General features: G+C 47.2%; 60 protein-coding genes, 1 tRNA gene and 1 riboswitch (2 of these 62 cut by a window edge). Of the genes, 17 read left to right on the top strand and 44 right to left on the bottom strand.

The window, feature by feature from the left end; genetic code table 11:
• The 3 genes in view from cbiB to cobD are tightly spaced (at most 44 nt apart) and all read right to left on the bottom strand, a layout consistent with a single transcriptional unit that may run on beyond the window.
• Positions 1 to 238: the start of an adenosylcobinamide-phosphate synthase CbiB gene (gene cbiB, locus MKY44_RS29180; RefSeq protein ID WP_341010304.1), read on the bottom strand. Its footprint begins 743 nt before the window's first position; 238 of the gene's 981 nt are visible here — the first part of the coding sequence; it begins with the start codon at positions 236 to 238; its stop codon lies off the left edge, out of view.
• Between the two features lie 44 nt (positions 239 to 282).
• Positions 283 to 1,113 carry an adenosylcobinamide amidohydrolase gene (locus MKY44_RS29185; RefSeq protein ID WP_341010041.1) on the bottom strand — a complete coding sequence of 277 codons (831 nt, stop codon included), beginning with the start codon at positions 1,111 to 1,113 and terminating at the stop codon, positions 283 to 285.
• A complete protein-coding gene (cobD, locus tag MKY44_RS29190; RefSeq protein WP_341010042.1) occupies positions 1,110 to 2,300 on the bottom strand; it encodes a threonine-phosphate decarboxylase CobD in 1,191 nt (396 codons plus the stop codon). The genes MKY44_RS29185 and cobD overlap by 4 nt, the downstream gene beginning before the upstream one ends.
• 189 nt (positions 2,301 to 2,489) lie before the next feature.
• Here cobD and MKY44_RS29195 point away from each other — a divergent pair, with 189 nt between their 5' ends.
• Together MKY44_RS29195 and MKY44_RS29200 are read left to right on the top strand one after the other, a co-directional pair.
• Positions 2,490 to 3,494: a lipoate--protein ligase gene (locus MKY44_RS29195; RefSeq protein ID WP_341010043.1), complete on the top strand. Its 1,005-nt coding sequence runs from the start codon at positions 2,490 to 2,492 to the stop codon at positions 3,492 to 3,494.
• A 287-nt stretch (positions 3,495 to 3,781) separates the two neighbouring features.
• Entirely contained in the window at positions 3,782 to 4,585 is an 804-nt protein-coding gene (locus MKY44_RS29200; RefSeq protein ID WP_062833159.1) for a Cof-type HAD-IIB family hydrolase, read from the top strand.
• A 330-nt stretch (positions 4,586 to 4,915) separates the two neighbouring features.
• Here MKY44_RS29200 and MKY44_RS29205 read toward each other — a convergent pair whose 3' ends face one another.
• Positions 4,916 to 6,442: an NAD(P)/FAD-dependent oxidoreductase gene (locus MKY44_RS29205; RefSeq protein WP_341010044.1), complete on the bottom strand. Its 1,527-nt coding sequence runs from the start codon at positions 6,440 to 6,442 to the stop codon at positions 4,916 to 4,918.
• Between the two features lie 156 nt (positions 6,443 to 6,598).
• Between MKY44_RS29205 and MKY44_RS29210 the strand changes: the two genes are divergently transcribed.
• Positions 6,599 to 7,168, top strand: coding sequence for a TetR/AcrR family transcriptional regulator (locus MKY44_RS29210; RefSeq protein ID WP_341010045.1), 570 nt, complete (start codon positions 6,599 to 6,601; stop codon positions 7,166 to 7,168).
• A 64-nt stretch (positions 7,169 to 7,232) separates the two neighbouring features.
• Here the strand turns inward: MKY44_RS29210 and MKY44_RS29215 are convergent, their stop codons facing one another.
• Complete coding sequence (locus MKY44_RS29215; protein ID WP_341010046.1) at positions 7,233 to 8,171, bottom strand: DMT family transporter; 939 nt, start codon at positions 8,169 to 8,171, stop codon at positions 7,233 to 7,235.
• Positions 8,172 to 8,291: 120 nt separating this feature from the next.
• Here MKY44_RS29215 and MKY44_RS29220 point away from each other — a divergent pair, with 120 nt between their 5' ends.
• Entirely contained in the window at positions 8,292 to 9,713 is a 1,422-nt protein-coding gene (locus tag MKY44_RS29220; RefSeq protein ID WP_341010047.1) for an aminotransferase-like domain-containing protein, read from the top strand.
• A gap of 57 nt (positions 9,714 to 9,770) precedes the next feature.
• On the opposite strand, the gene clpP is transcribed toward MKY44_RS29220, so the two are convergent.
• The 8 genes from clpP to cysT all read right to left on the bottom strand — a co-directional run bounded on the left by clpP (position 9,771) and on the right by cysT (position 16,822).
• On the bottom strand, positions 9,771 to 10,352 hold the full coding sequence (clpP, locus tag MKY44_RS29225) for an ATP-dependent Clp endopeptidase proteolytic subunit ClpP (RefSeq protein WP_017689971.1): 582 nt from the start codon (positions 10,350 to 10,352) through the stop codon (positions 9,771 to 9,773).
• Positions 10,353 to 10,370: 18 nt separating this feature from the next.
• Positions 10,371 to 11,243, bottom strand: coding sequence for an RNA polymerase sigma factor (locus MKY44_RS29230; protein WP_341010048.1), 873 nt, complete (start codon positions 11,241 to 11,243; stop codon positions 10,371 to 10,373).
• A 118-nt stretch (positions 11,244 to 11,361) separates the two neighbouring features.
• Positions 11,362 to 12,168, bottom strand: coding sequence for an MBL fold metallo-hydrolase (locus MKY44_RS29235; protein WP_341010049.1), 807 nt, complete (start codon positions 12,166 to 12,168; stop codon positions 11,362 to 11,364).
• Positions 12,169 to 12,452: 284 nt separating this feature from the next.
• A complete protein-coding gene (locus MKY44_RS29240) occupies positions 12,453 to 12,899 on the bottom strand; it encodes a hypothetical protein (RefSeq protein ID WP_105597729.1) in 447 nt (148 codons plus the stop codon).
• A gap of 157 nt (positions 12,900 to 13,056) precedes the next feature.
• Positions 13,057 to 14,121 (bottom strand): sulfate ABC transporter substrate-binding protein, encoded by a 1,065-nt coding sequence (locus MKY44_RS29245; protein WP_341010051.1) that lies wholly within the window; start codon positions 14,119 to 14,121, stop codon positions 13,057 to 13,059.
• A gap of 25 nt (positions 14,122 to 14,146) precedes the next feature.
• Complete coding sequence (locus tag MKY44_RS29250; protein WP_036610770.1) at positions 14,147 to 15,211, bottom strand: sulfate/molybdate ABC transporter ATP-binding protein; 1,065 nt, start codon at positions 15,209 to 15,211, stop codon at positions 14,147 to 14,149.
• Between the two features lies 1 nt (position 15,212).
• Entirely contained in the window at positions 15,213 to 16,010 is a 798-nt protein-coding gene (locus MKY44_RS29255) for a sulfate ABC transporter permease subunit (protein WP_017689977.1), read from the bottom strand.
• A complete protein-coding gene (gene cysT / locus MKY44_RS29260) occupies positions 16,007 to 16,822 on the bottom strand; it encodes a sulfate ABC transporter permease subunit CysT (protein WP_341010052.1) in 816 nt (271 codons plus the stop codon). The genes MKY44_RS29255 and cysT overlap by 4 nt, the downstream gene beginning before the upstream one ends.
• 494 nt (positions 16,823 to 17,316) lie before the next feature.
• On the opposite strand from cysT, the gene MKY44_RS29265 reads away from it, so the two are divergent.
• On the top strand, positions 17,317 to 17,718 hold the full coding sequence (locus MKY44_RS29265; protein WP_076327247.1) for a secondary thiamine-phosphate synthase enzyme YjbQ: 402 nt from the start codon (positions 17,317 to 17,319) through the stop codon (positions 17,716 to 17,718).
• A gap of 189 nt (positions 17,719 to 17,907) precedes the next feature.
• Here the strand turns inward: MKY44_RS29265 and MKY44_RS29270 are convergent, their stop codons facing one another.
• The 5 genes from MKY44_RS29270 to tkt form a co-directional block, all read right to left on the bottom strand.
• Positions 17,908 to 18,510 (bottom strand): TetR/AcrR family transcriptional regulator, encoded by a 603-nt coding sequence (locus tag MKY44_RS29270; protein WP_017689980.1) that lies wholly within the window; start codon positions 18,508 to 18,510, stop codon positions 17,908 to 17,910.
• A 5-nt stretch (positions 18,511 to 18,515) separates the two neighbouring features.
• Complete coding sequence (locus MKY44_RS29275) at positions 18,516 to 19,148, bottom strand: YigZ family protein (RefSeq protein ID WP_036669098.1); 633 nt, start codon at positions 19,146 to 19,148, stop codon at positions 18,516 to 18,518.
• 176 nt (positions 19,149 to 19,324) lie between these two features.
• Complete coding sequence (locus tag MKY44_RS29280) at positions 19,325 to 20,680, bottom strand: glucose-6-phosphate isomerase (RefSeq protein ID WP_017689982.1); 1,356 nt, start codon at positions 20,678 to 20,680, stop codon at positions 19,325 to 19,327.
• Between the two features lie 236 nt (positions 20,681 to 20,916).
• Positions 20,917 to 21,234, bottom strand: a complete 318-nt coding sequence (gene ppnP, locus MKY44_RS29285) for a pyrimidine/purine nucleoside phosphorylase (protein ID WP_017689983.1) — start codon at positions 21,232 to 21,234, stop codon at positions 20,917 to 20,919.
• A gap of 334 nt (positions 21,235 to 21,568) precedes the next feature.
• Positions 21,569 to 23,611, bottom strand: a complete 2,043-nt coding sequence (gene tkt / locus MKY44_RS29290) for a transketolase (RefSeq protein WP_036610788.1) — start codon at positions 23,609 to 23,611, stop codon at positions 21,569 to 21,571.
• A gap of 434 nt (positions 23,612 to 24,045) precedes the next feature.
• Between tkt and MKY44_RS29295 the strand changes: the two genes are divergently transcribed.
• Complete coding sequence (locus MKY44_RS29295) at positions 24,046 to 24,522, top strand: hypothetical protein (RefSeq protein WP_341010054.1); 477 nt, start codon at positions 24,046 to 24,048, stop codon at positions 24,520 to 24,522.
• A 74-nt stretch (positions 24,523 to 24,596) separates the two neighbouring features.
• On the opposite strand, the gene purU is transcribed toward MKY44_RS29295, so the two are convergent.
• A complete protein-coding gene (gene purU, locus MKY44_RS29300) occupies positions 24,597 to 25,490 on the bottom strand; it encodes a formyltetrahydrofolate deformylase (RefSeq protein ID WP_017689986.1) in 894 nt (297 codons plus the stop codon).
• Between the two features lie 42 nt (positions 25,491 to 25,532).
• Positions 25,533 to 26,639 carry a deoxyribonuclease IV gene (locus MKY44_RS29305; protein WP_076209450.1) on the bottom strand — a complete coding sequence of 369 codons (1,107 nt, stop codon included), beginning with the start codon at positions 26,637 to 26,639 and terminating at the stop codon, positions 25,533 to 25,535.
• Positions 26,640 to 26,808: 169 nt separating this feature from the next.
• Between MKY44_RS29305 and MKY44_RS29310 the strand changes: the two genes are divergently transcribed.
• Together MKY44_RS29310 and MKY44_RS29315 are read left to right on the top strand one after the other, a co-directional pair.
• Complete coding sequence (locus tag MKY44_RS29310) at positions 26,809 to 27,276, top strand: DUF2621 domain-containing protein (RefSeq protein ID WP_253506432.1); 468 nt, start codon at positions 26,809 to 26,811, stop codon at positions 27,274 to 27,276.
• A 159-nt stretch (positions 27,277 to 27,435) separates the two neighbouring features.
• The gene (locus tag MKY44_RS29315; protein ID WP_036610794.1) at positions 27,436 to 28,347 is read left to right on the top strand and encodes a TIGR01777 family oxidoreductase; all 912 of its coding nucleotides are present in this window, start codon (positions 27,436 to 27,438) and stop codon (positions 28,345 to 28,347) included.
• 12 nt (positions 28,348 to 28,359) lie between these two features.
• Here MKY44_RS29315 and MKY44_RS29320 read toward each other — a convergent pair whose 3' ends face one another.
• The 16 genes from MKY44_RS29320 to MKY44_RS29395 form a co-directional block, all read right to left on the bottom strand.
• Positions 28,360 to 30,087 (bottom strand): DUF6382 domain-containing protein, encoded by a 1,728-nt coding sequence (locus MKY44_RS29320; RefSeq protein WP_341010055.1) that lies wholly within the window; start codon positions 30,085 to 30,087, stop codon positions 28,360 to 28,362.
• A 94-nt stretch (positions 30,088 to 30,181) separates the two neighbouring features.
• Positions 30,182 to 30,697, bottom strand: a complete 516-nt coding sequence (locus MKY44_RS29325) for an A24 family peptidase (protein WP_341010306.1) — start codon at positions 30,695 to 30,697, stop codon at positions 30,182 to 30,184.
• Positions 30,698 to 30,708: 11 nt separating this feature from the next.
• Complete coding sequence (locus MKY44_RS29330; protein ID WP_341010056.1) at positions 30,709 to 31,740, bottom strand: pilus assembly protein; 1,032 nt, start codon at positions 31,738 to 31,740, stop codon at positions 30,709 to 30,711.
• 29 nt (positions 31,741 to 31,769) lie between these two features.
• Positions 31,770 to 33,887 (bottom strand): hypothetical protein, encoded by a 2,118-nt coding sequence (locus MKY44_RS29335; RefSeq protein ID WP_341010057.1) that lies wholly within the window; start codon positions 33,885 to 33,887, stop codon positions 31,770 to 31,772.
• 91 nt (positions 33,888 to 33,978) lie between these two features.
• Positions 33,979 to 34,653 (bottom strand): TadE/TadG family type IV pilus assembly protein, encoded by a 675-nt coding sequence (locus MKY44_RS29340; protein WP_341010058.1) that lies wholly within the window; start codon positions 34,651 to 34,653, stop codon positions 33,979 to 33,981.
• On the bottom strand, positions 34,637 to 34,825 hold the full coding sequence (locus MKY44_RS29345; RefSeq protein WP_150366477.1) for a Flp1 family type IVb pilin: 189 nt from the start codon (positions 34,823 to 34,825) through the stop codon (positions 34,637 to 34,639). Before MKY44_RS29345 ends, MKY44_RS29340 begins: the two co-directional genes overlap by 17 nt.
• Positions 34,826 to 34,836: 11 nt before the next feature.
• Positions 34,837 to 35,706 carry a type II secretion system F family protein gene (locus tag MKY44_RS29350; RefSeq protein ID WP_047842033.1) on the bottom strand — a complete coding sequence of 290 codons (870 nt, stop codon included), beginning with the start codon at positions 35,704 to 35,706 and terminating at the stop codon, positions 34,837 to 34,839.
• Between the two features lie 12 nt (positions 35,707 to 35,718).
• Positions 35,719 to 36,462 carry a type II secretion system F family protein gene (locus MKY44_RS29355; RefSeq protein ID WP_341010308.1) on the bottom strand — a complete coding sequence of 248 codons (744 nt, stop codon included), beginning with the start codon at positions 36,460 to 36,462 and terminating at the stop codon, positions 35,719 to 35,721.
• Positions 36,463 to 36,502: 40 nt separating this feature from the next.
• Positions 36,503 to 37,807, bottom strand: a complete 1,305-nt coding sequence (locus tag MKY44_RS29360; RefSeq protein WP_341010310.1) for a CpaF family protein — start codon at positions 37,805 to 37,807, stop codon at positions 36,503 to 36,505.
• Positions 37,804 to 39,021 carry a nucleotide-binding protein gene (locus tag MKY44_RS29365; RefSeq protein ID WP_341010060.1) on the bottom strand — a complete coding sequence of 406 codons (1,218 nt, stop codon included), beginning with the start codon at positions 39,019 to 39,021 and terminating at the stop codon, positions 37,804 to 37,806. The genes MKY44_RS29360 and MKY44_RS29365 overlap by 4 nt, the downstream gene beginning before the upstream one ends.
• A gap of 161 nt (positions 39,022 to 39,182) precedes the next feature.
• A complete protein-coding gene (locus MKY44_RS29370; protein ID WP_341010061.1) occupies positions 39,183 to 39,566 on the bottom strand; it encodes a VOC family protein in 384 nt (127 codons plus the stop codon).
• A 144-nt stretch (positions 39,567 to 39,710) separates the two neighbouring features.
• Positions 39,711 to 40,574, bottom strand: a complete 864-nt coding sequence (locus tag MKY44_RS29375; protein ID WP_341010062.1) for a DUF6612 family protein — start codon at positions 40,572 to 40,574, stop codon at positions 39,711 to 39,713.
• A gap of 61 nt (positions 40,575 to 40,635) precedes the next feature.
• Positions 40,636 to 41,058, bottom strand: a complete 423-nt coding sequence (locus MKY44_RS29380; protein WP_074093994.1) for a thiol-disulfide oxidoreductase DCC family protein — start codon at positions 41,056 to 41,058, stop codon at positions 40,636 to 40,638.
• 188 nt (positions 41,059 to 41,246) lie between these two features.
• A complete protein-coding gene (locus MKY44_RS29385; protein WP_036610814.1) occupies positions 41,247 to 41,525 on the bottom strand; it encodes a hypothetical protein in 279 nt (92 codons plus the stop codon).
• Between the two features lie 99 nt (positions 41,526 to 41,624).
• Positions 41,625 to 41,870: a zinc ribbon domain-containing protein gene (locus MKY44_RS29390; protein ID WP_036610816.1), complete on the bottom strand. Its 246-nt coding sequence runs from the start codon at positions 41,868 to 41,870 to the stop codon at positions 41,625 to 41,627.
• Between the two features lie 210 nt (positions 41,871 to 42,080).
• Positions 42,081 to 42,500 carry an organic hydroperoxide resistance protein gene (locus MKY44_RS29395; RefSeq protein WP_036610819.1) on the bottom strand — a complete coding sequence of 140 codons (420 nt, stop codon included), beginning with the start codon at positions 42,498 to 42,500 and terminating at the stop codon, positions 42,081 to 42,083.
• A 401-nt stretch (positions 42,501 to 42,901) separates the two neighbouring features.
• Between MKY44_RS29395 and MKY44_RS29400 the strand changes: the two genes are divergently transcribed.
• Positions 42,902 to 44,197: an Nramp family divalent metal transporter gene (locus MKY44_RS29400; protein ID WP_036669231.1), complete on the top strand. Its 1,296-nt coding sequence runs from the start codon at positions 42,902 to 42,904 to the stop codon at positions 44,195 to 44,197.
• Between the two features lie 142 nt (positions 44,198 to 44,339).
• On the opposite strand, the gene MKY44_RS29405 is transcribed toward MKY44_RS29400, so the two are convergent.
• Positions 44,340 to 45,023, bottom strand: a complete 684-nt coding sequence (locus MKY44_RS29405) for an HAD family hydrolase (RefSeq protein WP_341010063.1) — start codon at positions 45,021 to 45,023, stop codon at positions 44,340 to 44,342.
• Positions 45,024 to 45,150: 127 nt separating this feature from the next.
• Positions 45,151 to 45,549, bottom strand: a complete 399-nt coding sequence (locus tag MKY44_RS29410; RefSeq protein WP_235193755.1) for a hypothetical protein — start codon at positions 45,547 to 45,549, stop codon at positions 45,151 to 45,153.
• A gap of 115 nt (positions 45,550 to 45,664) precedes the next feature.
• Positions 45,665 to 45,840: riboswitch (cyclic di-AMP (ydaO/yuaA leader) on the bottom strand.
• A gap of 371 nt (positions 45,841 to 46,211) precedes the next feature.
• Between MKY44_RS29410 and MKY44_RS29415 the strand changes: the two genes are divergently transcribed.
• Complete coding sequence (locus MKY44_RS29415; protein ID WP_036610823.1) at positions 46,212 to 46,691, top strand: glutathione peroxidase; 480 nt, start codon at positions 46,212 to 46,214, stop codon at positions 46,689 to 46,691.
• 149 nt (positions 46,692 to 46,840) lie between these two features.
• On the opposite strand, the gene MKY44_RS29420 is transcribed toward MKY44_RS29415, so the two are convergent.
• Positions 46,841 to 46,923: transfer RNA gene (locus MKY44_RS29420), tRNA-Leu, on the bottom strand.
• A 444-nt stretch (positions 46,924 to 47,367) separates the two neighbouring features.
• Between MKY44_RS29420 and MKY44_RS29425 the strand changes: the two genes are divergently transcribed.
• The 3 genes from MKY44_RS29425 (at position 47,368) to MKY44_RS29435 (ending at position 49,202) form a co-directional block, all read left to right on the top strand.
• Entirely contained in the window at positions 47,368 to 48,069 is a 702-nt protein-coding gene (locus MKY44_RS29425) for an urease accessory protein UreF (RefSeq protein ID WP_162158974.1), read from the top strand.
• Between the two features lie 266 nt (positions 48,070 to 48,335).
• Positions 48,336 to 48,539 (top strand): hypothetical protein, encoded by a 204-nt coding sequence (locus tag MKY44_RS29430; RefSeq protein ID WP_017690011.1) that lies wholly within the window; start codon positions 48,336 to 48,338, stop codon positions 48,537 to 48,539.
• A 27-nt stretch (positions 48,540 to 48,566) separates the two neighbouring features.
• Positions 48,567 to 49,202: a hypothetical protein gene (locus MKY44_RS29435; RefSeq protein ID WP_051449622.1), complete on the top strand. Its 636-nt coding sequence runs from the start codon at positions 48,567 to 48,569 to the stop codon at positions 49,200 to 49,202.
• 29 nt (positions 49,203 to 49,231) lie between these two features.
• On the opposite strand, the gene urtE is transcribed toward MKY44_RS29435, so the two are convergent.
• The 5 genes from urtE to urtA all read right to left on the bottom strand — a co-directional run bounded on the left by urtE (position 49,232) and on the right by urtA (position 54,126).
• Positions 49,232 to 49,927, bottom strand: a complete 696-nt coding sequence (gene urtE / locus MKY44_RS29440; protein WP_076209466.1) for an urea ABC transporter ATP-binding subunit UrtE — start codon at positions 49,925 to 49,927, stop codon at positions 49,232 to 49,234.
• On the bottom strand, positions 49,905 to 50,714 hold the full coding sequence (gene urtD / locus MKY44_RS29445) for an urea ABC transporter ATP-binding protein UrtD (protein WP_341010065.1): 810 nt from the start codon (positions 50,712 to 50,714) through the stop codon (positions 49,905 to 49,907). The genes urtE and urtD overlap by 23 nt, the downstream gene beginning before the upstream one ends.
• Complete coding sequence (gene urtC, locus MKY44_RS29450) at positions 50,677 to 51,768, bottom strand: urea ABC transporter permease subunit UrtC (RefSeq protein ID WP_127544208.1); 1,092 nt, start codon at positions 51,766 to 51,768, stop codon at positions 50,677 to 50,679. The genes urtD and urtC overlap by 38 nt, the downstream gene beginning before the upstream one ends.
• Positions 51,769 to 51,789: 21 nt before the next feature.
• Positions 51,790 to 52,695 (bottom strand): urea ABC transporter permease subunit UrtB, encoded by a 906-nt coding sequence (gene urtB / locus MKY44_RS29455; protein WP_036610830.1) that lies wholly within the window; start codon positions 52,693 to 52,695, stop codon positions 51,790 to 51,792.
• Positions 52,696 to 52,875: 180 nt separating this feature from the next.
• Positions 52,876 to 54,126 carry an urea ABC transporter substrate-binding protein gene (urtA, locus tag MKY44_RS29460; protein ID WP_341010066.1) on the bottom strand — a complete coding sequence of 417 codons (1,251 nt, stop codon included), beginning with the start codon at positions 54,124 to 54,126 and terminating at the stop codon, positions 52,876 to 52,878.
• Positions 54,127 to 54,387: 261 nt separating this feature from the next.
• Here urtA and MKY44_RS29465 point away from each other — a divergent pair, with 261 nt between their 5' ends.
• The 4 genes in view from MKY44_RS29465 to MKY44_RS29480 are tightly spaced (at most 33 nt apart) and all read left to right on the top strand, a layout consistent with a single transcriptional unit that may run on beyond the window.
• A complete protein-coding gene (locus MKY44_RS29465; RefSeq protein ID WP_036669066.1) occupies positions 54,388 to 54,690 on the top strand; it encodes an urease subunit gamma in 303 nt (100 codons plus the stop codon).
• A 17-nt stretch (positions 54,691 to 54,707) separates the two neighbouring features.
• A complete protein-coding gene (locus MKY44_RS29470) occupies positions 54,708 to 55,097 on the top strand; it encodes an urease subunit beta (RefSeq protein ID WP_341010068.1) in 390 nt (129 codons plus the stop codon).
• Positions 55,094 to 56,812 (top strand): urease subunit alpha, encoded by a 1,719-nt coding sequence (gene ureC, locus MKY44_RS29475; RefSeq protein ID WP_341010070.1) that lies wholly within the window; start codon positions 55,094 to 55,096, stop codon positions 56,810 to 56,812. The genes MKY44_RS29470 and ureC overlap by 4 nt, the downstream gene beginning before the upstream one ends.
• Positions 56,813 to 56,845: 33 nt before the next feature.
• Positions 56,846 to 57,500: the 5' portion of an urease accessory protein UreF gene (locus tag MKY44_RS29480; protein WP_341010071.1), read on the top strand. Its footprint extends 41 nt past the window's final position; the window shows 655 of its 696 coding nt (coding positions 1-655); the start codon lies at positions 56,846 to 56,848; its stop codon lies beyond the right edge, outside the window.

Genomic DNA, 57,500 nt, shown 5'->3' on the forward strand with positions numbered 1-57,500 from the left:
TCAGCCCAAGCACATATACGAGTACCCAAGTGATGGCAAAAGAACCCCCCGCAATCACCATCGGGAACAACAGCCCGGCTCTCTTCAGCCCCAAATCTGTGCGTACACGCGAGCGAATGACACGCTCCAACGCCGAGATGCCTTTTCCCATGCCAATCACCGGATGGGGAATCCAGCGCGGATCTCCGATACATCGGTCCAATAGGTACGCCAGTATAATAATCCAGGCTCCCGCCATGCCTGTCCAGAACGGCCAAGTCCATAGATGCTCCAGCTCAAAAGTCATTTGTGCCTGATCCTCTCTTTCCATAACAGTCCGGCCCGAAGGCTCTCCGTCACCGTGTCGTATACCAATCTGCCAATCGCCGCCCCTGCCGTAGTTGCTGTCCCGGCATAAGTGATCATCGGATGAGGTTCCTCCACTGCCTGACGTACCGCCAACACAATGGCATCGGTTGTGGTACCGGTGGCGGGCAACCCGTTCTCCGAATCCAGAACACCCGCATCCGCCAGCGCAGCCGCTTTGGCTTCCACCGCCGTCTGTACTGCATTCACCATCGCCCCGGTGGTCATGCGTCCATTCAACCAGAGCATGATGTTAATTGTACCCGGGACATAGGGGTGAATCGTTAGATTCCGTGCTGAAGGAGCAGAACGCTCCCTGCCGGAAGACATCGTCTTATTTCCCGCCGCATCAAATACCGTTCTCTCCGACCCCGCGCGTGCGGCATTTGATACACCCGCAGTGGTACAGCACAGAAGACCAAATTCATCACTTGTATATTCCTGAATGGAGGTATGCTCCAGTCTTACGGCCGTCAATAATCCGGCACATTGATCGCGTGGCTCATGCCATTCGTTCAGCGCTTGTTCGATATCACGCGGCGGATCATCACAGCGGTAATACCTGTCCACATAGATGTTAAATATGCGATCCAGTTCAAGCATCCCGCCGCCATATACCGCACTCGACAGCGCTTGGGCAGCTCTTGGGCTCTGTGCTTTGATATGTCGTTCATGTGCAGATATGTTTAGTCCCGGCCAGGAAGAGGAAGCATATTCATTCTCGTCTGTTTCTCCATTCGTAAAGTAGTTATAAAACGGGAGTGTCATTGCCGCTTCCCTCCCTGTTCCTGTTCCGAATCTTTTGTCTGCTCCTGCTGACTTGATTCATGAATGGAGGTCTGTTCGACATTCGGATATCCCTTGGTTTCCAGCACGCCGCCCAGCACTTCGAGTAATGTAGCATTGGCATCTGCATCCTTGACCGCGAAACGTACATGCCCTTTGTCAAGCCCCGGATACATGGCACAGCTGCGAATCAGAATGCCTCTTCGGCCCAACGCCTCCTGCATTGATGCCGCTGTCCAAGGGGCCGGCACACGTGCCAAAATAAAGTTCGCCTCTCCCGGTGTCACCGTAAACCCGTACGCCTGCAGTCCTGCGATGAGATGCCCCCGTTCCCGCGTGATCAGTGATATGGTTTCCTGTTCGTACCGTTCTCCGCTGCGCAGACAGGCTTCCCCTGCCATGAGCGCCAGACCGTTGACACTCCAGGTCACCTGTTTCTTCGTCATCGCCTGAATGTATTCGGCACGGCCCAAAGCATACCCGAGACGCAAGCCCGGAATAGCATAAAACTTTGTCATTGAGCGAATGATGATCACATTAGGATAGTCATTCAGTTGTGCTGCCAGGGACTGACGCCGGTCTACCGGAATAAAATCCATAAAGGCCTCGTCAATGACAAGTACGGTTCCCGTTTCTTCCGCTTTGCGGGCAAGCCTTTGTAATACCTCAAGTGGATATTGTACACCGTTTGGATTGTTGGGCTGTCCGAGGAAGAGCAGGTCTACCTTTTCCATGAGCTGCTCGATGTCCTCGGGTTCCGCTCGCCACGCCAGTTCTTCTCTGCCCTCCGTATGCACAACTTCGGCACCGAATTGTCGTGCCAACGCCCGGTACTCCGAGAATCCCGGTTCCACAGTACCCACCTTGCGCGGGGCAAGCCCCAGCAGAATGAGCGCCATGCTTTCGGCTGCGCCGTTGCCCACGGAAATCTGCTCCTGCATCACACCAAGACGCTCGCTCAGTAGTGCTTTGAATCCCCGATGCGCCGGATCGGGATACCGAATCACCGACTGCAATCCTTGCTGTATAGCCTCCAGCACTCCTCTGGGTGGACCGAGCGGATTAATGTTGGCACTGAAGTCCAGAAAATCAGCGGCTTCCCTCCCAAATCGTGACGCAGCCGTCTCCACGTCCCCGCCATGTCCGAACACTTCGATATAACTGGTCATTCTTCCGTCATCCTTTCTGTATGTCCTTTTTATTATGGATGGCACGGGAGGTGTGGGTCAATCCTGTTTTCTTTGTGTCCCAACCATAATTCGTTTACAATAGAAGAGGAATTTCGGTTCCTTTTGATATACAAGGTTCACTACATAAGGGACTAGCACTCCCTCACATACATTAATGGAGGAATGACCATGCTGTTTGTAGACAACCAGGGCATTACAGATCCTTCTGTAAACCTCGCCATTGAGGAGTACATTCTGAAGCATCTGCCGATGGAGGATGACAGCTATCTGCTGTTTTACATCAACCGTCCGTCGATCATCATCGGAAAACATCAAAATACGATTGAAGAAATTAATATCGAGTACGTTCAGGATAACGGTGTGCAGGTGGTTCGTCGTCTTTCGGGAGGCGGAGCGGTATATCACGATCTGGGCAACCTGAATTTCAGCTTTATTACAGCGGATGACGGTCAATCCTTCCACAATTTCCGCAAGTTCACCCAGCCTGTGGTTGAAGCTTTGCACGAGCTTGGTGTAAATGCCGAGTTGACCGGGCGTAATGATCTGCAAGTCGGCGAAAAGAAAATTTCGGGCAACGCCCAGTTTTCCACACGTGGGCGTATGTTCAGTCATGGCACATTGATGTTTGATCTGAATCTGGAGCATGTTCAGGCTTCCCTGAACGTCAATCCCGAGAAATTCAAATCCAAGAGCACCAAGTCCGTCCGCAGCCGGGTCGCCAACATACGGGATCTGATTGACACCAACCTGACGATTGAGCAGTTCCGCGATGAGCTGTTACGTCACATTTTCAGAATGGAGCCTCAAGACGTTCCACAGTACACGCTCACTGACAAAGACTGGGACAAAATCAAGGAAATCTCCGCTGAGCGTTATAACAACTGGGACTGGAACTATGGCTTGTCTCCGGAAAGCAATGTGAAGCACACTCGCAAATTCCCTGTAGGCATCATCGATCTGCGCATGAACATCAAGGATGGACGCATCGAAGATATCAAAATCTTTGGCGACTTCTTCGGTGTAGGCGATGTGGCGGATATCGAAAATATGCTGCGCGGCAAGCGGTATGAGGAATCCGATGTGCGTACTGCACTTGAGGGCCTGGATGTAAAACATTACTTCGGCAACCTTGAGCTGGAAGACTTTATTGGCCTTGTTTTCCTGGAAGAGTAGGTATATAAGTTCAACCCAAGAATGTTTACACCTGCCACTCCGATGACAGAATAACCTTCCGATCGCTGTTATCCCCAGATTTTTTTGATTCCCTTCTTCAAAGGGAAAATCCGGGGATAGCTTATGCTTCCGATGTAGCTTTCTTTCAGAAAGCTTTCAGGCGAACGCTCCGCTTCTTCAGGTTTTTTCTGTCCTCTCCGTTCTCGTGTAAAACGTTTAGTTGAACTGATATAGATTAAGTCGGGTATAGATACAAATAGATACAGATAAAAAGGAGAGAAATACAGATGACCTACAAATTAATTGCAATCGACATTGACGACACACTGATCAACGACAACAAAGAAGTAACCCCTGCTACACAGACTGCACTGGAACAAGCGGTTGCCCATGGTGTAACTGTAACGCTGGCGACTGGACGTGCTTATGCTTCCGCACAAGCTCTTGCTCGTCAAACCGGACTTAACGTTCCGATCATTACGTATCAAGGCGCATTGGTGAAAAACCTTCTGGACGAAAAAGTCCTCTACGAGCGTTACGTTCCACAGGAAGCTTCCCGCAAATTGTATGATTACTGCCTGGAGAACAATCTCCACCTTCAAACATACATTGACGACAAGCTGTATGCGCGTGAGGAAAACGACAAACTGCGTGATTATGCCAAATTAAACGGCACCCAATATTACATCGAATCTGATTTCATCAAAGTCATCGAACAAAAAACACCGAAGCTGCTTATTATTGATGAGCCAGACTACTTGGATAAGGTTGCCGTTGACCTGCGTGAATTGCTCGGACCACAAGTGCATATCACCAAGTCCAAACCTTACTTCTTGGAGATCATGCACAATGAAGGAACTAAAGGCCACGCCCTGACCTTCCTGGCTGACCATTTCGGTCACCAGCTCAGCGAGTGTATTGCCATCGGCGACTCCTGGAACGACCATGAGATGCTCGAAGTTGCTGGTCTTGGTGTAGCGATGGGGAATGCCATTCCTGCGCTGAAAGAGCTGGCGGACTACATTACGGCAAGTAATAACGAAGACGGCGTAAAAGAGGTTATCGAGAAGTTTGTGCTGAACGCAGAGTAAATAAGATCAACGAACAGCCCAGTCGGCGAATTTCGCCGTGCAGGGCTGTTTTTTTGATTTTAAAAAATATGTTCATTATCCTATTTAAACGATTATATTAGGTATATTTTCTCTGTTATTTTTTATGTTTTGAGAGCAACAATGCGCTGATTAAGGATAATTGTAGTGAAATCGTAATCACCATAGATAAGATGACACGATTTGTATCTGGAACATCGGCAAAAAATAAAACAATAAAAAATACAATAAATGAGATTACAATGCTAGCTATGAAATTTAAAGTTATTCGTTTCATGTTTTGCCTACTTTCACGCACCACGATTTATTGTTTTACTTGCTCATGGCATGCTGGAAAGACTCCAACAGTTTCTTGATTTGCCCATCAAATTCCAGTTGAAATGACGGAATGATCTCATCTATTCTTTGCTGGAATAGCTCCGGATCTCGGACACCCAGCTCTGCTCTTAACTCCATTTCTTCTTCGGAACCATTGTCGTTCAGGATCATGTTCAGGATTTCACCTTTAAAGTATTCACTTGGAGGAAGGATTAGAGCATTCATCAGGAACTGGGTAAAAAAGAGATGTTTATTATTTTCCTGACTCGCCTTTTTCATCGCCTGCTTAGTAAACAAGTTTATATACTTCTGAGCAAAAGCAACCCCTTTCATTCGGGAAGGCCCAACATGTTCGACCCCTTTCCAACGCAGATCGGCCACAGAACTAAGCCACCAGGCCGGTTCAATGGCTTGCTGCATACGAAGCAACACTTGGCGCTCAAACTGCGGCTCAGGATGCATTCGCTGCTCATCCAAACATTTCGCTATGGTCTCGGCTTCAATTGCAGCGACCGTCATGCCTTGACCATGGATCGGATCGAAGCTGCAAAATGCATCGCCAAGGACAAGTAATCCGGAGGGCCAATTCTCCATCAGTTCAAAATGTTGACGAACAGACTCGGAGATACGGTATCCCCTCGGCCCTTGAAAAGGCTCCAGCTGGTCTGCCAACGCTACGATTTCATCCGAAGCAAACAGATGTTTGATTTGCTCTTGGAACTCATCCGGATGGGTTGACGGATATTCATCTCCTCCTGCGTTGAACAGTAACAGTCCAGCGATATCATTTTCAATGCGCCACAACATGCCTGCACGAATTCCTTGCACAGGATCGGACTCTGTTATCACCGTTCCCCAATCATTTTGAATAGAGGATGGTATCTTATAATAGCGGGTGCTGTAACCAAGAGACACCTTCAGCACTTCCGGCTCAGGCACGGACAACCCTATCTGTTCAAGCCATCTGATCAATTTGGAAGAACGCCCCGTGGCATCAATAACCATATCTGCTGCAAGCATTTCTTTCCCATTATCCCGACCTCTTTCTTTGATATACACGCCTGTAATCGAACGCTGATCTTCTGATGCCATTAACCCGGTAACTTCTGTACTCGTTAAGAAGCTTATATGATCTATGTTCCGGACTCGCTGACGCAATACCCATTCCAGCAGAGCTCTGCTGCTCGATGCAATTTTGAATGAAGAAGCAGCATTCGCTTTATTAACTAATGTACCGTAGCGATTGGCAATCATAAACTTCTCTTCATGTGAAGGAATGGCACCAAGCGCGACCAATTCATCATTGTATCCGGGAAAGTAATGTTCCAGAATGAGTCCGCCGCGCGGTAATACACGATGTGGATGAAAGGATTGAGGCACACCCTGCCGATTCGCCGGCTCAGAAGGCAATTCATCTCGCTCAATGATACATACCTCATCATAATAATCAGATAACATCCTTGCAGTGATTAATCCTGCAATACCTGCCCCAATTACCACAGCTTTTTTCATGTTGGACATCGCCACTTCATCCTCTCTAATCCATCATATTTTATCTACACTTGTAGCCCTATCAAAAAATTACTTATAATACCAATATACACTTGGAATCTCGCATCAAGTAAGAATCAATATCAGGATACTATATAGCTAAACTACAATAAGGAAATGATGTAGATGAAAATGATTGATAAAAAGGTGGATTTGAGAGTTACCCGAACTCATAAATTGTTAACGATGGCGCTTCTCGATCTGTTATGTGAGAAAGGTCAGCTATTCAGCAACATCACAATTAATGAGATATGTGAAAAAGCTATGGTTCACCGAACAACGTTTTACAAACATTTCAAAGATAAATTTGCTTTACTGTCCTCCACCCTAACATGGGTCCTTCGGGATTATTTACACATGAATGTAGAAAATCGATTACAGCAGCCTTTGCAAAGCGTATCTAAAATCCTGTTCGGAAATGTACTGGAGACCATCGTGCAGAACCAACAGACGGATGAGGGGTTTAACAACTTTTTCATACACTATATTGGAGAGTTATTCAGACGGGATTTTCTGGAATTGAAGAGAAGAGGTAAACAATTTTCACTTCCCATAGAACTTGTAGCCGAGTTTCACTCGGGGGTGATTCGTTTACTTGTGATGTGGTGGATACAACATTTCGAAGAAAATGTTACGGCAGAACAGATGGATGAATATTACTACCTACTGGTTAACGAGAATATCATGTCGGAATAACAAACAGCTCAACCTAAAATCAATGGCTGATTTTGAGATTGAGCTGCATACTTTCAAACTTTACCTATTTTAAAACAGATTCGGAAGCCTGCACTGTCATCCTCGCACGACTTCTTTTCTTTAACCAGCCGCTCACCTTCTCATTCATCGCCAGCAGACCTGAAACGACCAGCACCACACCGATCCATGTAACCCAGCTGACATGCTCACCGTAGACAACAGCACCAAGCCCTACGGCAATGGGTGGTGAAATGTATAACCATGTTGCTGGAAACAACGGGTTGGTACGCGACATAATCCAATAGAACAGACTATGCCCCACCATGGAGCCAATGACAGTCAGATAGATCACCGACGACACAGCAGGCACCCAGTCCAGAGCAGACATATTCCACGATTCCGTTCCGACCGAGAGCAGGGATAACAGCAATCCCCCATACATCATCTGCACCGCATTGATCGCTACAGGACTAGCCTCCTTGAACTGATGAATAACCTTTTTGGAGTACAATGCACCTGCTGAATAACAGACTTCCCCTACCAGTACCGCGATACAACCCCACATAAACAGGGAACCTGCACCAAGCGATACACCTGGCAACACAACCAGAACCACACCGGTGAACCCGATCAGGCAGCCCACAATCATACGGGCAGATGTTTTTTGCCGTAACAGCGCAGTCTGCATCAACATAATCATCAGAGGCCCTGTCGCTGACAAAATGGCACCCACACCCGAGCTCACATGCTGTTCAGCCCAATATAATGTGGCAAAGGTGCCAAAGGTCAGCCCCGCTCCCGTCAACAGCATCTCCTTGCGGAACAGGAGCGACCAGCTCACTTTGCCCTTCATCCTCATCCATGCAAACATCAGCGCTCCCGCGATTACAAATCGTAATCCGGCTGACAGAAAAGGCGGCATGCCTGCCTCTACTCCAATTTTAATAGCCAGAAATGTTGTACCGAAAATAAGACACATAACCGTAAATGCAATCCCCACCATGATAACCACTCCTTTATCTGTTCTCCATCATATCTCATGGTCTACAGAACAGAATGAACAAAACAGAACAGTTTTCTCCCATTAGCTGTTACAATAGAGTTCAAAAGGAGTGTGAGCCGGGTGGGCAGAACCATGATGATGACAGATAACAGCCTGAAATTATATGAGCAAGTCATCCATTATCTCGTTGTACGTATAGAAGCGGGAGAGTGGGCCGAACATGAAAAACTGCCATCTGTACGAAGCCTGTCCGAGCTACTCGGCGTACATCGTCTGACCGTATTCAAAGCCTATCAGGAGTTAAAGGAACGTGGGAGTGTTTATGTTAAGGACAAGTCCGGCTATTATGTCAGTCCAGCAACTCCATTCTCAGTAACGGATCAGGCGGATGATCCCGCCGTGTCTGCCTGGCTGCATTGGGATTCACTTGCACGGGTACAGTCCCTTGAAGCAGAATACCAATTTTCCAAATCGTTAATCGATCCCTCTCTGCTGCCCAACCGTTATTGGGGTGAACTAATGCGTGATCTGCTGGATCAATATCCCCGTTTGCTCGGAACGTATTCCACAATTCAGGGTGATCTGGAATTGCGAAGTGCGCTGGCAAGCCATCTAACGAAAAAAGAACGCTTCTACCTCTCTGCAGACGAAGTGCTCATTACTTCGGGGGCGCAGCAAGCGATTGATGTCATCTCGCGGACGCTGGTCAAACCCGGAGATCGGGTGTTGATGGAACGGCCTACGTATGGACCAGCAATGGAGATTTTCCGCAAGCAGGGTGCTCGTCTGATCTTTACGGATATTCACTCGGATGGTTATGATCTGGAGCAGATTGAGCATCTGATGAAATCGGAGAAACCACGCTTATTCTACACGACGCCAACTTTTCATAATCCAACCGGCGTTAACGTTCCAGTAGAACAGCGCAAGCAGTTACCCGAACTTGCAGAACAGTATGGATGTTTTTTGCTCGAAGACGATAGCACCTATGATATCTATTTTAAGGAGAAACCTCCTGCACCCATTTTCACCTACGACACTACTGGACACACCCTGTACATCCGCAGTTACAGCAAGTATGTTGCACCCGGGCTACGGATTGCAGCCATCATATGCCGTCAGCGTTTCATGCCAGGACTACAGGCTGTAAAATCACTGACAGATAACGGATCGCCCCTTCTGAATCAGAAGCTTTTTCTCCGTTATTTTCAGTCAGAACGTATGCATCAGCATCTGTCCAAGCTGCGGACCGCCATCCAGCTTCGAATGGAAGTGATGGAACAATCTCTGCTGGAAACGGACTGGACGTGGACCCGGCCCGAGGGCGGACTCAACTTTTGGGTAGAGCTTCCTGAGGGTGTGGATACAGGGAGACTGCTTCACCGATGCATGGAACAATCCGTTGCCTTTGTACCCGGAACCGTATTTGATTCTTCGGATCATTCAGCCAGTCGCAAGCTGCGCCTGTCCTTCTCTTATGCACATGAGCAGCAGATTCGGGAAGGGATGAGCAGGCTCATTACGCTTGCGAAAGAAATGTAAGGTTTGGATATAAATCGAAAAAAAGCCCAGAAGGTCACATGACCTTCCGGGCTACTATTATGAGCTGGATATGACCTTATCCACCAATCCATATTCGACTGCTTCAGCAGCGGTCAGGAAATAGTCTCGATCCGAGTCCTTCTCAATCCGCTCAATTGACTGTCCTGTATGGTCGGCTAACAGCTTGTTAAGACGTTGACGATGCTGAATGATGCGGTTAGCATGAATCAGCATATCCGACGCCTGCCCTCGCGTACCGCCATGTGGCTGATGGATCATGATCTCACTGTTGGGCAGCGCCATACGTTTACCTTTTGTTCCACCTACCAGCAATATCGTACCAAAGCTTGCCGCCATACCTGTACAGATCGTGGAGATATCCGGCTTCACAAATTGCATCGTGTCATAGATCGAGAATCCTGCTGTCACCGACCCACCAGGACTGTTGATGTACATCTGGATGTCCTTCTCCGGGTCCTCTGCAGTCAAAAACAACAACTGGGCCACAATGGCATTTGCCATCTGATCCTCAATCTCTCCGGACACCATAATAATCCGATCTTTGAGCAAACGGGAGTAAATATCATAGCTCCGTTCTCCGCGAGCTGTCTGTTCCACCACATAGGGTACTACATTCATGTGTGTCGCCTCCTCGGTTTAGGCAACCATGGTGACCGTGTACCCACCTCCATACGACATCGAGTTCATGCCAGAAGTAGAGTACCCGTACATCATTGGCTGCATGGATGGAGACGGCAAAGTCTGCTGCAAAATCGTCCCCGCCACAGCCATCGGATCATCCGAACGATTCAGGCACAGATCAATGATTTGAGCAGTATCTCCATTACGAAATGCCAGCAGATAACTGCGCAGTTCCTCCCGATTGTCCACCACTGTGCCCTCTTCATACTGCAATTCACCGTCTGATTGTTCCAACCTGTGCCTCACCTCGGCTATGGCAGAGCGGGCACGACTTAACGCTGCTTTCACAGCGCCTTCTGTTGTATCCAGCATTTCCGCAGTCTCTGCCGCCTTATAACCCATTAATTCACGTAATACATATATCACTCGCTGCCACGGTGGTAGCGTATTTACAAGAAGTTGTACGGCAGACTCCATCTCCTCGAATCGTCTTTCCTCCTCCATCTCGTGCAGGAGCGGCTTCAAGCTATCCAGTTTATATGCCAATCTCTCTCGCTGACGTAAGATATCAATCCAGCTGTTGCGTGCAATACGGATCAGATACGCTTCCCAGTTTATATCTTTATTCATCCCGGAAGTTCCAACTACACTCGACGACAACACTTTGAGACAGGTCTCCTGAACCAGATCCTCCGTGTCTGGAACTGATTTCGTCAGAGATAAACAATACGCATACAACGAACCCATCAGATCGGGTAGTACGGTATGGATGCTTTGGTTCAATTGATTTTTTTTGGCGTTGCCATTGAATTCAATATCGAATTTATCTTGTTTACCATCATCATGTGGTCTGTTGATTCTGCAATCCACGGACTTCACAAAGGCCATCTTGGGGGCCCCCCTTTGCTGGTTCCTGATTGATTTTGACTTACACTATGTAAACGAAGAACCCCTTGTAAAGGATACGCTCTTCTGAATTTATTTTTATTACGCTAGTTAAGTTGGGTTACGTATTCGTTTCCAGCTTTAATGTTCCAAGCGGCACCTTCATCCCGGTAAGGGCAATCGTAATACGTTGATCCAGATTATAATTCTGCCGTACATCGACGTCATGAGACATATGTGTAAAATAAGTATGACCCGGCTTCAGTTCCCGCAGCAGCTCCTGCGCCTCGCGCATATCGTACACGGAACGTGTTGAGAATTCCGCAAGTTCATGCACAAAGCTTGTTCCAAGCACCAGCAGATCCAGTCCGTGCAATGGCTCTTTCTCGGCATCCTTCAGGTCAATAGCATCTGAACAGTACGCCCAGCTATACCCGTCTCGATCCAGCCGATATGCGTACGAATATCCGTTATGTCCATGACATACTTTCCAGGAATGCACCTTCCAGCCGCCTAGTTCAATACCATCATCCGTTTCCAGAAAGTCCATATGACGCCCCAACCAGGGAAACTGTCCCTGAATGGTGGCAATCACTTCACGTGGTGCATACAAACGCCCTTTTTCACCCAACCAGCGGCACGCATTCGCCCATTCTGGCAATCCTCCAATATGGTCAAAATGGGCATGCGTGATGAGTAGCGTATGCACCATACGTAATCCCTGATCCTCCATCTGTGATCTCCAGTCCGGTCCGCAGTCAATCATGAACTGTTCACTCGTACCGTCCCCACCACCGTCAATCAGAACAGAAGAGCGTTTCCGTTTATTCTCTCCCGTAAGCCTCGCCTCTGTACATACTTCGCAATCACAATACACACGTGGAACGCCCATCGCATCGCCAGTGCCCAGAAATGTTAGCTGATTCAATCCGCATTCCCCCTGAATTAATGATATGTAAATTGTAATCGTCCACCTCTGTTTTTGCAAAAAAAAAGACCATCCCGCTGCAGTTCTCCACTGCAATTCGGGACAGTCTGTGGTCTGACCGTTCACCGTCAGACTTTAATTCCATGCTTCGCTCCATTCGGGAGCGTACGCTTCGTCAGCATGTGGTGCAACCTTATAAGCGGGTCATCCGCATGAAGATCAGGCCTTACCTTTTGAACAGGCCACGACCGATTAATTCGAGTCACATCCACTCCGAGCTGGAACTATACCAGTGCCCGCAGCTTCAACGTCAGTTCCTGACCCGCAGGTACATCCTTCGAATCCGTAATGACCCAGTTCGATGCAAGCCGCTTCGCCAGTACCTCTGCCTGCTCCGGTTTCAACTGTAATCCGGTAACGATTCCTTCACCCACTGTGAAGTCTCTCTCTGGCTGTACCTTAAAGGCCTTTTCCAACCAGATTCCGAGTCCACCACGCGTGTTAAAGGTAATCCGGTAGCCGTCTTTCACTGCTGCCTCCAGATTTTCACCATGCTCGTCCGCATATGAGAAAAATTCATTATATCGGTATTCCTCTTCAGACACGGCGTCAAAAGCGGAAACGTCTTTGGCTTGAATGGCTTTTAATATTTCTTCCTCAGGCATCCCCTTACCGCGGGCCTGCTCCAGTCGAATCGCTGTACTTTGGGATAATTTGATCTCTGCACTCATCCAACTCACACCTTCCTGCTAGTACTATGTAACAATCATGATTCAGTATACCTCTATTATAACCTTTTGGCAGTAAAAAACCTCCATCTCTACTTCCATTGAAATGAAGGTTTTGTATCCACATGCTCGGTTACCTATTCGATTACATCAGCAATACTCATAATCCAGCTAGCACCTGATACCACACGCCGCGTTTAGAGTACAACGTACTGCGTACCTCGTCCCATCCACCCAGATAGTTGATATCAAATAGTCCTTCTGGCGTTGGGAATGTCGACTCCGTCTGTGCAAATACATCCGGATCTACTGAACGAAAACCATGCTTGGCAAAAATACGCTGTGCTTCTGGTGTACGCAGATAGGCGACAAAGGCTTCCGCCAGTTCACGATTCCCATGTTTGTCGGCATATTTATTCACCACAACTGCCGGGTTCTCAATCAGGATCGTATTTTTTGGAATGACGATGTCATAATCTACACCTTTAGCGATCCGGGCAAGCAATTCATTTTCATACGTGACGATTACATCACCGACACCATACTCGAATGCCGCCATCGAAGAACGCCCACTCTTGTCCAATGATTCAACGTTACGATGTACCTGTTCGAGAAAAGCCTTGGCTGCGGCAGGATCTTTCTTCCCCTCTTGTTCCTCCGACAGTTTTAATCCAGCACCGTAAATGGCATTAATGTCCCATTGTGCGCCCCCGGATGTCTTTGGATTAGGGTAGAGCACCTTCACTCCCGGCTTGGTCAAATCCTGAAAATCATGAATTCCGAGCGGGTTGCCTGCTCTTGTGCCCAGAACAACAATCGAACGGGTGATCATCCCCTCATTAGGGGTCTGTTTCCAATCGGAGCTAACCAGATCGGCTTTGACCAGCTTCTCGATATCACTCTCCATCGCGAGCAAGGCCACATCAGCCTCGAATCCACCAACGATGGCTCTTGCCTGTGTACCCGAAGCTTCATAGGATTCCTGGAAGTTAATTGTCTGTCCGGTTTTTGCCTTCCACTCCTCTTGGAACTTGGGCAGCAATTCGCCTACAGCGTCTTTTGCTACACTATAAGCACCAATCACAAGCGTATTGGATGAATCGTTACTAGAGGGCTCGTTCTGTTCGCTTGCCCCCTCCTGCTTGCTGCACCCAGCGGTCATGCAGACGAGCAGAAGCATGAGGGCAACATATAAGAGTATGGCTTTCTTCTTCCTCGTCTGCATGGGCAGCCCCTTTCTTCCACTTGATCTAAATCATCACCGGCATCGGATCTTCCTTCAGTCGGTTCTCAACCACCCAACTGTTGGAGTCATTGAACAGGTATGCACGGTGTACAAGGACTCTAATTTGTTGACCGATCTCCAAGGTCGTTTTTTCCAGGGAACGATATGTGATTAACTTATGACCCTGTACGTCCACCTCTACCATCCATTCACTGCCCCGGAAATGAAGATGTTTGACTGTACCTTTTTCCGTTGCAGACAACATGGTGAACTCATTTTTCAAGCCGATCTCAATATACTCTGGTCGAATAAGCGCTTTGGTATGTTCACCCTCGACAGCATGTTCGAATCCTTTCAGCTGGGAAGCATCCTCCACAACCGTAGACTCCCCGATAAATGTAGCGACAAACGGTGTCTGCGGGTTTTTGTAGATATCCCAAGGTGTGCCCTTCTGTTCCAGACGACCTTGACTGATAATCATAATCTCGTCCGCGACTTCAATCGCTTCATCCTGGTCATGCGTTACAAAAATCGAAGTAATTCCTACCCGTTCGATTAGCTCCCGCAACCATGAACGCAGTTCCTGACGGATCTTGGCATCAATGGCAGCGAACGGTTCATCCAGCAATAACAGCTGCGGCTCCGGGGCGAGTGCTCTGGCAAAAGCAACACGCTGACGCTGCCCACCAGATAACTGATGTGGATAGCGCTGTTCGAAACCTTTTAACCCGGTCAGTTCAACAAGTTCCATCACCCGATCACGGATCTGGGCTTTTGGCGTCTTCTTAACCTTGAGTCCAAAGGCGATATTCTCAAATACCGTCATATGTTTGAACAAGGCATAGTTCTGGAATACAAATCCGATGCCACGCTCCTGTGGAGGCAGATGGTTCACGACTTTTCCGTGAAAGCGAATCTCACCGGAACCCGGATTCTCCAGGCCCGCCAGCATCCGCAGAATGGATGTTTTCCCACCTCCGCTGGGTCCAAGCAGACCGATCAGATGGCCTTTGGCAATATCGAATGAGACATCTTTTACCGCATGAAAATCACCGAAATGTTTGTTCAGATCACGGACTTCTACATGCATATCAATGCACTTCCTTTCGCTTCTTGGCCCATTCCATCATGAGCAGCAGCCCGACGGAGAAGGTGACCAGCACCAATGCCACACCATTTGCGGCAGCCACATTAAAATTCTCAACATCCTGGTACACCAGGGTTGTTGCGGTCTGCGTTTTGTTCATAATATTACCGGATACGACCAGCACTGCACCAAATTCCCCGAGCGAGCGCGCAACCGTCAAGACTAGACCATACACTACTGCCCAGCGGATCGAAGGCCAGGTCACACTCCAGAACGTTCTCCAGCCGTAGGCGCCAAGTGTAGATGCAGCCTCCTCTTGCTGAGAACCGAGTTCCTGCAGGACAGGCATAACCTCTCTGACCATCAGTGGAAAGGTAACAAATAACGTTGCGATCACCATACCCGGGAAGGCATAGACCACATTGAATCCAATCCCTTCAAAAAAAGCGCCCATAATGCTGTTAGGTCCCAACATCAACACAATCATCAAACCGCCAATGACAGGAGATACGGCATAAGGCAGGTCTACAATGCTGTTCAGCAGCCCTTTTATCCGTTCACTCAGCCATCCGGCACGAACCAGATACAGAGCCATCATGATGCCAAACAATGTATTTAACAGGGTGACCACCAGAACCACCAGTCCGGTCATCATCAAGGCATGTAACGCCTCAGGACGCATTAACCCTTTCAGGAATCCACCTGCCCCGTCTTCAAATGCGCCAATAAAAATGCGTCCGAGCGGGATGATCAGCAGTACAATAAATACCGCAAACGTCAGTCCGATTAACAGTCGTCTCATCGTCTTCTCCCCCGCATCTGCACCAGATTGATCAGCCAGAGGATCAGGAAGGAGAGCGTCAGGAGCAACACGGATACAGCAGCAGCTCCCGTTGGATTATCACTTTCAATCTCCCCGTAAATAAATACGGAAGCAGTCAGTGTTCTGCCCGGAATGTTACCAGCAACCAGCACAACAGCTCCGAATTCAGCCAGTCCTCTGGAGAAAGCCAACATCCCCCCACTGATCATGCCAGGTGCCATAGAAGGCAGAATAACCTGCATGAATGTACGAGCCTTGGATGCCCCCATCGTGTACGAGGCTTCTTCCTCCGAAGGATCCATTTCTTCCAGCAAAGGCTGCACTGCACGGATAACAAACGGAAACGTGACAAAGGTCATCGCGATAACAATGGCGGGCTGGTGAAATACAATCTCAAATCCCATGGATTCTGCCAGTTTCCCGATGGCACTGACCGGACCCAAAAGCAGCATAATCATCAAGCCGCCCACCGCTGTTGGCAGTGCAAACGGGAGATCAACCAGACTATTGAGAAACGATCGGCCCACAAAGCGATACCTTGTCAACACCCAGGCGATCATCGTGCCCAAAACCACATTAATCAGCGTGGCAATCACGGCCAGCCGAATGGTCAGCAGTACGGCTTTCCACGCGATGGGGTCCATAATGCTCTGAACAAAGTTGCTCCATCCTTCAGAGAAGGAATTGACGTACACACCGATGATTGGAAGTACAATAAGTACGATAAAATATAACAATACGGTACTGCGAAATCCCCAAGTCCATCCCTTATGACGAAGAACGGTATTCATTGCTGCGTTCCCTCCCAGCCTCCGGCTTTAGCTCCGGTCGGCAGTCTTCCTGGCTTCAATACGACATTTTTCCTAAGTTGGATGATATTACTTTAATATTATTCCCATTAGTCTACTTGGTTTTGCTTTTCTGATACTTTACCAGTTTGCAGTGCTAATCGTCAATGCTTTTATTGAATATAATTGGGCCACACATAAGAACGATTAATAAAAATCGCACTGTACACTGCGCGGCCAGAACAACCTTCCGATCACTGTTATCCCCAGATTTCTTTGATCCCCTTTTTTAAGGGGAAATCCGGTGATAAAGGCGAAGCTTATGCTTCCGAAGCAGCTTTCTTACAGAAAGCTTTTAGCTTCCGCTTCTTCAGGTTATTTCTGTACTCTCCGTTATTGTGCAATTCACATATCCGTCTGCATATGTGGTTTGTTTGGTATGTAGTGGTTAAGGTACAATCGAGGGTAAGAACAGAGATGATAAGGAGTGATCTAACATGTTATATACGAAGAATATATCCACTTCCACACGAGATGAAATGAAGGATATCACATGGGACGTAAAGCAGGTTGTCCAGAGTAGCGGCGTACAGAATGGGACGGTGCTCATCTACTGTCCTCATACGACGGCGGGGATTGCCATCAACGAAAATGCAGACCCGGATGTGAAACACGATGTATTGTTGCGCCTGGACGAAGTGTATCCTTGGGAACATCCCGAGTATCGACATGCCGAAGGTAATACAGCTTCTCACCTCAAATCGATCACAACGGGGCCATCACAGACGGTGATTATTCATGAAGGCAGATTGCTGCTTGGCCGATGGCAAGGCATTTACTTTTGTGAATTCGATGGACCACGTGAGCGGGAGTACTTTCTCAAAATCATGGAAGGTTAGTTGGGTCCAATAGGCCTGCCACCCACTCGTTCATTTTTGCAAACACAAACAGGCGGTCCACCCTCATTCCGGGTCGGAGCCGCCTGACTTGGTCTGCTGCGCATACTAACTTTCGCGAGACAACGTTATAAAGAATTAAAGTTATGACAAATCACCGCCCTGAAGTGTAGGGGTGCAACAATAGCGCCATTATTGGACGCCAGGCTGCTGACCCAGATTGCGGCACAGCACTTTGACATGAGACAGCGCAGACGATTCAATCTCCACAAACGTTAAACGGTCCTGAATGTAATAAGAAATGAATCCGTGCATAGCCAAAAATAGCGTACGCGGTACCCTTTGAATATCCTCTTCCGTACAGTTCTCTTCATTCATATACTGCCTTATAATCGATGCAAACAATTCGAAGCAACGTCCCTGTTCGGTACGACAATAAGACAATAGTTCTTCGTCCCTGATCATAAACATGATTTCGTATTGATAGGGGTTCTCCAGACCAAAGCGAATAAACTCCATCATAATGTGCTCTACCTTGCTCACATCATCACGAACCGGCCTGACCATGGCTTGCAGCAGTAAATGCCCCAGATGATTAAAATCTTCAACCACAATGGCATAGAACAGCTCTGCCTTTTCCTTAAAATGATAATACAGCGACCCATGACTATAGCCCAGATGCTGGCCGATGCTTCGCATCGAAATGGCGCGGTATCCTTTGGTAATAAAAAGGTGCCTCGCCGCCTCCAGTATCCGCTCCCTCGACAACTCCTGTTCGACTGCTCTTCTAGCCATATATTTTATTCCCCTTCAATAAAATAAAGCCGCTGTCCCTCCGTGATCCGGGATTGCCCTTGCGTCAAATCCGTGATCCAGGCTATAAAAGCCTCGGTTTCACTATCCGGCGGAAGACAAGTCAACGTAACCTTATCGGTGAATCCAGTTTCACCTGTACGGACTTCCCGGCTTCTTAACTCATTTTCCACTTTACCCAGCCACGTATAATCGAGTTCAACAAACACTTCACGATGCAGCACGTTGGTAATGGCTTCTCCGGCTTCAATGGCTGCTACAGCTCCATCCGTATAAGCACGAATTAACCCGCCAGCTCCAAGCATAATTCCCCCGAAGTATCGCGTAACCACAATTGCCACATTTTTTAATTTCTGATTTTTGATTACTTCAAGAATAGGTTTCCCTGCTGTTCCGCTAGGTTCCCCGTCATCGGATTGCTTCTGGATCTCATCGCGCTCCCCAATCATGTATGCAGAGCAGTTATGAGTTGCATTCCAATGTTTTTTCTTGATCTCATCGATGAAGGCAACAGCCTCTTCCTCTGTCGTGACCGGCATAATATGACCGATAAATCGCGACTTCTTGATTACAATTTCCAGATTGCCCGGTCCTCGAACCGTGCGATAACGTTCAATCATCCTAAATCCAACTTTCTGATCTTTTCCTGAGTCCATTTTACAAGAAAGCAGTTCACCGCGCGAACGCGGACGAACTGCCCTGGTTATCTATATCCGGGAACCCTGCCTTTTACACGAACAATGATTCCCGGTTAGATTTACATTACCTTATTCAACTATATGAGCAGACCGATGAATTATTCGGAAAGTCTCGCTTCAAGCGCTGCTTTCTCTTCTTCAAAGCCTGGTTTGCCCAGCAATGCGAACATATTTTTCTTGTAAGCTTCCACGCCTGGTTGGTCAAATGGATTGACGCCCAGCAGGTAGCCACTGATACCGCATGCTTTTTCAAAGAAGTATACCAGATATCCGAAAGAATATGGAGTCATATCTGGAATGTTCACAATCAGGTTTGGTACTTGACCATCCGTATGTGCAAGCAGTGTTCCCTGGAACGCTTTTTTGTTAACAAAGTCCATGGTTTTGCCTTCAAGGAAGTTCAAACCATCGAGATCGTCCGGATCGGATTTGATCGAGATATGCTCTGCAACTTCAGTAACCTGGATAACAGTTTCGAAAATATTCCGGCTACCTTCCTGAATGAATTGACCCATGGAGTGCAAGTCTGTAGAGAAATCAACAGATGCAGGATAGATCCCTTTGTAGTCTTTACCTTCACTCTCTCCAAACAGTTGTTTCCACCACTCGGATACGAAGTGCAGGGATGGCTCATAGTTTACAAGAATCTCAGTTCCTTTGCCTTTGCGATACAATGCGTTACGAACTGCAGCATATTGATATGCTTCATTCTCAGCTACGTTCGGGTTGCTGTATTCTTTGGATGCGTCAGCCGCACCTTGCATCATTTCTTCGATGCTGATACCCGCTGCTGCGATTGGCAGCAAACCTACAGCCGTCAGAACGGAGTAACGTCCACCTACATCATCCGGGATAATGAAGGATTCGTATCCTTCTGCATTTGCGAGTTCTTTCAGTGCACCGCGCGCTTTGTCTGTTGTAGCATAGATGCGTTTGCGTGCTTCTTCTTTACCATATTTCTCTTCCAGTGCTGCACGGAAGATACGGAAAGCAATTGCCGGCTCTGTTGTTGTACCGGATTTGGAGATAACGTTGACGGAGAAATCTTTGCCTTCAACCAAATCCAGCAAATGAGTTACATATGTGGAACTGATATTGTTTCCTGCAAAATAGATTTCAGGCGTTTTGCGTTTGTCTTTTGGCAGATTGTTATAGAACGAGTGAGTCAGCATTTCAATCGCTGCACGTGCACCCAGGTATGATCCACCGATACCGATAACGATCAGTACTTCGGAGTCGCTTTGGATTTTGGCAGCCGCTTTTTGAATGCGTGCGAACTCTTCTTTGTCATAAGCCGTTGGCAGGTCAATCCAGCCCAGATAATCGGAGCCTGTTCCTGTTCCGTTGTGAAGCTGCTCGTGAGCCAGACGAATCGGTTCTGCGAAATAATCCACTTCGTGCTGATTTACAAATTGCAATGCCGTGCTATAGTCAAATGTCACTTTTTTTGCCATGATCTCAAAAACCTCCTGATTTCGATTATAGTGCGTGTTCAAACTTAGTAATCAAAAGCGGACTTTTTGAACAACCTCTTATATTATGTCCGTATTCCATTCTAAACAACTTGCCTTAAGGATACTTCAAATCCACGGGGCTGACAAGCTTGCAGCTCGAACTTTGTCGTTAGAATTCAAGAAGCAAAAAGGGTAAACCGAATCCGCGCGTTGCGGTTCTGCTTACCCTTCTTATGTTATTCCGCCGGGTACGAGCAGACGTAGTCAGTAACGCTGCGTATCTCCAGTTTAAATTTGGATTCGGCAGGCACGTGGAACGTAGCTTGACCTTGAATCTCTTGCCACTCTTCTTCTCCGGGAAGCAATACTTTCAGATCTCCGGACAGAATCTCCATAATTTCACGGGAATCCGTACCGAACTCATAACTGCCTGGAAGCATGATGCCCAGAGTCACTTTGCTGCCATCCCCCAAAATAACCGTTCTGCTGGTTACCTGACCATCATAATAAATGTTGGCCTCTTTCACTACACTGACTTGATCGAATTGTGACATGCGTACCCGCTCCCCTGAAGTTAATGAAAACAAAAGGCAAAACAGATCAGGGCGATAACGAACGAATCACCGCCCATCTCTGCGGAAATAACTTACTGCCATGGATCAGGACAGCATGATGCCCTCCCAACCATAGCAGCGCTTATGAAGCTATAAGTGTTCAAAAAGTCAGGTTTTCAGTATCGAGAAGATGGGATGAAGCTAGAAATGGAGTAGCGGAGCGTAGGAGAAAACTACGTGAGCAACGGACATTTCGGCTGAATCCCATATTCGACGCTGATGATGCCGTGAGGCATCCTTCGTAATCAAAAGCAGACTTTTTAAACAACCTCTATTACAGCAATGCTTTTACGCGGCTAACCACGTTATCCACTGTAAAGCCATACTCTTGGATAACACGGTCGCCAGGCGCGGATGCACCAAATGTGCTGATTCCGAGAATGTCACCTTGATCTCCAACATATTTCTCCCAGCCCATTGGATAAGCCATTTCAATTGCAAGACGAGCTTTAACATCCGGAAGAAGAACGGACTCTTTGTAAGCTTTGTCTTGTTTCTCGAACAGATCCCAGCTTGGCATGCTGATTACGCGAACTTGAATGCCTTGTTCTGCAAGTGCTGCTTGAGCTTTAACAGCCAATTGCACTTCAGAACCTGTAGCGATAATTTGTGCTACCGCTTTGCCATCTTTTGCATCAGAGACAACATAAGCACCACGTTTCACGTTCTCACGTGAACCTTCAACGGTACCTTCGAGGATCGGCAGGTTTTGACGAGTGAGTACGAGTGCAACCGGGTTGCTCTTGTTCTCAAGCGCGTAAGCCCAAGCAGCCGAAGTTTCATTACCATCAGCCGGACGAATAACTGTCAGGTTAGGAATGATACGCAGGGATGCCAGTTGCTCGATTGGTTCGTGCGTAGGACCATCTTCACCAACAGCGATACTGTCGTGAGTCAGAACATACGTAACAGGCAATCCCATCAGGGCAGCCAGACGAACAGCCGGACGCAGGTAATCGGTAAATACGAAGAACGTACCTCCGAATACTTTCACACCGCTGTGCAGTGCCATACCGTTCATTGCTCCAGCCATACCGAATTCACGGATACCGAAGTAGATGTTACGGCCGGAGTAATCTTCAGGTGTGAAGTTCTCCAGGTTGTTCAAGTGAGTCATTGTGGAGCTTTCCAAGTCAGCAGATCCACCTGTCAGTTGTGGCACGTTGTGTGCCAGACCGTTCAGAGCGTTACCGGATGCTACACGAGTGGAAAGAGCTTTGTCTGTTGCTGCATATTTAGGAAGATCACGGTCCCAGCCTTCTGGAAGGTCGCCGTTAATCGCTGTTTCGAATTGAGCTGCCAGCTCAGGGAAAGCTTTTTTGTACTCGGCAAATTTCTCGTCCCAAGCTTTGTTAGCAGAGATACCACGATCTTTCACTTGTGCAAAGTGATCGCGAACTTCAGCTGGTACGTGGAAGTTTTCTTCGTAAACCCATTTGTAATACTCTTTAGTCAATTTGGCTTCGTCTGCACCCAGTGGAGATCCGTGAGTACCGCCGTGGCCGCCTTTACCTTGTTTGTTCGGGCTACCATAACCGATAACCGTTTTAACTTCGATCAGTGTAGGACGCAGTGTATCTGCTTGACCTTCCTGAATTGCTTTTTCGATTGCAGGCAGATCGTTACCATCTTCAACGCGCAGCACTTGCCAGCCATAAGCTTCAAAACGCTTCGCGATGCTTTCGGAAGAAGACAGATCCAATTTACCATCCAACGTGATGTCATTGGAGTCGAACAACATGATCAGTTTGCCCAGGTGCAAACGTCCAGCCAGGGAAGCTGATTCATGAGATACGCCTTCCATCAAGTCACCATCACCACAGATTGCGTAAGTGTAGTGGTCAACTACGTTGAATTTGTCTTTATTGTATGTTGCGCCCAGTTGAGCTTCAGCCATCGCCATACCTACAGCCATTGCAATACCTTGACCCAGTGGGCCGGTTGTTGCATCAACACCTGCAGTATGTCCGAATTCCGGGTGACCCGGAGTTTTGCTTCCCCATTGACGGAACTGTTTCAGTTCTTCCATTGGAAGATCATATCCGCTCAGGTGCAGCAAGCTGTACAGCAACATGGAGCCATGTCCTGCAGACAGGACAAAACGGTCCCGGTTAACCCAAGTTGGGTGGTCCGGGTTATGAGTCATCGTTTTTGCAAAAAGTTGGTACCCCATTGGAGCGGAGCCCATAGGCATACCCGGATGTCCGGAATTTGCCTTCTCAATTGCATCAATCGCCAAAGTACGTACGGTAGTAATCGACAGGTTGTCGATTGTAGTGTTCTCGTCCTTTTGAATCGCTTCGTTCTTGTCAGTCATGGTTTGTCCTCCTCATGTCTTTAGATAAGTCGGGTGCGCAAGCGAATCCCTCTCATCATACAAGCAAACCGAATTTCACAATAAGTGAATCCGCTTGAGTGTTTCATTTTGACTTATTCACTTTTGTATTGTATCACTTGGCGTGAAGCTTTTCCATAACCTTCTTTTAGAAGTTCGTGAAAATCGGTGGTTTGTGATGAATAATCCTTGGCCTATCAAGCAAAAATCGTACTGTACAAGGTACTAAATTCCAAAAGCAGACTTAAGGAGCCTCGCAAATCCATCGCATGAAGTATAACCTTTTACCTGAAAACCATGCATTTTTTAGATATTCATCCTCAATTCACATATAATGTTCCTTAATATGGATTACGAAATTCGGGCTGTAGTTTACTTCTCAAATGTACATGCGTCAATCATAGGAGGTCTCGATCATGCCAGATCCTGCTGCTCACCCATCCCCATCCGTAAAACATTCATTACCCTGGATATCCGGTATTTTAACGGGAATTCTCTCGGGAGTTGTCCTGGGATTTTTCCTCAAAATGATTCAGGCCAACACTGGTGAACAAGTATATACTCTGCTGCTGAATATTGATTTTGTGCCTGGTCTTCCGGCAACCTTACCCGAATTCATTGAATTTGCTTTGCATCTCATCGTGTCCGTTGTCATCGGTATCTTCTATCTGTGGTGGGTAAGGCATTCAGGCTGCCCTATGAACAAAGGAATTTTACTTGGTGCAGTCTCGTCCCTGCTCTATATCCCACTCTCTCAATTGTCATCACGTGTGCCAGACCTGTACGATGTGTCCGCCATCATCTACTGGATTGTAGGACATCTGCTATTCGGTATTGTGCTTGGCTTGTGCGGAAAGTATGTGTATACAAAAATAGCGACTCCCGCTTCGTAAACGAATTGGGGTCGCTTTTTTGTTAGTCTATTACGTGGTTCCGAATCAACCTTGCACAGTATTAAAGCGTGAGCTTAAAATACAACGGTTTTATTTTCATGAACAAGAACACGGTCTTCGACATGCCATTTCACTGCACGTGCGAGCACAACACGCTCAATGGTACGTCCAATACGCTTCAGCTCGGTTACATCGTCCCCGTGGCTTACACGCTGCACATCCTGTTCAATAATCGGACCGCCATCCAGTTCTTCCGTAACATAGTGCGCTGTCGCACCAATGATTTTAACACCACGGTTGTACGCCTGCGCATACGGTTTACCACCAACAAAGGCTGGCAGGAACGAATGGTGAATATTAATGATTCGATTGCGGTAATGCTCAATGAACATCGGAGAGATAATCTGCATGTAACGAGCCAGAATGATCACATCCACATCGTTGCCGATGACGTCCAGTTGGCGCTGTTCCGCTTCTTTTTTCGTATCTGCTGTAACTGGGATATGATGATATGGAATGCCAAATGATTCTACATAATCCTTCATGTCCAGATGGTTGCTGACCACAAGCGCAATATCTGCATCCAGGTCGCCTGCCTGCCATTGCCACAACAATTCAACCAGACAGTGATCTTCTTTGGATACAAAGATAGCCAGTTTCTTCTTGCGGCTAACCGCAGATAACGTCCATTCCATCTGGAAACGGCTTGCTACTTCTGCAAAATCGGCTTCCAGTTTCGGCAAATTGACCAACAATTGCGGAAGATCAAACTCAATTCGCATAAAGAACATGCCGCCAGCAGGGTCCATTGTATATTGGTCCGACTGAACAATGTTTGCACCATGCTGGTGCAGGAAGTGAGAAACGGCAGCTACAATTCCTGGACCATCCGGACAGGAAATAAGCATGCGCGCACGATCAGCGCGGTTTTTAGAATCAGGGCGTACTTGTTTAGCGTGGATCTCCATCGGGTTATTCTTCCTCCTTCAATTAAGCCATGACCTGCGGGGTTAACCCGCAAGCCATGCAATCAAGCGATGATTCAGTTGTTCTTCATTCAAATGCGGGAACAAAGCAGCTTCAGTCACCATGTCATAGAGGCGTTCCAGCGGTTCGCGCGGATCTGCCTTTTTGGCTTTGGCATCATTTTTGAGCAACGTCCACACATCCAGAATATACGAACGAGACTCAATCTCTTTACCTTTGAAAAAGTGTTGCAACTGTTCTACTTCTGTCAGGAAATCCTGGCCGAATCGACCGGCAACATCCCCACGAAGCAGCGCAATCTCCACCTCATACATTGGACGCTGTGTCTTGGCCTCTTTACCAATCCAAGGTGTCTCCAGAATAAATGGACGTCCTTGAAGCTTCTCATGGTTGACGATGCGGTTAATCGCCTCAAACCCGATCCAGCCAGAACCAATTGGTGTATGACGGTCCTTATGCGCACCCACAGCATTCTTACTATCATTAATATGCATTACGGCAATGCGGTCAAGTCCTACCGTACGATCGAATTGTTCCAGTACACCGTCAAAATCATTAACGATATCATATCCGGCATCATGAATGTGGCATGTATCCATACACACAGTCAGGCGCTCGTTATACGTTACTTTCTCAATGATCTGGGCGATCTCTTCGAAACTGCGCCCCATCTCCGTACCTTTGCCAGCCATGGTCTCCAGAGCGATGTTCACATCCGTCTCTTTCACACCCTCCAGCACTTCATTCAACCCTTCTGCGATCCGTCCGATCCCATAGTGGGCATCTTTGTCTGTAAATGCGCCGGGATGTAATACGATGTTTTTCACACCAATGGCATGTGTCCGACGAATCTCTTCCTGAAGGAAATCTACAGCAAGTCTAAACGTGTTATCTTTGTATGAGCCAAGATTAACAATGTACGGTGCATGGACAACGATATCTTCCATTCCACCCTCTTGCATGGCTACCTTGCCTTCTTCAATATACATGGACTCAATTGGCTTGCGACGTGTATTCTGTGGTGCACCCGTATATATCATAAACGAACTGGAACCGTACGAGGACGCTTCCTTCGTTGCACTCAATAATCCCTTGTCCGAAAAGGACACGTGGGAGCCGATTTTCAGCATTATTGATCCCCCTTAATCTGAATTATCCCTTATTCTAACGCGATTATCGAAATAAATCTAGAAATGCGCTATAATTCGGGATAGAGGCTATTTTTTACAGCTAATATGTGGAACATGGTGGGCGGAATCCGTCTTTCCGTGAAAATCAATGAACCGAGGTGATTCCGCAATGATTTTCGACTCCTACGCGATGATACTGACCAGCTATTCCCCCAGCAATTGGTTTATGAATACGATCGCATTCTGGACTTTTTTATTGCTTGGGAGCATGTGTATCGGTGGATTTTTTATGATGCGCAAGTTTTTGAAAGTGCTACCAAAAGCAGACGGAAAGTCCAAACTGGATTGGCAGAATTATTGGGTTGAAGCCAGCCGTCATTTATGGACAGATGAAGCCAAAGCTTTTTTGGATCAACTAGTGGAGCCTGTGCCCGGGCCATTTCGTGACATCGCCAAACATTCCATTGCAGCAGAGATCGGTAAGATTGCAGTTGAAGACAATGCCACGGAAGTATCGAGAGATCATTGCATCAAAGGATACATTATTGCCACACCGAAGCGGGATAATAAGTTTTTGGTAAAATTTTTGGAGAAAAACAAAATCGATTATTCCCCTTATCAACATTTGATTAAATAAAATAAAAGATGAGTTAAGTGGCATATAGATTTGGTTAATTAGATACAGATATGCTCCGTCAGGTAAGTTGTTCCCAACAGGCATTGCTTACCGTACGGGGCTGTTTGTCGATCCAACGGTATGTATCAGCGCAGTGAACTTACAGAGAGGATGTTTGATATGAAAATTGCCATTTGTGGAGGTACCGGATTTGTAGGAGGAGCACTTGTAGATTACTGGCTGCAAGCCGGGCACCATGTGAAAGTTATTACACGAAAACTGCCTGACTTGCATAATCCAAGTAAAAATCTTACATATATATCGTGGGAACAAGTCGAAGAACAACCTCACTTGCTGGAAGGTATGGACGCTCTCGTTAACCTTGCCGGAGAAACGCTGAATCAACGATGGACAACCAAGGCGAAGCTGGAGATTGTTGAATCCAGAGTCACGACCGTAGCGCGGGTAGCCCGATTGGTGGAATCCCTGGAACAAAAGCCGGAAGTCGTCGTTCAGGCTTCTGCCATGGCCATCTATGGAACCTCTCCTAACGAAACCTTTGACGAAAGCAGTCCGCAAAAATCAATGAATTTCCCGTCCCGGGTCTCGGAACAATGGGAAGTTGCTGCAGATGCAATCAAAAATGTAAGACTCGTTAAAATCCGGGTAAGTCTGGTTCTTGGACATAAAAGAGGTGCTTTTCCATTGATGAAACTTCCTTATATGCTGGGTGTTGGTGGCAAGATCGGCAGTGGCAAGCAATGGACTAGCTGGATTCACATTATGGATATCGTAAGACTCATTGATTTTAGCATTCAAAATAAACAAGTGTCAGGTCCGGTCAATGCTTCCTCACCAAATCCTGTTACCAATGATGAATTCGGTCGTACAGTCGGTAAAGTGTATCATCGCCCTCACTGGTTCCCCGTACCCAGCTTCCTGATTAAAACCTTGGTCGGAGAACTATCCGTTGTCGTACTTCAAGGGCAGAGAGTCATTCCGCAAAAAGCTCTCGACCACGGATTCCAGTTCACCTTCCCAACCTTAACCCAGGCACTGGAAGATCTGAAACACCGCGGCTTATCTGACTGATTGAACTATGCCTTATCCAACTGACCGATAAGTGTAGACTGATTCTGCAAGTGTAAATGTGTCTCCATTCGCCAATGGATACTCCTTATACGGAGCAAGAATATTGCCCTGAAGAATGGTGCCATTGACGGAACCCAGATCCTTAATCACATAGCCCGATTTGTTCCGGCTCAATTCCACATGAGCACGGGACACGCCGGTCGCTGTGTCCACCCACTGAACCATGTCTGCTGATCTTCCGATGACAAAAGATGCACCTTGCACATCCATTCGTTCATGTTGGTCACTGCTTCCAGATCTTCGTTCAAGATAATAAGACGCCATCACCGGGCCTGCCCCTGTAACATTACCTCCACTCAGATTCTGCAAATTCACGGTTGCCTCCGCAACTACATCATGTCGGATTACCTCTGAAGTTGAAGCTATCGTTTCTACCTGGTGCTGAACGAACGGTGGTTCGGATTGTTCAGGTGTCATATGCAGACTTTGAAAACGGGAATGCTCGCTACCACCTTCTGAGGCGGATGCAACCATTTGGTTTATGCGTTCCTCTTTCCTATCAGCTGTATTCCAGCGCCAACTTTCCTGAAATTGTTCCTCTTCATCTTCCATTTGCTTGCCTTTGTTCTTACCTAAATTGAATGAAAAAGACCGCTTATTCTCTGAGTCATTATGAGGGCTTCCCTTGCGCTTCCACGTCCATCCTGCTACACCAAGCAAGCCAAGGCTGAGTACCATGCACAGGATCATCTGTGTCTGTCCCGGTTGCTCCATGTAAATAAATCTCCATACCAATGCCATGGCAACCATGCAGCCCAATATGATATAGGTTACTTTGGAAGATCCAGGCTTCTCCTCCACTTCCATATCAACACGCTCTAGCGAATCATACGAGTTACTTCCTCTCTTATCCATACCGTTTGAACTCTCTAATGGAAATTGCTCAGGTGAGCGCTTGCCTGGAAAGGTTCGAGATCTCACCGGAATGTCTTCCACCTCAGATTCACTCTTATTGTGCGGCTGACGGAAATTTAGTTGCGGCCCCACAGCAGCATTTTGAATGGGAGCACCGGGTTGATATGGCCGAGAAGTACCAGTGGCTAGCCTGCTATCTCGCTCAGAAATTGACGAATGAAGATCACCTCTTGATTCATTCGGTGTGTCCAAAGTTCTGGACGAGAGAAATGCTGCGCCTCCTCCATTCTCTTGCTCGTCAGCGTATAATTCCAGCAGAAGCTCTCGTAACTGTCTGATATCCCAACGTTCGTTGTCACATAACTGCAGAACACGCTGAATGCCTTCTCCCTGTAGTTCCTGTACATGTGCCATCAGCCTGATCACCAGCTCACGGAATTGCTGAGGTGTTGGATCAACTTCGACCGTATCCATGATTGGTACATATACCATCCCAAGTTCACCCTGTTCGAATGAACCATTGATGAATAAGTACTCTTCCTGGATCAATAATTTACGGGGCTCCAACATGTACTGTCGGCATTCCGTGAAGGCATCAGCTAGTTGGAACAACAAACCATACAGAACACGCAATTTGATTTTGCTTGACTTTAACATCTGGGATAACATCTTGTACCCTGATATGTCGTACTGCAAAGTTACATTTCGATCGACTTCCCGAATATGAACAGGAAGAAGTCGCGGAATTTGATTGGAGGACAACATCCCCATCTGTACCCGGCTTAATTCCTCCATTCGTAACCCTTCTGCTTTTTCCAAAACCATGAAAGCCCCACCATTACGAATAAAATCTCTCGTTAGTCCATACATGCCAATCCTCTCTTTCCATTGCTATTCTCAAATTTTTCGACTCCTTCACTTAAGGGAAAAGTCCTGAGACAAGCACCGTGATAAATCCAGGTAACACCGCCAGCATAAACGGAAACTTCAATGTCTTCTCTTTGTTTACCAGCTTGAGCGAACCGAGCATGAAAAAATCTGCAAGACTACCTGCCATGCCTCGAATTCGTTTCGCTGAATCTTTACGGAATAGAAGTATTACTAGACCAATTGCGCCCGCGTACAAAACGGAGTAAATAATGACATGAATGCCAAAAGTAAGTCCCGTCCATGCACCAATTCCACCAAACAATTTCACATCTCCTGCCCCTACGGCTCCAATCGCATACATCAGAAACAAAATGCCAAAACCTGCTGCAAATCCAGCGGCTGAAAACAAGAAACCATCCCAACCTCCCCATATGATATGGGCCAATACGCCAGCAACAGTCACGGGTAAAGTCAATCGATTTGGAATTTTCATGGAACGAATATCTGTAATAAAAGCTGCAATGACGTATATGCCACAGGCAAAGTAAAACCACTCCACCTCCATCATCCCCTTCCTTATTTTCTGGAGGCCACATTAAACGTAGTCTCCGTCTTGGCACCGTCCCCTGTCTCGACAACAAAACTCCATGTTCCTTCTGTTGTCCGAGTACCAACAAACCAGTTCCATTCAATAATTCCATTCTCATCTGCGGTAGCCCAGCCGATGTGCTTCGCAGAACTTTCACCTGACTTGTAAAATATCGTTAAGTTGGCTGTCGCTCCTGGTTCTACCTTCACCTTGATCGTTGCATTGTTGCCTATGTATGCCGGGTCAGGCTTCGACAGCACCGATGCTGAACCCGCATTATCTCCGTCTCCTGCGCTGCCATCTGATCCTTCTCCGGTATCTCCAATCCATACCCGTTCTGCCGCAGCAGCCTGAATCCGTAGCGGTTTACTGAGAAAGGGGACTTTTACCGGCAATTCATAACTCAGTTCAATTCGGAAATATGGATTTGTTTTGTTTTTAAGATCAGGGATGGAGATACCATTCACATGCACACGTTCCATATCCAGAAGAGTTGGTTCAATGAATGGTTGAAGCAGGGGTTTTACCATGGGATCAAGTACGGTTTCCAAGACGGATGTCTTGATCTCCTGTAGTGGCTGTTCACCACTGGCCGCAGCTGAACGTACCCAATCACTTAATGGCTCGGGTAGAGAAGATGCATAACCTTCTGCCCATTCCGTCAGAGATAACTCTGGTATCTTCCAACCCCCTCCAGAACCTTCTTCTCCGGCAGAATCAGAAGGTGTGAATGCAAGGGAAACGGGATATATTTTCGTTGATAACTGCTTCACCGTTTCACCCGCTGTGCTTTGTAACGCTGTGGAGATTAGAGTCATTTGCACTATGAAGATGAGAAACATGATAAAGAACAAGAAGACAGGTAACACTAGTGAGGCTTCCAGAACCATGCTACCCTGTTCCTTTTTCGGAGAACATATCTGCTTTTTGAGAGACTTCAAACGCTGCAATCTGATTATTCTTGTTAAACGAATCTGAAATTGTGCGCTATCTTTTTCGTAATGTTGCTGCTTGTCCATAATCCCTCCACCGAAACGATCCTAATTATTCAATAGGAATAATCCGCCTTCCGCTCAATGAAAAATCGCCCATCTTCAACCTGGTCCGCACTACCCATAACTGCACCTATGCTTCTAACCACCCCTGGTAAAAACCACAGCTTGATGCTACTACGCATGTTACCCGAAGCATACGTCTGTTTCTCATCTGGATTCACACCGGTATTCAATCGAATTAGCGCCAGCATTCTGGACATTTTGCGTTCATTGTTACTATGCATCAATAGGAACAATCGGAGATGGTCCCTGTACGACAGTTTGACTTTGATATACTTGGACAATTCCACACTGCCCTCTTTTGCTAGTTTCACCATATCCGCGATGGCGTTTGTAATCCCGTATAAGATTGCCGCCGATAATACCAAAAGTGGATTCCCCAGCTTGCTGTGCTCAATTAACCCTTCTGCCGTCCGAATAGCCAGCCGCATCCCAAATATCTCCGCATATGCCGCAGCGATGTTACCCGAAGGATTGTGAAACCCGTAAACGATATACTCCAGTTCCTGATTCTCCAGTTTGAAGACATCACCAGCATCTCCACCACCTTCAATCCAGGTAAATAACTGACCAAAATCCATGGAATTGAAATAGGCTAAAGCATATTCATTCTGAAATAATTCGTCGCCAAGACTGTCCAGCAGACCGGACATCCCACTAAACAAACTGTCCATTCCCTTCATGGCATCGCCACCAGAGTCATAGGGATCACCAGCAATCTCTGCCTTTTTGGCTTCCTCACGACTAGCCTCGTTAAAAGAAATATTAGCGTTGTAATATTCCTCCAACTGTTTGAAAGCGTCCATGGACCCCGAACTTCCATTCTGAATCTGCGACAACATTCGTTTGACTTCCTTCAATTTCCCTTTGGATTCTTTGTCATTCGCTTTGCGCTGGGCATCCGACCCACGACCACTCTCCAGCTGCTGTTTACTCTGTTGGATGAGATTGGCAGGACCGCTACGTACATAGGTGTCCATATATCGTTCCGTAACCTGACTTGACTGTCTGACCGCCGGTTTAATCGGAACACCGCTCATGGCCGTGACACTGCGAAGCTGTGTATTCAATTCCATGTTGTCTCTTTTGACGTTAGAGAAGTCCGAATTCTGAGAAACAACCCGTGCCTTCAACTGATCAAATAGGCTATCTGCCCTCACAAGCTCCGAAGCGAGAGAACGTGTGCTTTTGGCTTCACTGCCTGATCCAGTAGATGAAGGACTCGTCCCAGGCAAACTCGAGTTGCCCACGTTGTCATAGCTGGCATTCTGTGAACGGTTCTCCCCCTCCGCAATCACACGTTTCATTTCCTCATTAATCTTGCGTGCTTCTTCGATTTTGGACTGTGCTTCCTCCAGCTTTGTTTGATGGGTCTGTAACGCCGGTTGTATGATCATGCTGATGCCTGTCACCACATTACCAACACCCGTCCGATAACGAGCCAGTTCCAATATGTATTGTTGCTCTCTGAACGGCAGTCCCTCATCTGCCTGTTTCTTGTTCAGATAATCTGCATAACGTGCTGCTGCCTCGGCAGCTGTCTCTGGTGTTTCTTCCAACATTTCTTCATAGATGGCTTGTGAAGGCCGGTCCATGATCAACTTTGGAAGATTCTTCAGTTTCTCCGCGGATTCCGTCTGATTGGCAATGGCTTCGTCCAGTAGTTCTTCACGTTTGTCATATAACTTCTGTAATTTTTTCAGCAAGTCTACCGTATGCGCGGCTTCCTTCATCTCATCCGATATCGGTTTGAACCGATTGATCACTTCAAGGGTAAAATCAACCGGAGCCCGATACTTCATGTCCTCCTGAATCTGGCGATTAAATATATCGTATCTGCCCAGTTCACGCTCCATGCTCAGCGAAGTTGTATCCCACTTGATATCCAGAATGGGGAATCCATCTTTTACAGCTGAAGGCTTCACGCTATCATTCAACACTTTAGCCATAATTGCATCCCTGCTGCTGTCCCCATACCCGAATAAACCATACTCCCGGAGTGATGTGTCATAGGCTGACATGACGGATCTCATCGCAGCATGAGTCATGCGTTCGGTCTGCACCTTGAATGCCGCTATACGAGCGTAATCAATAAATATTGCTACAAACATATAAACTCCGGCCAATATTAATATTAAAAAAAGGGTTACGGCTCCCGACTCACCGTCTTTTTTTCTAAACAGCTCCGCCCTCCTCCTTTTCTCACTTTTTGCTTTTGCCAAAATGCTGCACAACCTGTCCGGCTTCTGCCGCTGTACTGGTCGCCGCACTGCCTTTGCCTTTAAACTTGGCTGCGTAATAACGGACCAGATCTACCGTTCGAATGAATTCAACCGGTTCAACAACTGCGGACGATCCTTGAGTGAGGACACGTTTACCTGAATCGAACAAAAAAGAAGGAAGAGGCAAAGAAATTACTTGTTCCAGCTTGGTTGTTACTTTCCGCTGAATCAGAGAATTCTGATACTCAATCATCCCTTTCATAGCTGAGGGCATATGCTGCACCGCTTGTGCTAATTTCTGTTCCGAGAGATTGCCGCCTTCACCAGCAGGTATAGAAACGCTAACCTGATTATCCGCTCCCGCCCAGCCAAACAGCGCTCCAAGCATACGATCGTCCGTGAGTCTCCAGTACAGATTGTCATGTTCTCCAACAACATATTCACCTGTCATCGCCTGCTTATGGCCGTTGTCCCAGCTATATGCTGCACGTTCGGAAGCTGCATAGGCGTGTTGATTCAGGAATGTCTTTTGATACATGTACATGGTAAAGAAGAGCAACAACACAAGAATAAACAGTACAACAGGGAAGATCAGGGAGGCTTCAACGGTGAAGCTCCCTTCTTCCTTTTTGAACTTGTTATTCGAAGAATTCATTACTTTTATTACTCACATTAGTTAACAGTCTTTCTACCAATTTTTTAATTTGGTCTTTAAAAATCAAAGCAATAATGATAATAACCCCGATAATCAGAATCAGCTCCAACGTGCCGAGTCCGTCCTCTTCTTTCCAAAATGCGCTTACCTTGTTTTTTAACACTTCCATCATCTCAATTCCTCCTACATATTCATCATCATAAAAGCAGGTGCCCCGATCATGACCACAATCGTAAAAAATATCAGTACCATCGGAAACACCAGTTTGGAAGAAGCCTGTTCTCCCTTCGCCCGACTGACAGCCTTGCGTTTCTCCCACAACACATGTGACAGATCCCGCAGCGCCAATACAAAGTCACCTCCCCCACGCCGGAAATTCAGCAGCACCGTTGTCGTAAAAATCGTCACTTCCTGTACACCGCAGCGGCGACTGAACTGTTCAAATGATTGTTGAAACGAGTAACCATTATTCCAATCTCCCACCGTCTTTCTGAGTTCGTTGTACAACGGATGATTCCGTTCACCCTGGCTTGTGACACAGTGAACGATAGCACGTTGCACGGTCTCCCCTGCGCCAACCAGCAGTACAATTCGGTTCAGCAGCTCAGGCAGTTCCATAAGAATATCCTGGTCTCTTCGCTGCACCTTCGTATTGAGGTCTTTGTAGAGCGCAAAAGGCAACGCTGCACCGAGCGCGAGCCCACCTACCATACCTCCGATGCCCATATCTCCAACGAGTGATAACAGGCAGCCCACCAGCAGCATGAGCCACGTGTAGGTCAACATTTCAGCGCAATACAGCATCGTTTTCTCTCCACTGTGCTGTATGCCATACATTTTCTGAATGGCATGTTGCATTCGAAACATGAGCACTGGCAATCTGCGTCCAATCTCAAACTTGTCCAATATAAACAGGAAGGGGCCATGCAATTTTTTCAGTCGTAATCCTTCCATATCCAGCTTGCGCAGATGCCGGTAGGTCTGTCCCCGGGTTCGATCCAGCACCAGCCATCCCGCTCCGAGCATCCCTGCGACTATAACGGGAAGCAGCATCTTTTCAGCTCCTTATACTTTGATATCCATAATGCGATTAATCCACAGATAACAGCAGGCGAGTACTGCCAATGCACCACTAGAGATGAGGTACCCCATCCCGCTATATAACGGCTCCATAAAGTCCTTGGCGGTCAGATTGAGGAATATCAGAAAAATAAATGGAGCGGCAAACATCACCTTTGATTCGAATTTTTTCTGCGATACCGCGACCATAATATCCTGCTGAATGTCCAGCTTCTCACCAATCACCGCAGAGGTACGACGCACAACCTCAACCAGATCCCCGCCAGTTCGTTTGCACGTAATGAACACATCTGCAAAGTTCGTAATATCCTCAATCTGAGACCGATCCGAAAAATCCTGTAGTGCCTCTTCGATTGGTTGTCCATACTCCATCCGTGTCCGCAATATCGTGAACTCACGAATCAGATCGGTATCCGCTTCCGGGTTCAACATCCGCAGATCCTCTACGGATTCCTTGAATCCATTTTCCACCGATTTTCCTGCGGCCAGTGCCGAAGATAACGCATATAATGCTTGCTTAAAATGTAAACTGAGTGTCATTCTTTTTCGTTCCAACAGCACTTTAGTCCAATGTTTTGGTACCCATATGCAACCCGCAGCCAGGATCGCTCCAGCCAACCAGTGATGGTAGAACAGAATTCCGATGCCAAAAAACAGCAGACCACTAATCAGCATACAGACCATTCGTTGTCTCCGGGAAAGCGTATATACGGTGTAATCCGTCAACATCTGTCTGGCTTCACCCAACAGTAATCACCTTCCAATGGCTTTAATTCACGTTGTTATCTGACAAATCTTTTTCAACACTATATTGTTCTATGTATCCATCCAGCCATTCCCCGAGCCCAGCCATCTGAATTTTATCCACCTGATTCAAATTTCCAACCTGTACTAACCCGCCAATAATTTTGCCTTCACGCTCTTCTTGTTCATGGAAACGAAACAGTGGATTCAGCATAACCTCACCGTCCTGCATGCCAATTACTTCACTAATCTCTGTCACCCGCCGTGAGCGGTCTCGTAGCCGGGACAGATGTACAAAAATATCGATTGCTGAACTAATCTGCTGCCTTACAACCGCAATAGGAAGATCTGCACCGCTGAGCACCATCGTTTCGAGTCTGCTGATCATGTCCGAGATGGTATTCGCATGCCCTGTAGACAATGATCCATCGTGGCCAGTGTTCATGGCCTGTAACATATCCAGCGCTTCTGCGCCCCTGACTTCCCCAATCACAATCCGGTTTGGACGCATCCGTAAGGAAGACTTGATCAGATCCCGAATAGATATCTGCCCCTTGCCTTCGGTATTGGCATTCCGCGTTTCCAGTGATACCAGATTCGGTACCGTAACAATCTGTAACTCAGCCGAATCCTCAATGGTAATAATCCGCTCATCGGCAGGGATGAACTGTGATAATGCGTTTAGAAAGGTCGTTTTTCCCGACCCGGTCCCGCCTCCAATGAAGATGTTGTATTTGCTCCGTACCAATTGCTGCAATAATTCTGCCGCTTCTTCATGCAGGGCTCCCTTTTCAATCAGATCAGCCATCTTCATCGGTTCACTGGGGAATTTACGAATCGTCATCGTTGGGCCTTTCAAGGCAATAGGAGGCAACACGATATTGACCCGCGAACCATCCTTTAAACGGGCATCTACGATTGGAGAAGACTCATTCACAATCCGGTTTACCCCGGACACGATCATCTGGATAATATCCTCGAGCCGTTCCCTGGACTCAAATTCGAGGGTGATCTGGCTGACTTCACCTTCCTGCTCCACAAAAATCTCCTTGTGACTATTGATCATAATTTCCGTAATATCCGGATGATCCACAAGTGGCTGCAAAATATCCAATCCACGAAAGGAGTCAAACAATCGCTGTACCAGCGTATGACGCTCTCCTGAGGTCAGATCATCCAGCTTCGGGTCAGTGAGAACTTTGCGTTCTATCCCCTGCCACAGTTCATCATCTCCTGCGGAAGAGGTTAAATCGAGGCCAGCCCTGACTTCCCTGCGCATCATCTGAAACTGTTCTTCACGATCCAGTATTCGATTGGATGAATCCGTCATAGTGCCCACCGATCCTGCTTCTGAATTCGTCCTGTCTGCTTCAATTCTTCTTCGCCATCTTGTACCAGCATGGCACATAATCTCTTCACTTCACGTTGGAAGATCGGAGAACTAAGCATGACTTCCTCCTGACTGAGTTGCTTCCAAGAAGGGATATAGGGCAACACTGCATCCAGATGCAGATCAGGACGTGGGAGTGCATTAACGACATTGTCCCGATATTTGTTAACCACAAAGCGTGAACGCTCCAGCATACCCTCGTATAAATCTGGTTTCGTACGCTCAGCATGCTGTAACCATTGTCCCCATCGATGCATGGCAGATATATCATCCTCGACCAACCAGACAAATGCATCTGCTGCATCCAGAACCCCTTCACTGCGCCCATCCCAACCGGAATCCCCATCCAGAATCAACACGTCATATTGTCCGCAATCCGTTAAATAACGAAGCAGATTCGACGTATCCTCACGAGTCATTTGCAACAGTTCTTTCCGATTCGATAATGGCCAGAACACATCGGATTTCAGCGCTTCATGTCGGACCACATATCCATCTACGCCCTTCGATTGTATCTGTAACTGCTTACCGGATTCCTTCCTGCCCACCTTCAGATCGTATAACAGGCGGGACAATCCCGTCTCCGCATCCGGGTGACGCTGCCCACTTCTAATTAGTCCCTTTTCCAGAAACGGGAACGTGCTGTCCAGCGTCTCCAGATTAAGATAGAGAACAGCATAACCTGCAAGTCCCAATTGCTTCGCCATATGCAGGGCCACTGCCGTTTTGCCACTTCCACCCGAAGCTGATACTACACCGATGGAGAGAGTCTCTTGCCCCGGATGGTGAACCTTCTTACGGCGTGGCTGCCGGCAAGCATGCATCACAGCATCCAGCAAAGCAGGCAAGGGCTGATATTTCATCAGCCGCTTGGCCTCATCCACCTCTTCCATCCCTTCACTAAGCATTAGCCAAGGTACACCTGATACTTCTCCCCCGTTATTCAGCCAGTCATTCAGAAACTCCGTTTCCGCAATAACCAGATCCGGTAATTCTCTACCTTCTTGCTCTTTCATGTGATCCCTGAACGAATCCTCTTGGGAGAATGCCGTGAAACGCACATGAAGACCAGACGAATTTCCCTGTACATAATCAAGCCAGGCGCTAATGTAATCTCTATCCTTTGAAACCAGAACAACCTTCAGTACAATCAATTTTTCCTTCCCTCCCTGTCAAAAAGCACAAAAAAGCACCGTCCAATAACCGCATGAATATGCAGTATATGGACGGTGCTTCCGTCACGTGCTATGAATGTATGGATAATATAGCATACAATTTCTGGGGGAGCAAGGGATTTATTCTAACCCTTTTTCCCTTAAGAGTTGTACGGTGAATCGAACTCAATAATGTTACGGTCCGGATCAAGTACAAAAATCTGCGCGAATCCAGCCACACTGTCAGGTCTCGCTTCATACTCAATTCCCTGCTGCTCCAGCCAGACTATAGTCCCTGAATAACTGGTGACCCAGATCGCAAAGTGGCCGTCTGTTGTGTCAATCCCAGCCTCACGTAACGTGTGACCCTCCGGGTGCTGTAACAGATGAAGCTGCTGACTACCGATGCCATACCATGTACCTGTGGAGCGGAAAGGCGGACGTTCAATCTCCTGCATGCCCAGTAACCCCGAATAGAATTTCTTCGCGATTTCCAGATCACGTACAGCCAGACTAACATGGTGGATGTGTGCATATTCAATCATCTTTTATCTCCCCTCTTTACTTCAATATGACTATACTATAACACCTTGAACCCTGACCATAATCTCCGCTAAACAGAAAAACACCCCTGATTCTAATCCGGTAAACCTCTCGGCTCACACAGATCTAGTTCAGAGGTGCATGTTTTATTTCGCGCTATCCAATGCTTCTTGTGGAATCTTGATCTCTTCCACTTGATCCTGGTTGGAGAACGTACTGGTCATCTTCATATCCATCGTCATTTTCTGTCCATTCTGTTCCATCTCCATGACCATGGTTACGTCCGTACTTGCAGGCAAATAGGTTTCTTTGTTGATCATGTATTTCATCTTCATGCTGGTGATATTCATCTGATCAAGCATGGCTTGCATCTGGGCATCCGATCCGTTTTGCTCCATTACGGCTTTGGCCAGTTCCTTCACGTTATCACCGGATACGTCAGCGTTAATCACATAATTGTCGCCTTCTTCGGTCACTTCAGTATCTTCTTCAATCTTTTTGAATTGCTCCAATTCACCTTCGGGATTCATGCTTGCTTTCATCTGCTCAACCAGTTCCTTGGTTTGAGCTTCAGGAATCGCAACCCATTGATCCCCAACTTGAGAGTAGATTTTATCCGAAGTGATATACTGCTTCACGTTCTGAGCTTCCTGTCCCGACATTTCCATTTTCATCTCTTGATAGATCATCATTGGATCTTTGATAATATCCATCTTGAGTGATGTTTTAACCTGTTGATCCTGGGACTGTTCACCAGCATCCAGTTTCAGATTCTGATCAATGTTTGCTTCAGTTGTGAAGCTTTTCATTTCTTTGGTTGCTGCATTGGTTTTGGTAATCAATTCGTCCAAGGTAGGGATCTTTGTTTCCTGCTCTGCAGGTGTATTACCCTCGTTAGATGTTTCGTTGTTAGTCGCTGGCGGCGTTGCCGTATTATCTGTATCGTTACCGCATGCTGCTAAGCTCACTGCTAATAATGCCCCGATAAATAATGTAGTCCACTTCTTCAAGTTGTTTTCCTCCCAAAATAGATATGATCTGTAGTCATTACCCAATTATTTCCGTTATTAATCATAAAAATCGATCTTTGATCTCTGGGGTAGGCAACATGCACGCTTCATCCTTGCCAAACCAGCGATAACGGTTGCGAGCAACCCAGTTATAGACTGCATTGCGAATAAATTTCGGTACAATAATGAACACATATAACAACGGATAAGGAAACTTTAGACCTTTGGCCAATCGCAGTGCGGCGGTTGAACGTGTATAGTATTTTCCATTTTCAATCAGCACAAAGGTGTCCATACTGTCTGTCGACAAATTGCCTTTCTTCAGCAATTCCTTGGCTACATCCGATTGAAGCGATGCAAAATGATATTTTCCTTCCGGGTCACGCTTGATAATCCATTTGGTTAAGCCCTGGCAGAAGTGACAGACACCATCCACCAGTACGATGGGATGTCCCTGATGCACATCTGTTTGATTTGCTGTCATATTGGCTGCCTCCTATTGTTGCGGTTAGAGTAACTTACCCAATCTGGGCCTTCTTGTTCACTAATTCTAAATTTATTTCTAGAGGTAGTTCAAAAAGACTGAACACCGCTCTTTTTGAACACGCATTAATGGGAAATATAAAGAAAAAGAGCGCAGGCATTGTGCCCACGCTCGTATCTGTCCGACAATTACTCCGTAACTGCCTTTTCCATCCATTGGTCATCGATCATCTGTTGATGCAGGTCACTTGCCCACTGGTCCATACATTTGCAAATGAAATCTTTGCGACATACTGGACAAGGCGTTTTCTGCAGACGGCTGATATTGGTCATCTTCCATTCCGGGGAACGGGTGTAGAATACACGGCATTTTGTACCGTCTACCAAATTCATTTTGAATTCATACAATCCGTCTTCCTTGTTACCATAAGCTAATTCTAAATCTGCAATACGCGGTCTATAAGACATGGATATCACCTGTTTAATTCAAATTTGGTTCATGCAATGACACTACTCAGTACTAAGTTATATTAAAGAAAATTCAGATCAATGTCAACTCGCGCATGTCTACCCGCCAAACAGAATATCCAGAATAGTCCCTACCTGCCCCTGTTTTTTCCCTTTCAAGACATCCGGATCAAATACTTCAACATACCCGCAGGAAGCACAAGCCACGAACAGGTAGTGGTTATGCTGTATATCAAACATCTTGCTCAGGCCTGCTCCTGACATGGAAACTTCCTTAATGTTACAATCCGTGCCTCTGCATTTCGTGCACACAAATCGCCGCTCGATCATCTCTTCAATACTCATCTTCGTTCCCCCTTTATGGAATGTGTAGCATGAAGTGAGAGTGCAATTATGTAAAATAGTACGCGATCTGGCATCTAATCTCCTGCATCATATCCTTATATGAAGATCAACACAAAACCCTGCCGATTGCCAGCAGGGCTTTGTAGTCGAACATCAGGTATCTGGAATACCCTGCTCTATATGTTCCCTTTACTTACCAGGAGTCAAATCTTAAACTACGTTTAATACAACATCAATGTTGCCGCGTGTTGCTTTGGAATATGGACAGAAATCATGCGCCTTGCGGGCCAGTTCCTCTGCTTGACTGTGATCTACACCAGGCATGCTAACGTCCAGACGAACAGACAGCTGGAAACCGTCATCCGCAGGGTCTTTACCAATGGATACGTTACTTGTAACGACCACATCCTCCAATTTCACACCTGCTTTTCGTGCTACATTGGCAAGGGCACTTTCATAACATGCTCCATATCCAGCGGCAAAAAGCTGCTCAGGGTTAGTACCTTCACCACCGGAGCCACCAAGCTCTTTTGGCATTTTCAGATCATGCTTAAGCACGCCATCCGAAGAAGTCACCGAACCTGTACGTCCACCTTTAACTGTCGCTACTGCTGTATATAAAGCTTCCATTAAGAATCTCTCCCTTATCCATATAGTTTTTTTACTGCCTTCCTTTCAATTTAAACTTCTGGCTCATTTTGAAACGCAATTTTATATCTTTATCAGCTTTCACAACTTTATTATTTTCATGCATTTCAATGCTATGGCTGTATTTTCCCTAAGGTTGGGTAATATACGAAGGGGCATCTTCAAGCTACAACCGAAATCTTGTTCTGATACATAAAAGTTGCACTAGACAAAAATAATTGAAGGAGTACAATGTAACAATAAACATAAAAACTTAGATATATCATGAGCGGTTTGTACCGCATCAATATCTCCAAATCAATAATTCAAAGTCAGGTGATTATCGTATGAGTAAAAAAAATCCGTTCAACGCTCCTTCAAGAGAATCATTATCTACTGCGGGCATGGCCCCTTCCCTTGGAGAAGCACATAGTTCCATGAAAGTTCCGCAGAATGCTGCATGGTGGAAGAAATTCCTCGCCTTTGTAGGCCCAGGATACCTCGTTGCCGTAGGTTACATGGACCCCGGGAACTGGGCAACAGATATCGCAGGCGGCTCGCAGTTCGGGTATACCTTGTTATCCGTTATCCTGTTATCGAACCTGATGGCCGTTGTCCTTCAGTCGCTGGCTGGCAAGCTCGGCATCGTCACTGGACGGGATCTGGCTCAAGCCTGTCGTGAACGATTCAGCATGCCTGTTGTCATGATGTTATGGATACTGTGTGAGCTTGCCATTGCAGCCACCGATCTGGCTGAAGTCATTGGTTCTGCCATCGCGTTAAAGCTGTTATTTAACATCCCCATGTTATACGGCGTTATCATCACCGCAGTTGATGTACTCCTGATTCTTGTACTGCAAAACAAAGGCTTCCGCGCTTTGGAAACTCTCGTCATTGTGCTCATGGCGACCATTGCCCTCTGCTTCGGGATTGACCTCTTCCTGGCGAAACCCGATATGGGCGGTGTTCTCCATGGTTTTGTACCAAATGTTGAGATTCTGCAAAACCCGGCCATGCTCTATATTGCCATTGGTATTATCGGAGCAACCGTGATGCCGCATAATCTGTACCTGCATTCTTCCATTGTGCAGACCCGTCAGATCGAACAGACACCACAGGGCAAAAAAGAAGCCATTCGGTACTCGACCATGGATTCTACGATCGCGTTGACACTGGCCCTGTTCATCAATGCGGCAATCCTGATTGTATCTGCCGCTGTATTCCACAGTGCTGGTATGACGCAGGTTGCCGAGATCGCAGATGCCTATCATCTGCTGACACCTCTATTAGGTACTACGGTTGCAAGTATCCTGTTCGGTGTGGCGCTGTTAGCATCAGGTCAGAACTCTACCCTTACAGGTACACTCGCTGGGCAGATCGTTATGGAAGGTTTTCTGAACATTCGAATTCCGGCATGGCTGCGCAGACTGGTCACACGTCTGATCGCCATCATCCCGGCGGTAATTGTGACAGCCATTGCAGGAGAACATGGCACAGAAGAACTGCTCATTTTGAGCCAGGTCGTGCTGTCGCTTCAATTGCCCTTTGCTGTAATTCCCCTGGTGATGTTCACAAGTGATAAAAAAAGCATGGGTGCATTCGCCAACAAATTGTGGCTCAAAATCATCTCATGGGTCATTGCCGCGATTATCGTTGTGCTGAATGTATATCTGATCATTCAGACGATTCGGTTATTCTAATCTCCTTCTTATCGACTAAATACTAAAAAGGCTGATCAACTCCGGTATTCTATACCCAAGTTGATCAGCCTTTATTGTTGCAGTACAGCAACATATTTCTTTTGTAGTAAAACTCTAAACTCCAATAAACAATCATCTGAATCTAATCCTGATTTGGTATCAGTAACGGCAAGAGTTGATCCAATGAATCAACAGTCCAATCCGCACGTTGGTCATCCGATAATTCTGGCTGGAATCTTCCGTAACCCTGCATAATTCGAATCGTCCGCATGCCCAGATTCTGAGCAGGTATAATGTCGTTATCGATCCGATCGCCGATCATGACAGCTTCCTCCGGTTCACAACCGGCCTGTTTCAAGGCCACAGCGTATAACTCAGGGTCTGGCTTGGACACCCCTTCTTCAGCCGAACATGCCAGAACATCAACATACTTCCGCAAGCCGTAGCTCTCCAGTCTCTCTTCCGTTCCTGGACTCTGATTGGCAATAATGCCAATGCGATAATGCCGTGACAACTGCTGAAGAACGGAATCCGCTGAAGGAAAAGGACGTTCAAGATCTTTTTGAAACTTCAGCTTGTCCTGAATCTGTTTCTGGTGTCCCTCGTCTTCAACGAATGTGCGAATCGCCACTCTCATCGGCCATTGCTCATATTTTCGGTAACAGTTGGCAAACAGTTCGCGTACCGCCTCAATTTTCACTGGATACCCTAAAGCACAAGCTTCACGGACGAACTGTCCGATAATATCATCAACCGGCTCCCATTCATCCACCAGCGTATCTCCAACATCAAAAAACAACCATTTTAATCCACCTACATCCGGCACGCCAATTCCTCCTTGTAACCATAAAAAAGAAGACTCACCATCATGCATGAGTCTCCTCAAACTTCCGTTTATCGATACATTCAATTATAACAGGCACCTTACACCTGAGCAATCACAAGCTATGGCATTAACCATTGAGGAGAAAGCCAACTTCCCCATTGAGCGAATATACAATCCGGTCTGCGCCCATGCCCCGATAGATGCCCTTTGGATGGCTTTGCTCCGTAATGACGCACAGGGATTTCGATGTCCATGAACGGCAGATCTGTAAATAACGACAGGTCAGATTCAGGCTGTTTTCGAAAATAAACACGTTGCCTACGCTGCCCTGCGGCAAAAACCATTTTTGAGCTGCAGCCGTGTTCATGCGAATGACATGTTCTACTCCGATTCTACGGAGTCTGCGCTCTTCCCCTGCACTGTTGGTTAGAACGGCAAACGGCATTTTTTTGTACATCAGTAATTTGATAAATTTGCGTCCTGCTTCATTTGGAGCAGTCACTAAGATCATCTCAGTATCCATCATTCGTTCCTCCCTTGGCGTGAAAAGACAACAAAAAAGAAGCGTGGGGGACCAAGGCCTCCCGAACGCTTCTTAAAGAATCCATGGCGAAAACGCCATGAACCAGCGTACGGCTTGTTGCCTCTCCCTTTAACGCTTACGAGGTTAGCTGACGGATTCGGGCGCGAGAGTCGCCCTATTTCCGGCTGTCACCGGAAAATTCACCCCATGAATGCCTACTGTCCTGGACAGCGCATTCCGTTGGTTCCCCCGTTTTCCACTCATGAATGAATGGAAACTCAGCGATTAAAACATCGTTCGTATATCTTAAGATAAGATCGAGCGATATTATCGTTTGTTTCGTTTTTCATATACAATTTAGTTTAAATTGAAATTACGTTATGAATCATACACCCGTGCCATGACGGTGTAAAGTCCTCACAGATCACCGAATCGGCAGATTTTTGCCAATACTCATCCATAATAACGCTTACAATAAGGTTATACTCTATCCATCTCTTCAAGGCTATCTAATTCTCACTCTGACGAAAATCCCTTCGCAATTCATTCACGTATTCCGCACAACTTGCCTGTTTTGATTCTTTTAACACCATATTAGTTTTGCAATATTTAATTGCAACCAATATAATAGAAGATATAAGAGTAAATAAATGGAGGCGATTTAGATGACAGTCTACGATTACAAAGTGAATACCCTTCGCGGTCAAGAAGTTGAAATGTCCGACTACCGTGACAAAGTGCTCCTGATCGTGAATACGGCAAGCTCATGCGGCCTTACCCCTCAATTCAAAGGTCTTCAAGAACTGCAAGACAAGTTTCAAGATGCTCCATTTGAAGTTCTTGGTTTCCCAAGTAACCAGTTTGCACAGGAAAAAGGATCTTCCGACGATATTGCCGAGTTCTGTCAGATGAATTATGGCGTGAGCTTCCCCATGTTTGAGAAAATTGATGTGAACGGATCAAGCGCTCACCCTCTTTTCCAACACCTTAGTACAGAAGCTCCTGGCCTGCTCGGCTCCAAAGCAATCAAATGGAATTTCACCAAATTCCTTGTGGATCAGAACGGACAGGTCATTAAACGTTATGCTCCCAAAACAACACCGGACAAGATTGAAGAAGATATCAAGAACTTGCTGCAAAAATAATACACAGGCCACCCGTAGCCGGAAGGTAGAGCAGTATTGCCCCGGTAATGGATGGCTTTTTTTTCTCAACTTTGATGTCATACTGTTCGAAAAAGACAAAAAAAGAAGCTTTCCAATAACGGAAAGCTTCTTTTTAATCGTTCATATGATGCGGTCGAGAGGACTCGAACCTCCACGGGCATACGCCCACTACCCCCTCAAGATAGCGTGTCTGCCATTCCACCACGACCGCATGTCGTAAATAATCGGCAACAGAATTGATTATACCGGGTTCAGAACTAAAAGTAAAGTATTTTTTAATACTTCTTTTTCAGCTAGGCATTTTCATCAAAAATCGCATAATCTCGTCATCTTTACCCATGAACTGCATATTATTAGATTTGATCCCCTCTTTTTCGGTAAGAGCCGATCTTGTTGATTCATTTATATATAGTCCTTCCTTATATATGGTCCTCCCTGCACTTCGCCACATAAATAACACAGTGAGTTATATAAAATAACACAAATATTGAATTTCAAATTTAATCCATTAAATTTCACGGATACTATTGACAAAAAGCGGACATTTATGGGATGATAACTATCATATAATTCGGATTTTTAAACAAAATGCAAACAAAAAGGGATATTAATGTCACTTAAAGTAACATTTAACGAACACAGGAGGCGAATGATTGTGAACCGTGGGAATAAGCTGCTCGATTATGTCAAACTGCTTGATTCCTCTATTCAGGTTGGAGGGTTCACCCATTCCTTCGGCATGGATATCCATATCAGGGAGGGTACCATTCGTAATGCTGAAGATCTCGAATCATTCATGCGTTGTCAGTTGCATCCCAGCATCGTTCGTCTTGAAGGTATGGCCATCAAAGGCATCTATACCGCAGCAGATCACAAGGATACATGGCGGATAGCTCTGATCGACAAGCTCGTCCATGTTCAGCGAACCCCTGGAGATCTCAGAGAACAAGCTGCCGCCATGGGTAAACGATTGATCAGACTTGCACGCGCTCTGCACCCCTGGATTGAATTCAGCCAGCTCGAACAGATCTTTGCCAAATACGATTCGGTTGGCTGCCTCTCCACTGTTCACGCCTGGATTAACCACCACCTCGACATCCCGGTCGAGGAGGCGGTCCTTGGTTACCTGCATTCAGCCATGAATGCCTGCATAACCGAAGCCTCCAAAGTCATTCCCCTGAACAACGATACAACCAAGGATCTGATGGTCCGCCTGGCCACAGATCTGGAGAATGAATGGAAGACCGTCAGCGCCTCGGCTGCGGATGGACTGGCACAGCCAACCTCGATGTCCATGAAATCGTTTTTCCCCAGTTTCCATATGCTTGGAGCTGGACTTCATGCCTACAGGGCCTAATCCTCTTCCTCCTCATACCTGCTCCCCTTTATTCAGACAAACTAAAAAACACGCGGCAACCTCCTTGCCGACGTGTTTTTTGTCATTTTATTTGTTTTATTTACGTATTTACGCCATTTATCATCACAAAATACACTTTTTTCCGTCTTTTTTAATTGTTAGATGACGAATTTACGTATATAATGAAACATACAGCTCGCATTTCTATATATTCTACATGAAGAAAGGGCGGCTGAATACTACATTCTAACCAGGGGTGAACCCTTTTGAACAAGAAGAAACCAGTTACTCCGTTCGGATGGGCCATCAAACGACGGCTAACCGAACTTCAAGTGGACCAGAAGACCTTTTGTGAACAGCATGGCATCCCACCCTATCGTTTATCCAATCTTATTCACGGCACACGCAAAGCAACCCGATTCAGGCACCTGGTCGCTGATATTTTGGATATTCCAGATGAACTGAGATAAGATTTCTGCCAAAGGAGGGTCTCATCCATGAGACATGTTACATCCGATCTGGAGAGGCTGTCGTTCCAGTCCATACGTCACCAGCTCATCATCGTTGATGACAATTGGATTATCCAAAGTTGTAACCGTGCCTGGCAACAGGGACTCGGTCAATGCTCACCAAACCCGGATATACACAGTAGTCATAGACATTACCTGAATCTGACGGAAGCCTGGGCAAAACGAGGCAAAAACGCTAACATGGCACTTGTCGCACAGAATTTGAAAGAACGCGGAATACCCTTTAATCGAAATCATACATATGACATCTGCGTGTATACTGTATACAACGAAAAGAGGTGGTTTCGTGTAGAACTCACCCCTCTAACTTATTCAAATTCAATTCTGGATACCGATCTCGCTTTAATTGCACACATGGATATTACCGAACAGAGAAAGACAGAACACCAATTGAAGAAGGCATTGTCTGAAGTGCGCACATTGCGCGGACTGCTGCCTATTTGCGCCGTCTGCAAACAAATCAAGGACGAAGAGGAACACTGGAACTCCGTTGAGAGTTATCTGGAGAAGCATACCCACGCCGAATTCACCCATGACATCTGTCCGGAATGCATCCGGCGGTTATATCCGAAATACTCGAATATCCTGGACAAGCGTTCCTGAAACCTCTCCACTCGCCACACTAACTACAACTACACGGAGAGATGATGTTCAAACTGCGACATATCCAGTTCTTGCGGTGTCCCATGCAGGGTTATGGTCCCTTTGTCCATGATATAGATGTAATCTGCGGCACTTCGTACAAAATCAATACTCTGCTCTACCAGCAGAACCGAAAGGTTCCCCTTTGCCTTGAGCTGCAAAATAACCTGCCGAATGTCCTCCACGATAGAAGGCTGAATGCCTTCTGTCGGCTCATCAAGGAGCAACAACCCCGGACGCGAAGCCAATGCCCGAGCGAATGCCAACTGTTGCTGCTGTCCACCACTCAGATCCCCGCCCTGCCGTCCATACATCGTAGCAAGCACTGGAAACATCGCCAGTACATCCTCTGGGAACGTTTTTACTCCCGGCGCACTTGTCTCCAGACCGAGCAATAAATTTTCTTTCACCGTAAGCTGCGGGAAAATTTCCCGCCCCTGCGGTACATAACCAATCCCTGCCCTTGCCCGCTTGGCTGTGTCCAAGGTGGATAACTCCTGATTTTGCCACTGAATACTGCCCTTGCGTGTTTTGAGCAGCCCCATTAATGTTTTCATCAACGTTGTTTTCCCTACACCGTTACGGCCCATCAGACACACCACCTGTCCAGGCTGTACATCCAGGTTCACACCACGAAGTACATTACTTTCCCCGTAGCCGGATTCAATTCGTTGCAGCGACAGCATGGTCATCCCTCCTTTTGCCCAGATACACTTCGGCCACTTTCGGGTCTGCCTGTACCTCCGCCATCGTACCTTCCTTCAGCAGTTTCCCTTCATGCATCACCGTTACCTTGGCTGCGAACTCTCGCACAAACTCCATATCATGCTCCACCACCACAACCGAGCGTTCACGCGCAATCTCTTGCAGAAGTCGCCCGGTCTTGTGTGTTTCTTCATCCGTCATGCCTGCGGCTGGTTCGTCCAGCAACAACACACGCGGCTCCTGCAGAAGCAGCATGCCAATCTCCAGCCACTGCTTCTCCCCATGCGACAACGCTCCTGCACGAGCATCAACGCGGTCTTGCAGACCAATCTGGAGGGTAACAACCTCCATGGCAGCACTCATTTTCCCATATCTCCGAATACCGATGGCTTGCAAAGGAGAACGACGAGTCTCCGCTGCTAGTGTCAGATTCTCCTGCACCGTCAGACCCGCAAAGATGGATGGTGCCTGGAATTTGCGTCCCACACCTTTGCGAACAATCTGATGCTCCTTCAGTCGTGTTAATTCCGTGCCATCCGCCATCTTCACCGAGCCGGACATGGGTTTTGTTTTGCCACATATCACATCCAGCATCGTTGTTTTCCCAGCACCATTGGGTCCGATCAGAAAATGCAGGTCATGTTCATGCAGCTTCAGATTCATGCCTTTGACAGCAACAAACCCACCAAAGGCCACCGTAATATCCTCGGCTACCAACACCGCTGATTCCTCAGTAGACTTTAGGTTTTTCCCGAGTGACTTGGACATGCGCACTCTCTCCTCTCCGCTTCAGCAAGCGAACGACATGACGATACACTCCTACAATTCCGTTTGGCATGAACAAAACGACCGTTACAAAGAGCCCACCAATGACGAAGAGCCATCCTTCGGGATAAGCCTCACTTATGCCTGTTTTGGCTGCATTCAGCACCACCGCTCCGATGACCGCTCCAATAAGCGTACCGCGACCACCCAATGCAACCCACAGGACCATCTCAATGGAGGGTACAATCCCCATCATCGATGGTGAGATAATACCCACCTGAAGAACAAACAACATGCCCGCGATGCCTGCAAGCGCACCGGAAAAAGCAAAAGCCAGCGTTTTATATCCTGCCGGATCATATCCAAGGAATCGCACTCGATTCTCTCCATCCCGCGCAGCTTCGAGCACTTGACCGAACCGACTGTTCACCATTCGACGACAGAGCATATAAGCGATCACCAGAACAGCAAGCGTTATATAGTAGAGAGCAATCGTCGTTCCAGCGGAATGAAGTGTAAAACCAAAGATCGAATTATATCCGGTAATGCCATTTGTTCCACCCGTCCATTCCTGTTTACCTACAAAGAGTGTTACCGTAATGAGAACCAAGGCTTGAGTCAGGATGGTAAAATAAACACCGGTGATCCGGTTACGGAACGTAAACCACCCCAGGGCAAAGGCCAGCAATGCCGGAAGGGCTATCCCCAATAACAGCGCCACCGGGAAAGAGCGAAAGGGTTCCCAGAACCATGGCAGACCACTGAGACCACTCCATCCCATGAAGTCAGGAAGTGTTGCTCCACTGGCCTGAAGCTTCAGATACATCGCCATCGCGTATCCACCTAGCCCAAAGAACACACCATGCCCAAGACTCAACACACCACCATAACCCCAGATCAGATCGAGACCAATGGCCAGGATTGCCAGCGCCAAAAACTTGGCTAACAGACTCAGACGAAACTCCGTGGAGATCAGTGGAGCAAGACACATCATGATGAGTACAACCGCCCAGATAATCCTCATTTTCAGACTGCCAGTCTTGAGTAATGCCGACATAAACTAACCCCCTTCTTCACGTTAATCGAGACTCCGTGTGCGCATCGCGACCAATCCGCGTGGTTTCCATTGCAGGAAAGCAACGATACATACAAACACAAGCACCTTGCCAATGGAGGCAGAGGTATAGGTTTCGAACAGCGTGTTGAACATACCAATCCCCAATGCACCACACACGGTTCCGACCAATTTCCCTACGCCACCCAGAACAACGACCATGAACGCATCCACAATATAATACGTACCAAGTGAAGGACCTATCGGACCAATGAGCGTTAATGCACAGCCAGCAATTCCTGCAATGCCCGAACCAATCGCAAAGGTCATGCCATCCACCCGCCGGGTCGAAATCCCAAGACACCCCGCCATGCTCCGATTTTGCATTACAGCCCTCATTCGTCTTCCGGAAGATGTTCGATAGATATAGAGATACATACACAGCAGCACAACCGCAACCAGTGCGATAATGAAAATTCGTTTATACGGAAATACAATACCATCCGAGATCGCCAGTCCCCCATTGAGCCAAGCCGGACTGGATACTCCCACATTTGGCGCTCCGAATATTGTACGGGCCAGTTGTTGCAGCATCATGCCTACACCCCATGTCGCAAGCAGACTGTCCAGCGGCCTGCCATATAGATGCCGGATCAGCACCACTTCAAGCAACCAGCCAATCAGAGCAGCTACAATGAACGCAATCGGTAGAGCCACAACAAAGTAGGCACCAAACCACGCCGCTGGAGCATAGGACATGAACAGATTTTGTGTTACATACGTTGCATATGCACCAATCATGATCAGTTCACCGTGAGCCATATTGATGACATTCATCAGCCCAAACGTTACTGCAAGCCCCAATGCAATCAACAACAGAATTGAACTGATACTCAGACCGTTGAACATCTGCAGGATAAACATATCCATCGCTATCCCCTCCTCCATACCGTGACTCTCGACATTTCACAACTTAAATTAGCGGCAGCAACACTTCTCACATCACAGTAACGCTTTACCGCGATACGGTGAGAGGATGTGTTGACACACCCTCGTTTATGTTTCGGCTGCATTGAATCGAGTTACCTGTTTTATTGCGAGGTTTCTATGTTATTTAGCGCTGAGGGAAGCTCCCCATTCATACGTTTTCAGATAAGGGTCCGGCTTGACAGGCTCACCAGAATTCCACAATTCCTTGAACTGCCCATCTTCCTGCACCTCACCGATCCGTACGGTTTTGTAGATATGCTGATTCTCTCCATCCACGGTTACCTTACCTTCCGGAGCATCAAACTCCAGACCCTTGGCAGCTGCCTTCACCTTCTCCACGTCGGTTGATCCTGCTTTTTCCACCGCCGCCTTCCAGAGATAAACCGCCACATATCCCGCTTCAATCGGATCCGCTGTCACTCGATCAGCGCCGTATTTTTCTTTATATTTGGCAACAAATGTTGTATTCTCAGGCGTATCTGTTGTCTGATAATAATTCCACGAAGCCAGATGTCCCTTCAATACGTCTGCGCCAATACCACGGATTTCTTCCTCCGCCACACTTACCGAGAGGGTCGTCATCTGATCCGAGGAGATTCCGGCATCCTTCAATTGTTTGAAGAAGGCCACATTACTATCACCGTTCAGCGTATTGTATACAATATCCGGCTTCGCAGCTTTGATTTTGCTAATGATGGTACTGTAATCGGTATGACCCAGTGGTGTGTACTCTTCACCCACCACTTCGCCGCCTTCTGCTGCGAGTTGTGCCTTAATGACCTGATTGGCCGTTTTCGGAAATACATAATCTGAACCGAGCAGATAAAACGTCTTGCCCCTGTTCTCCAGTAACCAGGTTACGGATGGAACGATCTGCTGATTGGTTGTTGCTCCTGTATAAAAAATATTTGGCGACGATTCCAATCCCTCATATTGCACCGGGTAAAACAATAAACCTTTATTCTGTTCAAACACTGGGAGCATAGCCTTCCGACTTGCAGAGGTCCATCCACCAAATACAGCAGCGACCTTATCCTGTTGCAGTAACTTTCCAGCCTTCTCCGCAAAAGTAGGCCAATCCGAAGCGCCATCCTCAATTACAGGCTCGATCTGTTTACCCAAAACTCCGCCCGCGGCGTTGATCTCTTCAATGGCAAGCATCTCCGCATCTTTAACAGATACCTCACTGATCGCCATCGTTCCGCTGAGAGAGTGAAGAATGCCAACTTTAATCGTATCACCGGATGCAGCCGGCTCTCCTGTACCACCTGAACCCGAAGCCTCAGGTGGCGCAGCACCCTCCACACATCCTGTCATCACAATGACCGCACCGAGCAAAATACTCCATAACTTGACCGACCTCTTCTTCAATAGCCTACACTCCCTTTTTTTAGTCTATTGACGAACATTAAGGTCATTTGCGTCCGAAATGTTCGTTGATCCAAATTATGGAGGGTCACACCCTTCATGTCAATATAGCTTACATAATTTTATTTCATGCCTACTCGTTTCATGCATACTGCTAATATGCCTTGAAGCTTATTGACAAAGGATTCACCCTGTGTGAGTATATTTAACATATAACATGATCCATGAACATATCAGACATTATAAGCGAAAGGTCGGATTGCCTTGCACTGGACTGAGCAGGAAAAGGAAAAACTCCTGATTACCGTGGCCGCTAACCTCTCCCGTGAACGAAGAGCACGCGGACTCAAGTTGAATGTTCCCGAAGCCATCGCGTTGTTGACCTCCGAACTGATGGAACGAGCACGGGATGGAATGAGTGTTGCCGAATTAATGAGATACGGAGGCACCATCCTGACACGTGAAGACTGTATGGATGGTGTTCCCGATATGATTCCTGAAGTACAGGTAGAAGCCACATTTCCTGACGGTACAAAACTGGTTACCGTACATGAACCTATACGCTGAGAAAGGCAGGAGAAACCATGATTCCTGGTGAATACCGTTTGAAGCCAGATGACGACATCATCTGTCATCCGGATCGTTTAACCCTACGACTCCTTGTCCTTAACCGCGGCGACCGCCCCGTCCAAGTCGGCTCTCACGTTCACTTCTATGAAGTTAATGCAGCACTGGACTTTGATCGCACGTCAGCTTTTGGACATCGTCTGCACATTCCGGCAGGCACCGCAGTTCGCTTCGAACCCGGTGAAGAGAAACCGGTTGAACTCACGACCTTTGGGGGCAAACGCCAGATTCACGGGTTCAACGGATTAACCGAAGGCTCTGCGGATCAAGCCCCCGATCCAGTGAAACTGGAGGCATTCCTGAAGACGTTCTCCCCTCCCATACAAGATGGGGGTGAATCTTCATGAAACGAATGAGCCGTGAACAATACGCATCCATGTTTGGACCAACAACCGGTGATGCCGTAAGACTTGCAGATACCGAACTATGGGCAGAGATTGAACATGATTATGCCGTCTACGGAGATGAGAGCAAGTTCGGAGGTGGTAAAGTTATCCGCGACGGAATGGGCCAGTCCACCACTGCTCTGCGAAGCGACGGCACTCCTGATACTGTTATCACCAACGCTATCATTATCGATCATTGGGGCATTGTAAAAGCGGATATCGGCATTCGGGATGGTCATATCTGCGCCATTGGCAAATCCGGTAACCCGGATACAATGGATGGTGTTCATCCCGCACTGGTCATCGGTGCTTCCACCGAAATCATCGCCGGTGAAGGCATGATTGTAACCGCTGGCGGCATAGATACCCATATTCATTTCATCTGCCCACAGCAGATTCAGACTGCGTTATCCTCCGGGGTCACGACCATGATCGGTGGCGGAACAGGACCAGCAACAGGAACCAAAGCCACCACCTGCACACCAGGAGCCTGGCACATCCACCGGATGCTGGAATCGGCAGAGGCTTTTCCCATGAACATCGGTTACCTCGGCAAAGGCAACAGTTCCAGCACCGCACCTTTAATCGAACAGATTGAAGCGGGTGTAATCGGCCTGAAGCTGCATGAGGATTGGGGTACTACCCCGAGCGCTATCGACGCTTGTCTGACTGCCGCTGGAGAACATGATGTTCAAGTCGCTATCCATACCGATACACTGAATGAAACCGGATTTCTCGAAAACACGCTGGCTGCGATCAACGGCCGGACGATTCACACGTACCACACGGAAGGCGCTGGTGGCGGACACGCACCGGATATTATCCGGGCCGCTGGGGAGTCCTACGTTATCCCCTCATCAACCAACCCAACACGACCGTACACACGCAACACTGTAGAAGAGCATCTCGATATGTTGATGGTGTGTCATCACCTGGACCCTTCCATCCCGGAAGATGTAGCTTTTGCCGATTCGCGGATTCGTCCCGAAACCATCGCAGCCGAAGACATTTTGCATGATCTTGGCGTGTTCAGCATCATCAGCTCCGATTCACAGGCCATGGGCCGAGTGGGCGAAGTCATTATCCGTACCTGGCAGACAGCCGACAAAATGAAAAAACAGCGCGGCAAACTTGAACTCAACCCGGATTCTCCCTCCGATAACGATCGGATCAAGCGATATGTCGCCAAGTACACCATCAATCCAGCTCTCGCACACGGAATCGGTCATCTCGTCGGTTCGGTGGAAGTTGGAAAGCTGGCCGATCTAATCATATGGAAACCAGCTTACTTCGGTGTTAAACCCGAGATTGTCATCAAGGGTGGCATGATTACATTCGCCCAGATGGGTGATCCCAATGCGTCCATCCCGACACCTCAGCCCGTATTTGGCAGACCGATGTTCGGAGCTTATGGTAGCGCCATTGCCAGCGGATCAATCACCTTTGTCTCCCAAGCCGCAGCAGATGCGGGGATCAAAGAGTCATTGGGCCTGAAAAAGCGGGTTGAACCCGTTAAAGGCTGTCGCTCAGTCAGCAAAAAAGACATGATTCATAACGACGTCACCCCTGTCATTGAAGTCGATCCCGAAACCTATGAGGTACGCGCCGACGGCGAACTTCTCACCTGTGAACCCGCAGACGAGTTGCCTATGGCACAGCGGTACTTTATGTTTTGATAGGAATACGGATTAGCTGATAAGGGGGCACTCATGATGAATAGTGGCACGAAGCTACTCCGTTATGTTCAGCTGCTGGATTCGGCCCTGCCCATCGGTGGTTTCTCCCATTCCTTCGGTCTGGAAGCTTTCACGCATGATGGCACCGTGCGGAATACCGCGCAGCTTGAACAGTTTATTCGCAGCCAGCTTCACTCCAGTCTTGTACGACTAGATGGTCTTGCCATCAAAGGCGTCTATCAAGCGATAAAACAGCAAGATGCCGCTCTACTTGCCCTGTATGATAAACGTGTCCACGCCCAGCGCTCCCCTCGGGAACTCAGGGAAAGCGGCCACAAAATGGGAAAACGACTGCTCAAACTGGCCCGTTCACTCTATCCATGGATGGACTTTTCCCTAATTGATGAGGCTATCCGGGAACATGGCGCGTATTGCGGCATCACGACCATTCACGGTTATATTAACTATCAATTGGAGATTGAATTGGATGAAGCCGTTACCGGGCATCTGTATACCTCAGTGAACGCTTATGTGAACAGCGCACTTCGCCTGCTGCCCATCGGACAAACCGAAGCGCAGATGTTGATTCAGAAACTGCTTGATGATATCGAAGCGGAATGGGCTCTCATTCGGGAAAATGACCCGGAAGATATGCACAGCTTCGGAATCGCCCAGGAAATCTACGCCA

The sequence above is a fragment of the Paenibacillus sp. FSL R7-0026 genome (assembly GCF_038004485.1).
Taxonomy (GTDB): domain Bacteria; phylum Bacillota; class Bacilli; order Paenibacillales; family Paenibacillaceae; genus Paenibacillus; species Paenibacillus xylanexedens_A.

What these genes read in the sequence shown, in the direction of transcription:
- MKY44_RS29185 (WP_341010041.1), bottom strand. Translation starts at nt 1,113, where the DNA reads ATGACACTCCCGTTTTATAACTACTTTACGAATGGAGAAACAGACGAG.
- cobD (WP_341010042.1), bottom strand. Translation starts at nt 2,300, where the DNA reads ATGACCAGTTATATCGAAGTGTTCGGACATGGCGGGGACGTGGAGACG.
- MKY44_RS29195 (WP_341010043.1), top strand. Translation starts at nt 2,490, where the DNA reads ATGCTGTTTGTAGACAACCAGGGCATTACAGATCCTTCTGTAAACCTC.
- MKY44_RS29200 (WP_062833159.1), top strand. Translation starts at nt 3,782, where the DNA reads ATGACCTACAAATTAATTGCAATCGACATTGACGACACACTGATCAAC.
- MKY44_RS29205 (WP_341010044.1), bottom strand. Translation starts at nt 6,442, where the DNA reads ATGTCCAACATGAAAAAAGCTGTGGTAATTGGGGCAGGTATTGCAGGA.
- MKY44_RS29210 (WP_341010045.1), top strand. Translation starts at nt 6,599, where the DNA reads ATGAAAATGATTGATAAAAAGGTGGATTTGAGAGTTACCCGAACTCAT.
- MKY44_RS29215 (WP_341010046.1), bottom strand. Translation starts at nt 8,171, where the DNA reads ATGGTGGGGATTGCATTTACGGTTATGTGTCTTATTTTCGGTACAACA.
- clpP (WP_017689971.1), bottom strand. Translation starts at nt 10,352, where the DNA reads ATGAATGTAGTACCCTATGTGGTGGAACAGACAGCTCGCGGAGAACGG.
- MKY44_RS29230 (WP_341010048.1), bottom strand. Translation starts at nt 11,243, where the DNA reads ATGGCCTTTGTGAAGTCCGTGGATTGCAGAATCAACAGACCACATGAT.
- MKY44_RS29240 (WP_105597729.1), bottom strand. Translation starts at nt 12,899, where the DNA reads ATGAGTGCAGAGATCAAATTATCCCAAAGTACAGCGATTCGACTGGAG.
- MKY44_RS29245 (WP_341010051.1), bottom strand. Translation starts at nt 14,121, where the DNA reads ATGCAGACGAGGAAGAAGAAAGCCATACTCTTATATGTTGCCCTCATG.
- MKY44_RS29250 (WP_036610770.1), bottom strand. Translation starts at nt 15,211, where the DNA reads ATGCATGTAGAAGTCCGTGATCTGAACAAACATTTCGGTGATTTTCAT.
- MKY44_RS29255 (WP_017689977.1), bottom strand. Translation starts at nt 16,010, where the DNA reads ATGAGACGACTGTTAATCGGACTGACGTTTGCGGTATTTATTGTACTG.
- cysT (WP_341010052.1), bottom strand. Translation starts at nt 16,822, where the DNA reads ATGAATACCGTTCTTCGTCATAAGGGATGGACTTGGGGATTTCGCAGT.
- MKY44_RS29265 (WP_076327247.1), top strand. Translation starts at nt 17,317, where the DNA reads ATGTTATATACGAAGAATATATCCACTTCCACACGAGATGAAATGAAG.
- MKY44_RS29270 (WP_017689980.1), bottom strand. Translation starts at nt 18,510, where the DNA reads ATGGCTAGAAGAGCAGTCGAACAGGAGTTGTCGAGGGAGCGGATACTG.
- MKY44_RS29275 (WP_036669098.1), bottom strand. Translation starts at nt 19,148, where the DNA reads ATGATTGAACGTTATCGCACGGTTCGAGGACCGGGCAATCTGGAAATT.
- MKY44_RS29280 (WP_017689982.1), bottom strand. Translation starts at nt 20,680, where the DNA reads ATGGCAAAAAAAGTGACATTTGACTATAGCACGGCATTGCAATTTGTA.
- ppnP (WP_017689983.1), bottom strand. Translation starts at nt 21,234, where the DNA reads ATGTCACAATTCGATCAAGTCAGTGTAGTGAAAGAGGCCAACATTTAT.
- tkt (WP_036610788.1), bottom strand. Translation starts at nt 23,611, where the DNA reads ATGACTGACAAGAACGAAGCGATTCAAAAGGACGAGAACACTACAATC.
- MKY44_RS29295 (WP_341010054.1), top strand. Translation starts at nt 24,046, where the DNA reads ATGCCAGATCCTGCTGCTCACCCATCCCCATCCGTAAAACATTCATTA.
- purU (WP_017689986.1), bottom strand. Translation starts at nt 25,490, where the DNA reads ATGGAGATCCACGCTAAACAAGTACGCCCTGATTCTAAAAACCGCGCT.
- MKY44_RS29305 (WP_076209450.1), bottom strand. Translation starts at nt 26,639, where the DNA reads ATGCTGAAAATCGGCTCCCACGTGTCCTTTTCGGACAAGGGATTATTG.
- MKY44_RS29310 (WP_253506432.1), top strand. Translation starts at nt 26,809, where the DNA reads ATGATTTTCGACTCCTACGCGATGATACTGACCAGCTATTCCCCCAGC.
- MKY44_RS29315 (WP_036610794.1), top strand. Translation starts at nt 27,436, where the DNA reads ATGAAAATTGCCATTTGTGGAGGTACCGGATTTGTAGGAGGAGCACTT.
- MKY44_RS29320 (WP_341010055.1), bottom strand. Translation starts at nt 30,087, where the DNA reads ATGGTTTTGGAAAAAGCAGAAGGGTTACGAATGGAGGAATTAAGCCGG.
- MKY44_RS29325 (WP_341010306.1), bottom strand. Translation starts at nt 30,697, where the DNA reads ATGGAGGTGGAGTGGTTTTACTTTGCCTGTGGCATATACGTCATTGCA.
- MKY44_RS29330 (WP_341010056.1), bottom strand. Translation starts at nt 31,740, where the DNA reads ATGGACAAGCAGCAACATTACGAAAAAGATAGCGCACAATTTCAGATT.
- MKY44_RS29335 (WP_341010057.1), bottom strand. Translation starts at nt 33,887, where the DNA reads ATGTTTGTAGCAATATTTATTGATTACGCTCGTATAGCGGCATTCAAG.
- MKY44_RS29340 (WP_341010058.1), bottom strand. Translation starts at nt 34,653, where the DNA reads ATGAATTCTTCGAATAACAAGTTCAAAAAGGAAGAAGGGAGCTTCACC.
- MKY44_RS29345 (WP_150366477.1), bottom strand. Translation starts at nt 34,825, where the DNA reads ATGATGGAAGTGTTAAAAAACAAGGTAAGCGCATTTTGGAAAGAAGAG.
- MKY44_RS29350 (WP_047842033.1), bottom strand. Translation starts at nt 35,706, where the DNA reads ATGCTGCTTCCCGTTATAGTCGCAGGGATGCTCGGAGCGGGATGGCTG.
- MKY44_RS29355 (WP_341010308.1), bottom strand. Translation starts at nt 36,462, where the DNA reads ATGTTGACGGATTACACCGTATATACGCTTTCCCGGAGACAACGAATG.
- MKY44_RS29360 (WP_341010310.1), bottom strand. Translation starts at nt 37,807, where the DNA reads ATGACGGATTCATCCAATCGAATACTGGATCGTGAAGAACAGTTTCAG.
- MKY44_RS29370 (WP_341010061.1), bottom strand. Translation starts at nt 39,566, where the DNA reads ATGATTGAATATGCACACATCCACCATGTTAGTCTGGCTGTACGTGAT.
- MKY44_RS29380 (WP_074093994.1), bottom strand. Translation starts at nt 41,058, where the DNA reads ATGACAGCAAATCAAACAGATGTGCATCAGGGACATCCCATCGTACTG.
- MKY44_RS29385 (WP_036610814.1), bottom strand. Translation starts at nt 41,525, where the DNA reads ATGTCTTATAGACCGCGTATTGCAGATTTAGAATTAGCTTATGGTAAC.
- MKY44_RS29390 (WP_036610816.1), bottom strand. Translation starts at nt 41,870, where the DNA reads ATGAGTATTGAAGAGATGATCGAGCGGCGATTTGTGTGCACGAAATGC.
- MKY44_RS29395 (WP_036610819.1), bottom strand. Translation starts at nt 42,500, where the DNA reads ATGGAAGCTTTATATACAGCAGTAGCGACAGTTAAAGGTGGACGTACA.
- MKY44_RS29400 (WP_036669231.1), top strand. Translation starts at nt 42,902, where the DNA reads ATGGCCCCTTCCCTTGGAGAAGCACATAGTTCCATGAAAGTTCCGCAG.
- MKY44_RS29410 (WP_235193755.1), bottom strand. Translation starts at nt 45,549, where the DNA reads ATGATGGATACTGAGATGATCTTAGTGACTGCTCCAAATGAAGCAGGA.
- MKY44_RS29415 (WP_036610823.1), top strand. Translation starts at nt 46,212, where the DNA reads ATGACAGTCTACGATTACAAAGTGAATACCCTTCGCGGTCAAGAAGTT.
- MKY44_RS29435 (WP_051449622.1), top strand. Translation starts at nt 48,567, where the DNA reads ATGAGACATGTTACATCCGATCTGGAGAGGCTGTCGTTCCAGTCCATA.
- urtE (WP_076209466.1), bottom strand. Translation starts at nt 49,927, where the DNA reads ATGCTGTCGCTGCAACGAATTGAATCCGGCTACGGGGAAAGTAATGTA.
- urtD (WP_341010065.1), bottom strand. Translation starts at nt 50,714, where the DNA reads ATGTCCAAGTCACTCGGGAAAAACCTAAAGTCTACTGAGGAATCAGCG.
- urtC (WP_127544208.1), bottom strand. Translation starts at nt 51,768, where the DNA reads ATGTCGGCATTACTCAAGACTGGCAGTCTGAAAATGAGGATTATCTGG.
- urtB (WP_036610830.1), bottom strand. Translation starts at nt 52,695, where the DNA reads ATGGATATGTTTATCCTGCAGATGTTCAACGGTCTGAGTATCAGTTCA.
- MKY44_RS29470 (WP_341010068.1), top strand. Translation starts at nt 54,708, where the DNA reads ATGATTCCTGGTGAATACCGTTTGAAGCCAGATGACGACATCATCTGT.
- ureC (WP_341010070.1), top strand. Translation starts at nt 55,094, where the DNA reads ATGAAACGAATGAGCCGTGAACAATACGCATCCATGTTTGGACCAACA.